Origin of the sequence: Halorubrum sp. Atlit-26R (assembly GCF_003666015.1) — an archaeon.
Classification (GTDB): domain Archaea; phylum Halobacteriota; class Halobacteria; order Halobacteriales; family Haloferacaceae; genus Halorubrum.
This window is the reverse complement of the sequence record NZ_QPLT01000018.1, coordinates 1-57,671: the sequence shown is the minus strand read 5'-3', so window position 1 is coordinate 57,671 and position 57,671 is coordinate 1. Positions and strand designations below refer to the sequence as shown.

54 protein-coding genes and 2 pseudogenes (1 of these 56 running past the window's edge) are annotated in these 57,671 nt (G+C 57.0%); 23 read left to right on the top strand and 33 right to left on the bottom strand.

Translation table 11 applies throughout. The annotated features are described in order from the left end of the window. Together nrfD and DVK07_RS16405 are read left to right on the top strand one after the other, a co-directional pair. Positions 1-816 carry the 3' portion of an NrfD/PsrC family molybdoenzyme membrane anchor subunit gene (nrfD, locus tag DVK07_RS16410; RefSeq protein WP_121598031.1) on the top strand. It extends 489 nt beyond the left edge of the window, so only the last 816 of its 1,305 coding nucleotides appear in the window; the start codon falls outside the window, past its left edge; the stop codon is at positions 814-816. Beyond that, positions 813-1,397: a molecular chaperone gene (locus tag DVK07_RS16405; RefSeq protein ID WP_004597856.1), complete on the top strand. Its 585-nt coding sequence runs from the start codon at positions 813-815 to the stop codon at positions 1,395-1,397. The genes nrfD and DVK07_RS16405 overlap by 4 nt, the downstream gene beginning before the upstream one ends. 123 nt (positions 1,398-1,520) lie before the next feature. On the opposite strand, the gene mobB is transcribed toward DVK07_RS16405, so the two are convergent. Further along, entirely contained in the window at positions 1,521-2,252 is a 732-nt protein-coding gene (gene mobB / locus DVK07_RS16400) for a molybdopterin-guanine dinucleotide biosynthesis protein B (RefSeq protein WP_121598030.1), read from the bottom strand. A gap of 254 nt (positions 2,253-2,506) precedes the next feature. On the opposite strand from mobB, the gene DVK07_RS16395 reads away from it, so the two are divergent. Both DVK07_RS16395 and DVK07_RS16390 read left to right on the top strand, forming a co-directional pair. Continuing rightward, positions 2,507-2,941 (top strand): molybdopterin-dependent oxidoreductase, encoded by a 435-nt coding sequence (locus DVK07_RS16395; RefSeq protein ID WP_394338886.1) that lies wholly within the window; start codon positions 2,507-2,509, stop codon positions 2,939-2,941. Continuing rightward, the gene (locus DVK07_RS16390) at positions 2,938-3,582 is read left to right on the top strand and encodes a molybdenum cofactor guanylyltransferase (protein WP_121598029.1); all 645 of its coding nucleotides are present in this window, start codon (positions 2,938-2,940) and stop codon (positions 3,580-3,582) included. Before DVK07_RS16395 ends, DVK07_RS16390 begins: the two co-directional genes overlap by 4 nt. A 364-nt stretch (positions 3,583-3,946) precedes the next feature. Here the strand turns inward: DVK07_RS16390 and DVK07_RS23395 are convergent, their stop codons facing one another. From DVK07_RS23395 to DVK07_RS22320, 3 genes are all read right to left on the bottom strand, one after another. Next, positions 3,947-4,693, bottom strand: coding sequence for a hypothetical protein (locus DVK07_RS23395; protein ID WP_199719557.1), 747 nt, complete (start codon positions 4,691-4,693; stop codon positions 3,947-3,949). A 341-nt stretch (positions 4,694-5,034) separates the two neighbouring features. Beyond that, positions 5,035-7,041 carry an AAA family ATPase gene (locus DVK07_RS16380; RefSeq protein WP_121598027.1) on the bottom strand — a complete coding sequence of 669 codons (2,007 nt, stop codon included), beginning with the start codon at positions 7,039-7,041 and terminating at the stop codon, positions 5,035-5,037. Positions 7,042-7,551: 510 nt separating this feature from the next. Then, positions 7,552-8,001, bottom strand: a complete 450-nt coding sequence (locus DVK07_RS22320; protein WP_147441191.1) for a hypothetical protein — start codon at positions 7,999-8,001, stop codon at positions 7,552-7,554. Between the two features lie 168 nt (positions 8,002-8,169). Between DVK07_RS22320 and DVK07_RS16375 the strand changes: the two genes are divergently transcribed. Next, positions 8,170-11,343 carry a type ISP restriction/modification enzyme gene (locus DVK07_RS16375; protein ID WP_233565478.1) on the top strand — a complete coding sequence of 1,058 codons (3,174 nt, stop codon included), beginning with the start codon at positions 8,170-8,172 and terminating at the stop codon, positions 11,341-11,343. A gap of 131 nt (positions 11,344-11,474) precedes the next feature. Here the strand turns inward: DVK07_RS16375 and DVK07_RS16370 are convergent, their stop codons facing one another. Then, positions 11,475-12,056, bottom strand: coding sequence for a TATA-box-binding protein (locus tag DVK07_RS16370; RefSeq protein WP_233565477.1), 582 nt, complete (start codon positions 12,054-12,056; stop codon positions 11,475-11,477). 454 nt (positions 12,057-12,510) lie between these two features. After that, a complete protein-coding gene (locus tag DVK07_RS16365) occupies positions 12,511-12,810 on the bottom strand; it encodes a hypothetical protein (RefSeq protein ID WP_121598025.1) in 300 nt (99 codons plus the stop codon). A 429-nt stretch (positions 12,811-13,239) separates the two neighbouring features. On the opposite strand from DVK07_RS16365, the gene DVK07_RS23715 reads away from it, so the two are divergent. Together DVK07_RS23715 and DVK07_RS23710 are read left to right on the top strand one after the other, a co-directional pair. After that, positions 13,240-13,749: a recombinase family protein gene (locus tag DVK07_RS23715; protein WP_233565476.1), complete on the top strand. Its 510-nt coding sequence runs from the start codon at positions 13,240-13,242 to the stop codon at positions 13,747-13,749. A 50-nt stretch (positions 13,750-13,799) separates the two neighbouring features. Beyond that, positions 13,800-14,135 (top strand): hypothetical protein, encoded by a 336-nt coding sequence (locus DVK07_RS23710; protein WP_233565475.1) that lies wholly within the window; start codon positions 13,800-13,802, stop codon positions 14,133-14,135. A 524-nt stretch (positions 14,136-14,659) separates the two neighbouring features. Here the strand turns inward: DVK07_RS23710 and DVK07_RS16350 are convergent. From DVK07_RS16350 to DVK07_RS16340, 3 genes are all read right to left on the bottom strand, one after another. Continuing rightward, positions 14,660-15,085 (bottom strand): winged helix-turn-helix domain-containing protein, encoded by a 426-nt coding sequence (locus DVK07_RS16350; protein WP_233565474.1) that lies wholly within the window; start codon positions 15,083-15,085, stop codon positions 14,660-14,662. A 46-nt stretch (positions 15,086-15,131) separates the two neighbouring features. After that, entirely contained in the window at positions 15,132-15,527 is a 396-nt protein-coding gene (locus DVK07_RS16345; RefSeq protein ID WP_121598022.1) for a hypothetical protein, read from the bottom strand. Positions 15,528-15,829: 302 nt separating this feature from the next. Beyond that, entirely contained in the window at positions 15,830-16,960 is a 1,131-nt protein-coding gene (locus tag DVK07_RS16340) for a PQQ-binding-like beta-propeller repeat protein (protein WP_233565473.1), read from the bottom strand. Between the two features lie 437 nt (positions 16,961-17,397). Here DVK07_RS16340 and DVK07_RS16335 point away from each other — a divergent pair, with 437 nt between their 5' ends. Continuing rightward, complete coding sequence (locus DVK07_RS16335) at positions 17,398-17,721, top strand: hypothetical protein (protein ID WP_121598020.1); 324 nt, start codon at positions 17,398-17,400, stop codon at positions 17,719-17,721. Positions 17,722-17,903: 182 nt separating this feature from the next. Here the strand turns inward: DVK07_RS16335 and DVK07_RS16330 are convergent, their stop codons facing one another. Then, entirely contained in the window at positions 17,904-18,164 is a 261-nt protein-coding gene (locus DVK07_RS16330) for a MarR family transcriptional regulator (protein WP_121598019.1), read from the bottom strand. Between the two features lie 198 nt (positions 18,165-18,362). Between DVK07_RS16330 and DVK07_RS16325 the strand changes: the two genes are divergently transcribed. Next, positions 18,363-19,037 carry a hypothetical protein gene (locus tag DVK07_RS16325; RefSeq protein ID WP_147441190.1) on the top strand — a complete coding sequence of 225 codons (675 nt, stop codon included), beginning with the start codon at positions 18,363-18,365 and terminating at the stop codon, positions 19,035-19,037. Between the two features lie 270 nt (positions 19,038-19,307). Further along, a complete protein-coding gene (locus tag DVK07_RS16320) occupies positions 19,308-20,882 on the top strand; it encodes a DUF6498-containing protein (protein WP_233565472.1) in 1,575 nt (524 codons plus the stop codon). Positions 20,883-20,942: 60 nt separating this feature from the next. Here the strand turns inward: DVK07_RS16320 and DVK07_RS16315 are convergent, their stop codons facing one another. Then, positions 20,943-21,347, bottom strand: a complete 405-nt coding sequence (locus DVK07_RS16315) for an SHOCT domain-containing protein (protein ID WP_121598016.1) — start codon at positions 21,345-21,347, stop codon at positions 20,943-20,945. Positions 21,348-22,904: 1,557 nt separating this feature from the next. Here DVK07_RS16315 and DVK07_RS16305 point away from each other — a divergent pair. Both DVK07_RS16305 and DVK07_RS16300 read left to right on the top strand, forming a co-directional pair. Continuing rightward, positions 22,905-23,723, top strand: a complete 819-nt coding sequence (locus DVK07_RS16305; RefSeq protein WP_121598015.1) for a ParA family protein — start codon at positions 22,905-22,907, stop codon at positions 23,721-23,723. Next, on the top strand, positions 23,720-24,127 hold the full coding sequence (locus DVK07_RS16300; RefSeq protein WP_121598014.1) for a hypothetical protein: 408 nt from the start codon (positions 23,720-23,722) through the stop codon (positions 24,125-24,127). The genes DVK07_RS16305 and DVK07_RS16300 overlap by 4 nt, the downstream gene beginning before the upstream one ends. A 126-nt stretch (positions 24,128-24,253) precedes the next feature. Here the strand turns inward: DVK07_RS16300 and DVK07_RS16295 are convergent, their stop codons facing one another. From DVK07_RS16295 to DVK07_RS16260, 9 genes are all read right to left on the bottom strand, one after another. After that, a complete protein-coding gene (locus tag DVK07_RS16295; RefSeq protein ID WP_121598013.1) occupies positions 24,254-25,867 on the bottom strand; it encodes a hypothetical protein in 1,614 nt (537 codons plus the stop codon). Next, positions 25,864-26,640 (bottom strand): ABC transporter ATP-binding protein, encoded by a 777-nt coding sequence (locus DVK07_RS16290; protein ID WP_121598012.1) that lies wholly within the window; start codon positions 26,638-26,640, stop codon positions 25,864-25,866. The genes DVK07_RS16295 and DVK07_RS16290 overlap by 4 nt, the downstream gene beginning before the upstream one ends. A gap of 212 nt (positions 26,641-26,852) precedes the next feature. After that, positions 26,853-27,104 (bottom strand): helix-turn-helix transcriptional regulator, encoded by a 252-nt coding sequence (locus DVK07_RS16285; protein ID WP_121598042.1) that lies wholly within the window; start codon positions 27,102-27,104, stop codon positions 26,853-26,855. A gap of 585 nt (positions 27,105-27,689) precedes the next feature. After that, positions 27,690-28,916 carry a Cdc6/Cdc18 family protein gene (locus tag DVK07_RS16280; RefSeq protein WP_121598011.1) on the bottom strand — a complete coding sequence of 409 codons (1,227 nt, stop codon included), beginning with the start codon at positions 28,914-28,916 and terminating at the stop codon, positions 27,690-27,692. Between the two features lie 690 nt (positions 28,917-29,606). After that, a complete protein-coding gene (locus DVK07_RS16275; protein ID WP_121598010.1) occupies positions 29,607-31,808 on the bottom strand; it encodes a type B DNA-directed DNA polymerase in 2,202 nt (733 codons plus the stop codon). Positions 31,809-31,810: 2 nt separating this feature from the next. Further along, positions 31,811-32,068, bottom strand: coding sequence for a hypothetical protein (locus DVK07_RS16270; protein WP_121598009.1), 258 nt, complete (start codon positions 32,066-32,068; stop codon positions 31,811-31,813). Continuing rightward, complete coding sequence (locus DVK07_RS16265; RefSeq protein ID WP_121598008.1) at positions 32,068-32,766, bottom strand: hypothetical protein; 699 nt, start codon at positions 32,764-32,766, stop codon at positions 32,068-32,070. Before DVK07_RS16265 ends, DVK07_RS16270 begins: the two co-directional genes overlap by 1 nt. Before the next feature lie 203 nt (positions 32,767-32,969). Further along, positions 32,970-33,359, bottom strand: coding sequence for a hypothetical protein (locus tag DVK07_RS22315; RefSeq protein WP_147441189.1), 390 nt, complete (start codon positions 33,357-33,359; stop codon positions 32,970-32,972). A 265-nt stretch (positions 33,360-33,624) separates the two neighbouring features. Next, positions 33,625-34,683 (bottom strand): PAS domain-containing sensor histidine kinase, encoded by a 1,059-nt coding sequence (locus DVK07_RS16260; RefSeq protein WP_121598007.1) that lies wholly within the window; start codon positions 34,681-34,683, stop codon positions 33,625-33,627. A 359-nt stretch (positions 34,684-35,042) separates the two neighbouring features. Here DVK07_RS16260 and DVK07_RS16255 point away from each other — a divergent pair, with 359 nt between their 5' ends. The 3 genes from DVK07_RS16255 (at position 35,043) to ppk1 (ending at position 39,384) form a co-directional block, all read left to right on the top strand. Then, complete coding sequence (locus DVK07_RS16255) at positions 35,043-35,261, top strand: hypothetical protein (protein WP_121598006.1); 219 nt, start codon at positions 35,043-35,045, stop codon at positions 35,259-35,261. 358 nt (positions 35,262-35,619) lie between these two features. Continuing rightward, positions 35,620-36,303, top strand: a complete 684-nt coding sequence (locus DVK07_RS16250; protein WP_233565471.1) for a hypothetical protein — start codon at positions 35,620-35,622, stop codon at positions 36,301-36,303. 699 nt (positions 36,304-37,002) lie between these two features. After that, positions 37,003-39,384: a polyphosphate kinase 1 gene (gene ppk1 / locus DVK07_RS16240; protein ID WP_121598041.1), complete on the top strand. Its 2,382-nt coding sequence runs from the start codon at positions 37,003-37,005 to the stop codon at positions 39,382-39,384. Between the two features lie 88 nt (positions 39,385-39,472). Here the strand turns inward: ppk1 and DVK07_RS16235 are convergent, their stop codons facing one another. From DVK07_RS16235 to DVK07_RS16210, 6 genes are all read right to left on the bottom strand, one after another. Beyond that, positions 39,473-40,156 (bottom strand): metallophosphoesterase family protein, encoded by a 684-nt coding sequence (locus tag DVK07_RS16235; protein WP_121598004.1) that lies wholly within the window; start codon positions 40,154-40,156, stop codon positions 39,473-39,475. 234 nt (positions 40,157-40,390) lie between these two features. After that, the gene (locus tag DVK07_RS16230) at positions 40,391-41,560 is read right to left on the bottom strand and encodes an ABC transporter ATP-binding protein (RefSeq protein ID WP_121598003.1); all 1,170 of its coding nucleotides are present in this window, start codon (positions 41,558-41,560) and stop codon (positions 40,391-40,393) included. 2 nt (positions 41,561-41,562) lie between these two features. Further along, positions 41,563-42,447, bottom strand: coding sequence for a carbohydrate ABC transporter permease (locus tag DVK07_RS16225; protein ID WP_007344112.1), 885 nt, complete (start codon positions 42,445-42,447; stop codon positions 41,563-41,565). Position 42,448: 1 nt separating this feature from the next. After that, positions 42,449-43,333: a carbohydrate ABC transporter permease gene (locus DVK07_RS16220; RefSeq protein ID WP_121598002.1), complete on the bottom strand. Its 885-nt coding sequence runs from the start codon at positions 43,331-43,333 to the stop codon at positions 42,449-42,451. Positions 43,334-43,406: 73 nt separating this feature from the next. Then, the gene (locus tag DVK07_RS16215) at positions 43,407-44,594 is read right to left on the bottom strand and encodes an ABC transporter substrate-binding protein (RefSeq protein WP_121598001.1); all 1,188 of its coding nucleotides are present in this window, start codon (positions 44,592-44,594) and stop codon (positions 43,407-43,409) included. 322 nt (positions 44,595-44,916) lie between these two features. After that, positions 44,917-45,918, bottom strand: coding sequence for a glycerophosphodiester phosphodiesterase (locus DVK07_RS16210; RefSeq protein ID WP_233565469.1), 1,002 nt, complete (start codon positions 45,916-45,918; stop codon positions 44,917-44,919). Between the two features lie 345 nt (positions 45,919-46,263). On the opposite strand from DVK07_RS16210, the gene DVK07_RS16205 reads away from it, so the two are divergent. After that, positions 46,264-46,686 carry a low molecular weight phosphatase family protein gene (locus tag DVK07_RS16205; RefSeq protein ID WP_255410491.1) on the top strand — a complete coding sequence of 141 codons (423 nt, stop codon included), beginning with the start codon at positions 46,264-46,266 and terminating at the stop codon, positions 46,684-46,686. Between the two features lie 44 nt (positions 46,687-46,730). Here DVK07_RS16205 and hcsS read toward each other — a convergent pair whose 3' ends face one another. From hcsS to DVK07_RS16180, 5 genes are all read right to left on the bottom strand, one after another. Further along, positions 46,731-46,955, bottom strand: a complete 225-nt coding sequence (gene hcsS / locus DVK07_RS16200; protein ID WP_121597998.1) for a halo-CC-star protein HcsS — start codon at positions 46,953-46,955, stop codon at positions 46,731-46,733. Continuing rightward, positions 46,946-47,362, bottom strand: coding sequence for a halo-CC-star protein HcsL (gene hcsL / locus DVK07_RS16195; protein WP_007344102.1), 417 nt, complete (start codon positions 47,360-47,362; stop codon positions 46,946-46,948). Before hcsL ends, hcsS begins: the two co-directional genes overlap by 10 nt. After that, positions 47,359-49,299: an arsenical pump-driving ATPase gene (gene arsA, locus DVK07_RS16190; protein WP_121597997.1), complete on the bottom strand. Its 1,941-nt coding sequence runs from the start codon at positions 49,297-49,299 to the stop codon at positions 47,359-47,361. The genes hcsL and arsA overlap by 4 nt, the downstream gene beginning before the upstream one ends. A gap of 3 nt (positions 49,300-49,302) precedes the next feature. Then, the gene (arsD, locus tag DVK07_RS16185; protein WP_094519407.1) at positions 49,303-49,632 is read right to left on the bottom strand and encodes an arsenite efflux transporter metallochaperone ArsD; all 330 of its coding nucleotides are present in this window, start codon (positions 49,630-49,632) and stop codon (positions 49,303-49,305) included. Positions 49,633-49,808: 176 nt separating this feature from the next. Then, the gene (locus tag DVK07_RS16180) at positions 49,809-50,228 is read right to left on the bottom strand and encodes a cupin domain-containing protein (protein ID WP_121597996.1); all 420 of its coding nucleotides are present in this window, start codon (positions 50,226-50,228) and stop codon (positions 49,809-49,811) included. A 182-nt stretch (positions 50,229-50,410) separates the two neighbouring features. On the opposite strand from DVK07_RS16180, the gene DVK07_RS16175 reads away from it, so the two are divergent. The 5 genes and pseudogenes from DVK07_RS16175 to DVK07_RS16155 all read left to right on the top strand — a co-directional run bounded on the left by DVK07_RS16175 (position 50,411) and on the right by DVK07_RS16155 (position 53,888). Beyond that, the gene (locus DVK07_RS16175) at positions 50,411-50,806 is read left to right on the top strand and encodes a metalloregulator ArsR/SmtB family transcription factor (RefSeq protein WP_094583148.1); all 396 of its coding nucleotides are present in this window, start codon (positions 50,411-50,413) and stop codon (positions 50,804-50,806) included. A 16-nt stretch (positions 50,807-50,822) separates the two neighbouring features. Then, positions 50,823-51,098, top strand: a pseudogene (locus DVK07_RS23705) (transposase); the annotation flags it as partial. Positions 51,099-51,588: 490 nt separating this feature from the next. After that, the gene (locus DVK07_RS16165; protein ID WP_121597995.1) at positions 51,589-52,170 is read left to right on the top strand and encodes a hypothetical protein; all 582 of its coding nucleotides are present in this window, start codon (positions 51,589-51,591) and stop codon (positions 52,168-52,170) included. 3 nt (positions 52,171-52,173) lie between these two features. Next, positions 52,174-52,623: a hypothetical protein gene (locus DVK07_RS16160; RefSeq protein ID WP_121597994.1), complete on the top strand. Its 450-nt coding sequence runs from the start codon at positions 52,174-52,176 to the stop codon at positions 52,621-52,623. A gap of 5 nt (positions 52,624-52,628) precedes the next feature. Further along, positions 52,629-53,888, top strand: a complete 1,260-nt coding sequence (locus DVK07_RS16155) for a phage integrase SAM-like domain-containing protein (protein ID WP_121597993.1) — start codon at positions 52,629-52,631, stop codon at positions 53,886-53,888. A 71-nt stretch (positions 53,889-53,959) separates the two neighbouring features. On the opposite strand, the gene DVK07_RS16150 is transcribed toward DVK07_RS16155, so the two are convergent. Further along, positions 53,960-55,489 carry a DASS family sodium-coupled anion symporter gene (locus DVK07_RS16150; RefSeq protein ID WP_121597992.1) on the bottom strand — a complete coding sequence of 510 codons (1,530 nt, stop codon included), beginning with the start codon at positions 55,487-55,489 and terminating at the stop codon, positions 53,960-53,962. Positions 55,490-55,769: 280 nt separating this feature from the next. Next, positions 55,770-56,036: a hypothetical protein gene (locus DVK07_RS16145; RefSeq protein ID WP_121597991.1), complete on the bottom strand. Its 267-nt coding sequence runs from the start codon at positions 56,034-56,036 to the stop codon at positions 55,770-55,772. 220 nt (positions 56,037-56,256) lie between these two features. Here DVK07_RS16145 and DVK07_RS16140 point away from each other — a divergent pair, with 220 nt between their 5' ends. Next, positions 56,257-56,670 carry a hypothetical protein gene (locus tag DVK07_RS16140; protein WP_121597990.1) on the top strand — a complete coding sequence of 138 codons (414 nt, stop codon included), beginning with the start codon at positions 56,257-56,259 and terminating at the stop codon, positions 56,668-56,670. Between the two features lie 21 nt (positions 56,671-56,691). Further along, positions 56,692-57,671 (top strand): annotated as a pseudogene (locus DVK07_RS16135) (hypothetical protein); the annotation flags it as partial.

Below are 57,671 nucleotides of genomic sequence, written 5' to 3'. Positions count from 1 at the left end.
TCGTCGCTTGCGCTCGGCTTCGAAGACACCGAGGCGGGCCGTGAGCGCGATCGAACGCTCATGTTCTGGACTGCGGCAGTCGCGCTTCCGACCGCGGTCGCGCTCCACTCGGTGACCGGCTGGATATTCGCGACGCAGGTCGGTCGCGGTGACTGGTTCAGCCCGCTCGTCGCCCCGGTGTTCATCGCGAAAGCGCTTGTCTCCGGGCTCGGCCTGCTGTTGATCGTGTCGGTCCTCGCGGACCGGTACACGAACTTCGAGGTCGACCGAGAAGAGCTCACGAGCCTCGGGAAGATCCTCGGGATCTTCCTCGCGTTCCACGTGGTGTACCTCTTAGCGGCCGAGCGGCTACCGCACTCCTGGGCGGATCACTTCGAGTTCTGGGCCATCATGAGTAACTTCCTGATCGGGGACTCGGTGTACTTCTGGCTGTGGACCGTCGTCGGTGGCGCCGTCCCGCTCGCTATGCTGGCACTCCCGCCCCTCCGAAAACGCGTGTCAGTCATCTTTACCGCGAGCGTGCTCGCGGTCGTCGGGACGATGTTCGAGGGGATTCGCCTCGTGTTCACGGGGTACGAGGTCGCCAACATCGACTCTGCGCCCGGCATCTCGCTCGGCGGCGAGTACACCGGTATTACGACCGATATCTGGGCGACGGCAGGGGCCTACACCCCGACGCTCGTTGAGATCGCTGTCACCCTCGGCATTATCGCCTTCGGGGCGTTTATCGTCACGCTCGGCCTGAAGTACGTGCCGATTCAGCGAGTCGACGCTGAGCCATCGTACGCGACTGACGGCGGAAAACAAGACCAATGACGGACCAAACTACCGCGTCGACCGAACGTGAGCGGTCGACCGAACGGACCGACGAAAGCGACGCGTTCCAGTCGGACGCAGCGGCGACATACGCGGTCCTCGCCGAGTGTTGGCGGGAGCCCAGCCCCCGGCTCGTCGCGGCCGTCGAAGCGGGCGAGTTGGAACCGGTGTTCGGCGACCTCGGATCGGTAGACCTCAAGGATCTTCGAACCGAACACACGCGGCTGTTTATCGGCCCGGCAGGACCGCCGTGTCCGCCATACGAGAGCGTCTACCGCGACCGTGACGATCCCGACGAACTCGGTCCAGTCAAGGGGCCCGCTACGATGGCGGTCGCGCGCTGGTATCGAGAGTTTGGCGTCCAGCCCGCTCAGGACCATTCGGACCTTCCAGACCATATCGCGACGGAGTTAGAGTTCGCCGCGTACCTAGCAGAAGAAGGGTTCGATGAGCGGCTCGAACAGTTCTGTGACGAACATCTCAACACGTGGACTGAAGCGTTTTTGGAGCGTGTTGAGGACAAGACGTCTGAACAGTTCTATGAGGCGCTAGCGGCGACAACCCGGCAGGTGGTGGGATAGCTAAGCCACTCGGCTTGCGAACTCGACGGCGTCTCGGCGGTATAATCGATCGAGTCGGCACCACGCAGGTACCGCTTTTCCGTGAGTTGCTCTTCTCTTGAGAGAGCCGCGGACGTCGGACAGCTAGGCTCGATCAACGAGCTGATCGAGCGCCTCGCCGACCGCCTCGTTTGCTCTCGTTGGGCCGTCGGCCAGTGCTACCACGTAGACGAGACCGTCATGTTCGTCGAAGAGAGGCTGCTGACGGTGGACGCGCGCGTCACGGATGCCGTCCGTCGAACGGAGGCGGCGTTCCGCCGCTTCGACCTGTGTTTCCACGTTATCAGTGGAAGCCAGTTCGGCCTCCAGTACGGTACTCGTCGCGATACTTCCGGAAGCGCTTGTACCGACTGAGCCACGGAGCGCGGTCACGAGGGACGCCGGTGTCTCGTAGGAGGGGAGGGTCTCGACGATGTCCGTCACCTCGTCGAAGTCAAGATCGTCAGCGCTGGCGGCCGTAACTACTTCCGGGACAGTAACCGGTCTATCGCCGAGCGACACCTTCGGCAGGTGACTGTCGCTAAACCCCTCGACGATGGCGTAGTCACACTCGATTGCGAAGTCGTCGAGCACGTCGCTAAGCGTTCGCTGGTCGCCGGTGCCGAACCATCCTCCGTCGTCGGTGAGACCGACGGTATACATCGAGCCAGCCGCTCGATGTCTGGCGGTGTCTTTCCCATCGGTATCGATGTCTGGTTCGTGAGTGAGGCGCTTGACGGTTCCCACCGCCCCGTGAGCACTGAGGCGAGACGCGAGCTCTGCGACGGTGGTTGTCTTTCCGGAGTCGGACGGTCCGGCGACGCCGAGTACTTTCATACTCTCACTCACAGGGAAGCTAATATATAGCGTCCGGAAGCGCTAGGTCAGGGTGACTCATTCGGTCGTCACAGCGGCTGTTCGCATGGTAGATGAGATTCTTCAGACCGAGGCAAGACTATACATTTATATTTACTTAATCAGGTTAATTGTTGAGGAGCAGGCTCAGGGTCGCTGAGAACTACTGCTTTACTGTTAGGCACATGAATTCCCCAGACACTCGTTTCCACGAACTTCCCTCACTATCCACCCCGATTACTGTCTCGGGGAATCGCAGTCTGTCGTTATCTGGTGAAGCACTGTCGATGCTTCCGATCGAGACCAAAACGGTCACAATCAAGTGTGCGTCGGGTACACGCAACACAGCAACCTGGGCAGGAATTCCGGTACCCGAACTGCTCTCTGCCGCCGACGTTTCAGACGAGACAACTCATTTGCTAGTCGAAAGTGATGGCGGCTATCGGATGTGTGTTGACATCCGCGCGGCGCTTGACGGCTTGCTTGCCTTCTTTCGTGGCGGCACGCCAATTTTGGAGTGCCAACCATACGAAACACGGTTTATCACGCCTGGTGTCGACGGCGCTCGAACGGTAAAGGCGGTCGCCCTACTGGAAGCACGACACCTCTCTCCGAGTGTTGACCCGGAATCTTTCGAAGAAATATCCCGAGAAGAGGAATACTCCGCATGAGTGGCGTATCACCTGACGTGACTGGTGTGGTTCTCGCAGGTGGGAACAGTCGTCGATTCGACGCCGGAGACAAGGCCCTTGCCACGCTTGAAGGCGAGACGTTTCTCGAGCGAGTACTCGGTACGCTTCGTGCCTCGACAGCACAGCCACCAATTGTCGCAGTTCAAACCGAGGCGCAACGGGAGCAACTTCGCAGGACACTCCCACCGTCATGGGATGTGCGGTTCGTGTTGGACGACAGCAGTCTCGCGGGACCGCTTTCCGGACTACTGTCAGCATGTGAGGCGGCACCGACACCGTGGATATTCGCAGTCGGGTGCGATATGCCGCTCTTGGATCCGAGAGCAGTCAGGGAATTGTGGACACGAGTTGCGAATCACGCTGAGAGAGCGCCTGAAGCAGTCGTCCCAGTTTCACGGTGCGGACAACGCGAACCACTACACGCGTTTTACCGACGCTCTGCGGTCATCAGCCACCGAAATAGTGTATCTGGTGAGAGTAGTTTCAATGCGTTTCTCGCCGAGTTTGACCATGTCGACTACGCTGAGCTGAATGAACTACCGCAGTTGATCCGGCTATCGACAACGAATATAAACACGGTCGCGGAACTCGAACACGTCACTGAGAGACAAAGAGAGTAATCTGCTTTGTTGAATCCGACCAATCGGTGCTGAATCAGCTGGTCGCTAAAGAGTGCGAATTGAACACGCTTAGAGACAGAGCTCAAGCAAAAGATGAGATGTTGAGATTGTCGACTGTAACGAGTGTTCTAGAGGTATTGGTAAAGAGCAAGACAGCAGATCACCCGCCGAGATCGGGTGATTATAGAAGCTGCTCAACACCGTCGTAATTCCTTCTGTAACTCCTGTTTCTCGGTGTTATCTATATGTTACATAAGGAATTAATATCGGACGTCGTTAGAACGAACCGAAAAACGCCCGTTGCGGGTTTGTCGTGCTACCGAGTGGGCGGAATTAGCGCAATAATCACGACCACAGAAGCTGCTTATCCATCAAATGAATTACGGACATGATCCTTGAGATTTCTCTTTCCAAAAGCAGGGACGAACTCTTCTGAGAGTGTTTTTCGATCAGCAGCTCTCCCCAGCTCAACATCTCCATCAATCGTTTCGGCTCTAATCGCTTCGCGTTCCACAATGCTAGAGAGATCGACTTTTGGGGTGGCTTCTTTGATCTCTCCTGTAGCAAGGTGTTTCATCCAAAGCGTCCACCGGAGTCCATCAGTACCAATCCCTACGAGGTACTTTTGATCGATATCGCGGAGGTATTTACAGAATGTATCCTCTTCGAGGTATTGCCGAACGTCGGCCGTAGCGTCTTGTTTCGAACCTCGTACTAATTCACGGTTTGCTGCTTTCGCTTCTACGAGACACACCAACGAGTCGTCGACATTCTTGAGGAGATAATCCGGCTGTCGAGGTTCCACCTTACGATATGTTATTGGCCGGCGAATGAAATGTGCGCCACCTGCGCTGTACTCTTCGGATGTTGGACTCCGGTATCCGAGCCCGTGAAGAACCGGCTCGATCAAGTACTGCTCAGTAAATACTTCGGGTTGCTGTTCAACGCGCGCTCCAGGAAGTGTCCCCGGATTACGGAGGACATCCGCTAATTGGCCTCCTTCGTTGAGCTCACGGAACTTTTGCGCAAACATCTCCATTTGAAGACGAACTCGCTCGGCAATCTGGTAGTTGGGGTGGAGGGTAGGATGTAAGTCGGTGTCGTCAGCCATATGATTCGTCTCGGACGTATCGTTGATGTATCTGTTCGTTGGTTCAGATAAATCACCAATCTCGGGCTGAGAAGGCGAAGTGTATGTCTTTTCTACCTCCTGTAAGGACGAGGGGCTACGGCACTTTCAGGCGGAAGTGATAATAGAGATTGGATTTGTTGAAATCCTTAAGAGCTGATAGGATCGGCGTGCGAGATACACAACGTGAGTCTATCAGTCGGACCCTGATTCGTTCTCGAACAAAAGTACAGGTACAGCAACGAGCGCGGCCAACAGCACGGCCACTCCGGTGATGGCAAGAAAAATATCGATGTCCTCTGTCGCCGCCACGTGATTGTATTTTAGGTGAGCTTCCGAATTTTTTCAAAAATAGGAAGGAACGCTGTGATATCTGACTCGTCAACATCTCCGCTGTTCAACCGATCTTGTACTTCATTAGCAACAAGTACTTTATCAAAATTACCCATTCCCTGATTACTGAGTACTTCTTCCAATTTGGACGTGATCTTTCTGCCCTTGTACTCCACCTCATTGAGATGATATATATTCTCACTCTCGTCGTGTTCGAGCGATATCTCGGAAAATTCACCCGTGAACTTCTCTGAATAGGACCTGTTGACCGATTCTACATAGAATTCCGTGGAAAACAGATCCTCTAATTCAATCCGGAACTCAGGCCTCTCGTCATCGAGTTCAAGTAGGACGATTCTCTCAGGATCGACCTCTTGATGCTGTTCAATGATTTCCTCTTTAGCATCTTTCCCGGCTTGGTCATTATCTAGTAAGATGACATATGAAAAATCCTCAGATGCTACCCACTTCGCCGCATTCGGCATATTTGGCGCGCCGTTGGTCGGCATAATCGACACTTCGTCAGAGTCTATGAAATTCATTCCGACCGATTTGAGATAGTTATTCAGCGCAGTGAAAATATAATAATCCGTCACCCCCTCAACCAAGATCTGCCTCTTTGAGGCGAACGGCGAGTCTCCCAGTCCAATTCCCAAGGCGTTCCGAAGTGGTTTCAGTGCCATCGAATCTCCCTCTGCCCAATCGCGTGTGATCTTCGTCCCCTGTTCGGGTAAGTCTTCGACGAGTCTGATTCTTTCGGGGTGTTCCTTCCGGATTAAGAACGGGGAGTGGGAAGAATAGACGAATTGAGCATTGTCAGCCATCTGTTCGATCGCATCGAGCCAATTTTTCTTGCCTTCTGGGTGAAGCACGACAGCTGGATCGTCCAGTAAAATCAGTTTATCTCCATCTTCTCCATTAGTCTCCGCGCTGAGGTTTGTATAGAACGAGAAGAACCACTGGAAGCCCTCGCTCCTACTCGACGGAGGAACAAGATCTCGCTGGACATCCTCCCCAGATTTCCCTCCTTTCAGGGAGCTATCTGCGATTTGGACCAAGAACTTGTTCTTGCGGTTGGTGATTGATACGTCAACGGATTTTTGATCCCAAATAGAATTAACTTCGCCCGACACATCAGTCCCTGCCGTCCGAAGTTCACGCATCTGCGCTAAGTCCTCCTTATCATCAAAATCCTCGTAGTCAATTTCCGCGAGCTCCAGCAGGTTCCGGAAGGTTCGATTCTCAGCCTGGTCTAAGGTGTTAATATTTGCTGTGTCCGTAATTCGGTCAAATTCGTCGTGGTAGACTATGGAAGGTAGTATCGACGACACATCGAAATCGGAAACAGCCTCAGCTTCTGAATAAGCCTCCTTCAGATCTATCTTTATCTCTTCAATCGACTGATTGCTTTCCCCAGTATCGATTTCTGGAAGAGTATCCAGACCGGAGATCGCATTCTCCAACTGATTCAGATTCCACTGGAGAGAATTGTCTTCCCCATTGTTTCTGATATTGTTTATGTTCTGCTGAACGTTTTGGTCGTAGCGTTTCCGGAAGTTCCCGGTGTTCTGGTTTCTTAGGTTATTTAGAACTTGCCATGCCTCTTCTACATTCTCTCTCAGGACTCTTTTTTGAGCACTACGAGATATCATCGCCTCCCCAGAACCTGACTCAACTCGTCGATCGCCGTTTGATAGCTTCACAACGTGGATCGGATCATCGAACTCCAATGGACCCACTTCTATCGAATCAGTATCTCTCTCCGAGATAAGTTCAACACGGACCATTTCGAAAGGAGTCTCGTCGGGACTTTGGTTGTAATTCTGGTCGCGCTCTTTGAATGGCTGATCATGCGAAACGGCCTCTAATGCCTTAAGAAACGAACTTTTCCCACTCTCGTTTTTCCCCAGCAGCGTAGTAATGTCTGACTGTAGTTCAACCCAGTCTGTATCCACGATGGAGCGGAAATACTGTACTCGGGCACGAGAAACAATCATAGCCTAACAAGATAGCAAGATATCATAAATGTAGGGAACATAGAGTAAGTCAAATCTATCTCCTTAATCCGAATTTAGAAGGGTATCGGAGCCTCTCACCCGACATTCAGAGATCTCATAAATGTATTTGGCTCTGTTGAAATCCTTGGGAGCTGATAGGATCAGCATTCGAGATTCAGAGGATACATACAGCACGGCCTGATGCATAGCCTCTCTGTGATGGGATCAGGTAACTGGCCTGAGGCTGCTCGCTCTGTCTCAACTGTATCAGAGTCCATCTAATGTATTTGAGATATGGTCAAGTATTCACTATTTCAGAGGCTTGAAACCGTCCAATAGAATCCACACAGCGTCAACTATGAGGAGGCCAGCAGGTATTAGCAGACGCAGGCCAACTACGATACTGAGTGAATGCCCAGATATGCCGGCGCATCAAAACGAGTTCGTCGATTCGACCACTGAACGCGAGGTGCCGGCGTCGTTCTATCTCGGATTCTAGACGTACTACCACTAAAAAAGCTCGTCAGTCCCAGTTGCTGATCTTAACCGCCCTAATGATGTGTATCGTAGTGAAATCGGCGTCTTCACACGATACGGAATCGGATCCTCTAGTTTATATAGGCTCCCCGGTTCAAACACGAGAACACTTTTTGACCGGTCGAACTGTAGATACTCCTTGACCGGGCGTGCTAACTCTGCATCTTCTGCGCGAACTATCTCCTTCACACGGGCAAAGTACTGTACTTTCCCAGCCGAACCGGACACATATATCGCAACGAATTCTGGCTCACGGCTAACTCTCACGAAGCCCCACGCGTTGTTTTCTTGTAAGAAACTAATTCCCTCTGGTTTTGTTGGAAACAGGGCGCCTTGGGTGTCATCAGTACCATCGATTTCACTTCTTGAGATTGTCCCTTGGATCGCGTTTGCGTCCGGTGAAGGGCTCCAATTACCAGTCATTCTTGGAATCCATGTCTAAGTCGTTCATTAACCTACGCAATCGCTGCGTCATTACTGTTGCCGTTGCGAGTAGCGGTCTGGAGGTTGCTGAATAACACCGCGAGTTCGCGTACGATCTCGTACAATTCGTCAAAAACTTTTTTACATTACTCTCAGTGAAATATGATAATGACCGACATTCAGCAGTACCTCGATTCACTCACCGATACTGCGAGCACTGGCGACACGCGCGAAGAAAGTTACTACAGCGATCTCAGCAATTTACTGGAAGAACACGCCGATGAAAATGGGCACGACGATGTTCAAGTCACCACTCTCCCCTCTCCAACAGATGGCGGAAACCCAGACTTCAGGGTGTGGAGTGGCACAAACGAAGTCACGGGGTACATTGAGGCAAAACTACCGAGCGGACAACCACTCGATACTATTGAGGAGAGAGAACAACTTACCAGATATCGGAATACGTTTGAGAATGTTATTTTGACGAATTTTGTTGAGTTCCGACTCTATCGTAACGGCGAACAAGTCGCTGAGGCAGAGATCGCAGACCCAGCGGAAATCCCTAGATTTGGGGACGCTCCCAACGCTGTCAACACTGATGATCTCGAAACCCTGTTTGAGCAGTTCTTTTCGTTCTCTCGACCAGAAATCGAGTCCGCGAGGGAGTTGGCAACAGAGCTTGCAAAACGAACCTCATTCATGCGAGAGGTGGTGATTCAAGAACTCGGGCGAGAGATGGCCGGACAGGAGGGGCACATCCTGGGGTTCTACGAAGCGTTCCAAGACTACCTGATGCCCGATATCGATCGGCGAGAGTTCGCAGACATCTACAGCCAGACGATCACGTACGGAATGCTCACCGCTCGAACACGTGTGTCGGGCGAGTTCAGCCGTACCGATGCTGCCGACACTATCCCCTCTACTATCGGGATCCTGAAGGACATTTTCGACTTCATTTCCACATCTGAACCACCGGCAGAGATCGAGTGGATCGTCGATGACGTCTCAGATGTCCTATCTGGCGCGAACGTAGACGATATCCTAAGCGAGTTCTACGCAGACAGAGCTGAATCCACACCGCTTGTTCACTTCTACGAAACCTTCCTTGAAGAGTACGATCCAGAAACACGCCAGCAGAAAGGTGTGTACTACACCCCAGAACCGGTAGTGGAGTGGATTACGCAGTCGGTGAACTCTGTGCTGAAGACTGACCATGACCGCGATGACGGTCTCGCAGACGAAGATGTCACTATTCTCGACCCTGCGGCAGGGACGATGACCTTCACGGCGGCAGCGACGCGCCTAGCAGTCGAGGAGTACGCGGAGAAATACGGACGCGGTGGAGTATCTGCGCTGCTATCGGATCATGTTCTGGATGACTTCTATTCGTTCGAATTACTCGTTGCAGCGTACACTATCGGGCATCTGAAAATGGCGATTCTGTTCGAAGAACAGGGATACGAACTTGAAGATGATGACCGCGTTCAGCTGTACCTGACTAACACGTTGGAACCAGAGGAAGCAGACCAGACGCACCTCCCGTTCGCGTCGTCGCTCGCGGAGGAAGCAGAAATGGCGCACGAGGTAAAAGAAGACACTCCGGTTCTCGCTATATTAGGGAACCCACCGTACTCGGGACACTCAGAAAACCAAGGTGAGTGGATAGAATCTCTCGTTAACGACTACAAAGAGGGATATCCAGAATTACAGAAGCGTGGGCAGGCAAAGTGGCTACACGACGACTACGTGAAATTCATTCGATGGGCCCAATGGAAGCTCTCTGACGCTGCTGAAGGTACGCTCGGGTACATCACTAACCACGCATATATTGACAATCCAACGTTTATGGGGATGCGCGAGCAGCTGTTGTTGGAGTTCGACGAGATCTACGTGCTTGACTTACACGGGAACTCAAACCGACTGGAGCAACCCCCGGAAGGTGGAACTGATGAGAACGTGTTCGACATCCAGCAGGGTGTCGCCATCAGTATCTTCGTGAAAACCGACAATACAGACGATGAGGAGTACGCAGACGTCTACCATAGCGACCTGTGGGGGACGCGAGAAAAAAAGTACGAGACGTTGAGCGGCAGCGATATGAACGATATAGACTGGAAGGAAGTAACTCCCCGAGATCCGCACTACCTATTTGTTCCCCGTGACCAGGAACTCGCCGATTCGTACCACGAGTGGGTGAAGGTGCCCCAAATCTTCTCGGAATACGGTGACCCCACACCCGGCATCGTAACCACACACAACCAGTTCGCTATCTCACTCACCCCTGAACGCCAGAAGCAGAAAGTCAGACAGCTACTCGAAACGGACACGGAAAACGAAGCGCGAGAATACTTCAATCTGTGTAGCCAAGAACAGTGGATCTACAGCGACGCGAAAGAGCATCTGGAGACTGCGAACTGGGACGATAAAATCGTCCAAGTTCAGACATCGCCGTTCGACAAAGAATATACTGTCTACGACGAGCACGTCGCTGTCCATCGGCGTGCTGGCCGCTTATCAAAGCATATGCTTGCGGGAGAGAATATTAGCCTATCCGTGCCGCGGCGGACGGAACGCACGCCGTTCGACCATGCGTTCGTGACAGACGGGTTGATGACGCACCACGGGGTGTCCACGAAAGAGGTGAATTACCAGTTCCCACTATATCTGTATCCGAACGTCCCAGATGAAACACACTCAAAGATCAGAGACACCGCACGGCAGACGAATATTAATCCCAGTATCGTCTCACAGCTCTCCGAGACCTACGGCGACGATGTGACCCCCGAGGACGTGTTCAACTACACGTACGCCGTGTTGTACACGCGTACGTACCGGCTGAAATACTCAGAGTTCATGGAGACGGACTTTCCGAAAATTCCGTTCCCAGAAGACGGCTCTCTCTTCCGGAAGTTCGCTTCGCAAGGCAAAGAGTTAGCGCAGCTTCACATACTCGACCACCCCGACTTGGGATCCCCAGGGGTACAGTTACACAGCGAGGAAGATGGTGGCGGGGAAAACGAGGTCTCGGAGAGCACAGGGGAGTATTATCGGCACTATGATGAGGAAAAAGAACGGCTGTACATTAATTCTGACCAGTACTTTGCGTCGGTTCCACAAGATGTGTGGGAGTATGAGATCGGCGATAGACCGGTTGTGAAAAAATGGATTCAGAACCGCATCGGAGAGACTCTGTCGAGTAGTGATATTCGGAAGTTCTGCCGCATTATTCGGGCATTGATAGAAACCGTAGCTATTCAGGATGAACTCGATAAGTCGTGGGAAGGGATTGAGTCGCACTACTTGACGTTCGAGTTGGAAGGTCAGCAGACACTTGACATATAGTGCCGTTCGTCCGCCCTGATTTCGTCTCGGAGTTCTTGAATTTCGGTTTGGATGTCATTGAGACTGTCGTGTGTTACAAAAGGTGCTTTCGCGCTTTGTGATCGCGTGGTCTGCTACCGCACTCCCGTTCGTTAATCTTCAATCAAAGACTGAAGGCGGGTCCGTAACTCGGTGAACGCGTCCTCTGCGACTGTAACATCAGATGCACCGGTGATCACGACTTTGCCGTTTGTAAATACGAGGATGACTGCCCCGGTCTCGGGCGGACGGTATACAAGCCCTGGAAACTGCTCTGGTTCGTACTCAACTGTTTCCAGTCCCAGGCCGACAGCTAATGTGCTCAGATCTACTGCCGATGAGAGTTCTTCTGTACACACGACATTCTGTAGCGTGAAGCCTGTATCGATAGATCGATCGCAAATTCCAAGCTCAGCTATCTTGCTGATGAACTCCTCGTTCGTAGTTTCCAATTCTTGGAGACTGGAACAGCCACTAATAATGTATTTGCCACTTTGGTACACCGTAATTAGAGGCCCATCCTCTACAAGCCGAACGTAGAGTCCGTGATAGTTTGAGGGATCGTACTCGGTCGAGGGAACGCTTAGATCAGTACCAAGATTTTGAAGGTCAAGTTCTGTGCCTAGATCACCCGATCCAACAGCATTCACAATAGTTACCATTGAGCACCTACGCTGATCCGGATCGGATTCCATGCCAAATCGCAATTTGCCAATATCTGGGCGAATCGAAGGTTGAAACCCTTCTGTGAGGCGTCAGTAGCAAGCGTCAAATTCGTATCTTCTTCGAACTTCTGCATCCCCAGATGACAATGTCTTCTCCTCGATACGTAGTGTTTTCGGCACACAGATACCTGCTTGGCATTCTAAGCACATATATCCACTTTCAGGCCGATTAACATGGTTGTTAATAGATCACCTGTCTTCTGCGACACGGCTCGACTGGTACCTACAGAGGATCGCGTTAGCAGGCTGTGACATGAATTTCAAACTTGCCGGGTGACTTCGGTGAAGAGCTCAAAATATGTGGACTGGCCACATAATTTTGAACAGGAAGAGCATAGGGAGTTTAGGGCTATTATTGACACAACTGTAGCGAAATTACACTAATTGGAGCGTGATAATTTCGAATACCGAAGCATAAACTAGTTTATTCTTGATACGAATCCTCAATTCGCATACTGTCAATCTTTGTTACAATTTCATCAAGCTTGTCATCAAGTTCTTCAACAAATTCACTCGTTCTTTCAGTCGTTATAGCACCTTGGCTAGAGGGTTCAATTAGGTTCTCCTCTTCCAGCACCCGAAGTGAATAGCGGACCTTGTGATGGGGATAACCAGTTTCGTTTGACATTTTAACAATGCCTATTGGTTCGTTTCCGATGACCATCCGAAGTACCTGTAAATGCCTCTCCAGCATCTCTGACTCCTTCTCAAGTCTATCTATCATGGCACTTGGTATCTCGGGACGAGATGGTTTAAGAGTATTTTTCTGGCTCTCCCGGTAGCTGCCAGCTTATGGGATTGTACATGACTCCAAGCACCAAACCGAATTTCGACATCAGCTGGCAAGTTTACCCTCTGTCTCCAACGATATGACTGTCTCAGTGTCAACCTCGTCATCTACGAGTTGAAGGACAAGTTCGTTGCTTTCCCCGAGGTTTGGACGCAGTTTCAAACCGCGTTTCGCAAAGGAATCAGCGATATCTTGAAGGGAACCCAGCCTGCGATATCCTTCGCAGTAATCTGCTGGACTGACATACATATTGGGACACCCGTTACTTGTATGAAAGTATGGGAAGCCTCTGCTAACGTCCCAATCTACGAGAGATAATGTGTTATTTTACAGACTATAATTCAGAGTAATGTATTTACAGAAGTGATCTTCTCAAAAGGTAGTGCTATACACAAAACCGCAGTAACCCCCTCTTGCATAAAAGGTGCTTACGAATACGAGAACATGGCCGAGGACGGACCTGAGACCATCGCGATATACGCCCGCGTCTCGACTGCCGACCAAGATGCGAGCCGGCAGCTCGACGAACTCCGCGAGTGGGTCGCCGACCAGTACCCTGACGCCGAGACCGAGGAGTACGTCGACGTAGTCTCGGGCGCGGCGACGGACCGCGCCGAAGAGTACCACGCACTCCGCAAGACGATCTCGGAGAGAGCTCTCGACCTTGTCGTCGTCGACGAGATAAGCCGCCTCTCCCGACTCGGGGGCGGCGAGATTCACGATTTTATACAGCACGCGCTTCAATACGACACATCCGTTCGCAACCGGGAGGTCGGCCTTTCGATCGACGTCGGCAGCTCCGAGGTCGATCGGGCTGTGAAAGAAATGCTCGCAGGCCTTCTCGGAGACCTCGCGAAGATCGAACACAAGTAAAAGCTACGACGGATCCGCTCCGGAATCGCCGCTGACCAGGACGCGGGGAAATGGACGGGGCGGCCGCCGGCCGGGTTCGTCGTCGAAGACGGATACCTCCTGTCGACCCCGCGGAGTACCTCCACGTCCGCGAGGCCGTCGCTCGCGTCGACCGAGGCGAGGCATATGCCGATGTCGCCGAAGACACCGGCCTCCCTGACTCGACGCTCCGCAGCCTCGTCGAGGACCGCCGTGACCTATACCTCGCCGGGGAAGCCGAGGACGATCGCGTCGACGCCGCGCTCGCGGATATTCGTCCGGTTGAGGACCTCCGGGAGGACCGGGCCGACGGCCTCGCCGAGCTGCGGGAACGCGTCGCGCGCCTAGAGGACGCCCTCGAGGAGTGAGATTCCCGCTACGACGGGCCTATTCCTCAGATTCCAAGCGTTCTGTGACTTCAAATAGCTATGTCAGACAGTACGGTTGGTTATTATACAGAAGAGGGTGTCATAGAACTATTCTCCATATCTTGATTTCATTTATAGCTTGATGAATCAACTGTTAGAATGTGCCTGCGAATGAAGTACTCACTTAGATTTGCTGGGCGTGATAAGTAATGAATAGAGCAGAGTACAAATCCCGGTTATTTCACTCACTCGTGTCGCTAGTGGGAGATAAAATGTATGAATGCGTGGAGATAAATCAATTATTTGTCCAATTGAATTGACTCCGATTGAGAGCGTCATGGGGACCACAGTAATGAGGCAGAGACCACAGGCTAGGTACAGCATCCGAATGCTGCTGTTTCGCTGATATCCCCTATAAGCGTGGAAGACAATGAAGAGCGCTAATCCGAGAGCTACAAGCGATACAGATAACAGCAGCAGATAGTCGGACGGCTGCTGTGAATAGGCCACCAAAATCCCGGATATCATAATCCCTCCCACATATCAGTAAAGCGGTCAGCGAGATCGGCAGTCGTCTTCTTTGAGACCAATATCTCGAATCCGTCATCTGTGAGACGAACAGTAAGTTCGTTCAACTGTGCTTCGTACAGACTATGGTGAGTTCCATCAGGTTGTGCGACGCGTCGTTCAGCGAGAAGTCCGCATTCGATTAGCCGTTCCGTCCGCCGGTAGACGGTAGAGATCGAGATATCGCATGTCTCGCTGATCTCTTTAGCTGACATTGCATTATTCCGCGTCTGTTGGAGGATTACTTGCGCGTACTGGTCGTCAAGGAGAGCGAGGATTTCATCTGCGTCTGCTTGATCGGTCACGCCTATGTTCTCCCTAGCTCTGGTGGTCCAGTTTGTTTTGTGTTGGGACGGTCGATTCCGTACCGTGTGTGCGCTCATTCTGTTCACTCCGGATGTAAATCATCCATTAGTTGCCGTCTTTCACTTACCTACTCTGCCGGGTACGCATGAACAATGCCGCGCTACCATACTGAATTAGCACGGTTAGAACAAACGCAATTCCACCCGTGTACTCGCCGGGACCTACACCGAGAGTGAGTTGATATATGCCGATGTACAGGCCTGCCGCGATCAGCGAGGCTGAGATTGTCCACACTGCCGCTGCGCTGCTTGAATATTCGACAGGCCAGTAACGCTCGTATGCGTAGGGGATGAACACTCCGATATTGAGCGCAAGAAATACTCCTTCCGTGGTAGGGTCGCCTATTTGAGCGAATCCGACCCATGCCACAACAGCGAGGACCACAGAAACAATGCTGACCGACAAGTTGCTTGTCAAGTCTTCCTTGAGACGTGTCCCAAGCGACTGATTATCGGACATGTATCCACGCAGGGAACGGTATAACAAGATATTTACCCGCTTTCGCTGACTCAGCGAATCGGTATTCGCTGGTGAACCGCCTCGTCGATTACTGTGTGGAAAGTCTCCGAAGATTGTATACGAACCGTGATTACGTCACCATACGCAATCGTTGTGCTATCACGAGAATGCGGCTGTTCAAATCTCTACAGATATTGGCAGAGTGAATCGGGACTTGGCCCTGAGGCAGTTCACAACGACGTTCTATGGCTTGTTAAGACGTCAAAGACAACGACTCGCAGAGTGAGTGGACGGCACAAAGACTAGCTATTCCGCGCGGGCACGTCACCAAGGGCCCCGAGACCGTCGATGTGGGTAGCAGTGAAAAACACCGCTCCATCGACCAACACTGGTGGTGAAGTCACCTGATGGTGGAAGCTAGGATCGAACGCGTAGTGCCAACGCATCTCTCCTGATTCCCGATCGAACACGCTGATTGTCTTCTTTCCGGGGGCGAACTCGGGGCTTCCGACCGGGAACACGACTGTATCCGTTCCGATACAGAGCCCTGGTTTGTACACCGGAGTCCCGCGGTGCCATCGCTCCGCTCCGGTTTCACCGTCGATTGCGACGGCACCTACCGAGCTCGTAACGAATACGGTACCGTCGTCGACGGCAACTGTCCGAGGGATGACGTCGTCGTCCTCACCGAACGAACGAAGTTCGCGGATCCGATCGCCGGTATCCCTGTCGTGAACGACGAGTGTTCGGTCATCAGAGACGAACACACCTTCCTGGGTGACAACGGGTGCGGCGGACTCAGGTGTGGCCGTGAGTTTGCTCCGCCACCGTTCCGACCCATCCTCCAGTGTGAAGGCAACGAGAGATGGTGATCCATCCACGTCTCCAACGGCGAACACGCGCCTGTCGTTCACGGCAGGCGCACATGCGAGTCTGGTGGCCGTGTAGGTTTCCCAGCATTTCGTCCCATCGGCTGCCCTGAACGCCTCGATACCGGTCTCGGAAGCAACCAGCACGGTCCCGGTGGCTTCGTCTGCGACGAGATGTTCGAACCCGTTTGTAGGTTGCGTCCAGAGCTGCTCTCCTGTTTGCGGATCAAGCGCAACGAGTTCCGCATTGTACGCCACGATACATCGGTCGTCGACGACGACAGTCGCGTTCTCCCCGCTAGCGTCGAGGGTTGTTCGCCACTTTTCGGTCCCATCCTGTGCGTCGAACGCGATCGCACTCCCCTCATGACTGGGATCAAAGTTCGTCGTGTATACTGTTCCGTCGGAAACTGCGGGCTGCCAGCGTGTGAACGCCTCAGATGTCCATGCCAGATTTCCGTGGGAGGGGACAGCGACGTTCGGTGCGGATGTATTTGCCCCGTTGGCTCCGTGCTGTGTCCACGCTCCCGTGGGTGTTTCCGGCAGAGGTGTATCCGGATCCACTAATGGAAGCCTCGACAGACACCCTGAGAGTGTACTCGCGCCGACAACCGCTGTCGACAGGAACGTCCTTCGGTTCATGTCTGATATGATGGATTCTCGGGATGATGATCGCCTAGTGGCCTGAAATTTCGCTATATTCGGTCTTCCGGTGGGATGTTCCGACCGTCCTCGATTTTGGCTCTACCGACAATCGAGATACTGAGTACAGACGGATTGAGGACGAAGCCTTATTCACCATCACACGTACCCATATATCGCCGGCTGGTACACTTTCATCCACCGATAACTCAAACTGATGTTGTTCTTTCTGCTCTGTTGAAATCCCATTCTTCAGATACACTCTCACCTGAAATAGCCAGTCGCTGAAGACTGCGAGGCTATCTCATCGACTGAAATCTCACGATAATATTTTTGTTCGACATCTTTAATCGTCAGACATGACTGAGTTAGGTCCCCTCGCCGTCGAGTGGTTAGCCGCTGGTGGTGTCGTTGTAGTGCTTGGTGTACTCGTGAAGTTCGTCGGGTGGACGTGGTTATTGGCCGGCTACAACGAGTCCACATCGCCAATCCCCGACGATGCTGTCCGGGACATGGCAGGTAACACGCTGTTGCGTGTCGGCATCGCCGTTATCGCATTAGGTGGGTTGGCTTCCGTGACCGAAGTACCGTCGTATCTTGATCTGGTTCTCCAAGCCGTAATTCTTGTTGCCGTCCTACGTCTTCTCTACCGACTGAACACCTGGACACCACAGACGACCTGACTCAGCGTTTGAACCGTCTCCGCACGCTTCTCACCCTCCGCCTATGACCAGTATATTAAACATCTGTACTGAGCGATCCACGGGTCAGTCAACGGGGTGTGAAAAGAGTTCTATGACACTCTCTGGCATAAAGAAAACCACGACAGGCGGCCTCGAATCCTCGCAGCCCCCAGGTACGCCACTCAGACCACGGGTTCAACGACCAAATGCTCCTGCGTGAGCCGGGGCTTCTTCACCCGACCATCTTCCTCGTACCGAATGATGCCGTGCTCTACGAGGGCGGCGAGATTTCGGCTCACTTGTGCTTTGTCCCGATCTAGCTCACGGCTGAGTTCGCGGACAGAATTGGGTGACATCCGCCCGAGTACCCCCACGACTTCGCGGCGCTTGGGCGTTAGAACCTCTTGGGCTGTTTCCCAGCTGATGACTTGGACGCCCGACATACCGCCTCGGGTGAGTGAGCGGGCGAGTTCACCCCGCAACTCTGTACGATCAGCAGCTTCAGATTCACCGGTGTTGAGGGGAGTACTCACATCTCGCTGAGAGACGAGAAACACACCTGATCCGATGGCAGTCACTGCTTGTTTCGTGAGTAATATACATTAAGCAGAAGGCGATAGTATGACGACCAGAAGCCCTCTATGACTGACCCGGATACAGCCGATATTTGTGCCCACGTGGTAGACGAAAAGTCGCTGCCGACAACTGTCCACGGGAGAGTAACCACGGTCACAGAATGTCAGACGACTCAACAAGCAATAACTAGCGAGAGATGGCTTGAGGCACCCGACAAATTCCGAGAGGAGGTCCTTACTGTCGACGAGTGGGGCGACATTGAGACGGGACTAGACGCACTCAATCCCTTCGACACGATGGATTTCGGTGGCGTGGGATCGTTTTTTGTCCAAAACGGTGCGAAGGCACTCAACTACAATGACGCACAGAACACGTCGAAGGTATTCAACTTCGACAGTGCCGAAGGCGTCTCGGTTATGACGTCATCGTTGATTGAAAGAGTTGTGAGTGAGGCGTTCGATGTCTCTACTGAGGGAGCAGCAACCGTCACAGGCCGTGACTGCTACGTTCTCTTTTCGACACCGACTGACAGTGCTGACGCGCTTTCGTCTCGGATCGACACGTATTGCCTCTGGGTCGATCAAGAGTACGGATATCCACTGAAACAAAAATATGAGTATCAGCTTCAGGAGAGAGCCTTCGTTGTGCGACGAGAGTTTGAGGAGATTGGATTTGACAATGAGATTGTGGACGGTGTCTTTGATTGTACACCACCTGAGGGAAGTACTGTGATTGATTGACACCCTTCCCGCGCTAAACAGTAGTTGCCGAATCAGTTCGTCTCAGCCATCGATCTCGTGTGAACAACGATCTTATTGTCTCATATATATTTATTCTCCCGGGAAGCGTCTCGGACGCATGGACACTCAACAAAGCCACTTCAGCGTGAGAGAGAGAGAGCGACACTACAAGTGAGAGTTCTTTGAGGTTGTTACGAGACGGTAGAGACCCTCCCCTCAGAGCGCTGTATCGATCGTGTACAGTAGACGAGCAGCGAGACATCGGCCACGATGATTGACGTGAAATTCGTCTGTCGGGCGGAACGCAGCGATGCTTTCACAGAGTGGGTCGACCCGCCCTTACCAGTGCTTATGAACACGGCCGATCGTTTCAGGAAACGACGACGGATGCCCTCCATCGCTCACCACAGTCGAGGGACTTCTTCCGGAGTCACCGGGTTCCTCCCTATCCTGATCGTCAACCTGATCCCGCTCGTCGGTGTGCTCCGCCTCGGCTGGGACCCTGCGACGCTCGCCGTGGTGTACGCGGTCGAAGTTGTGCTTTCGATCCCGCTAGCGGGCGTAAAGGCACTGTTCGCGGCCCGACCGCCGCCCGAAGACCGTGAGTCGGGCGTGATAAGCGTCACCGAAGCGCCGCTGGCGAGCAAGCGCGGTGCGGTCCGTCCGGTTACGTGGCTGCCCCCCATTCACCTTCGGAACATCCCGTTCGCAGCGGCGGTCTGCGGCGCGGCCGCGTGGATCACGCTAGTCGTCGGCGTCGCGTTCTCGCAGGCGTTCAACGTGCCTGCCCTGTTCTCTCGTCCGGCGGTGCTCGCGTCAGCGCTCGCGCTGGTCGCAGGCCAGACGATCGATATCGCCCGGGACTATGTCGGCCGGCAACGGTACGCAGAGACCTCGCCGTATGCGGTCGTTGAGACCCCAATGAGGCGGGCGTTCTTCCTCGTGTTCGCCCTGTTCGCGCTCCCGCCCCTCAACGCGGCGGGGGGCGGGGTCGCCGTGCTCGCTGCGTTCGTCGTCGTCAAGCTGCTCGTCGAGTGGTCGTCGTTTCGGGCGACTCACGGCGATGATGCCTCCAGCAGCGGCCGGGTCCCCAGTTGGCTCGCCGGTCCAGCCGACTCCCCAGACCAACCGGAACCGATCAGGGTTCCCGACGCCGAACCCGATGCCCAAGTTCCGGCTCATTGTCGGACCACCGTCGTCACCGCGGTCCTCAAAACGCTCACCAGTGTCGCTCCGGTCTACGCGACTGGCTTCTTTGTCGTGTGGATCGCCGGGCTTGGGCTGTTCGTTGGCGACGCTCCCGGCACAGTCGTCGTTGGGTCCGGGGTCGCCGTGTTTGCGATCTACCTCGGCGCGCTCACCGTGAACGCGGCGGGGTTTGCGCTCACCTATGCACCGGTCGAGTACCGGCGGTACGGGGACCGGCTGATTGCGTACGACACGTGGCTTGACGAGCCGCAGTGGGCGGCCTCCGTCGACCGCCTCCGCGATGCGAGCGTGGTCCACACCCGGCTCCCGGACCGCGCGTTCGGCACGCGGACTATCGAGCTGACCACCGGGTTTGGTGACGACGAGACGGAGCGGTCCGTCGGTCCAGTCGCCGACGGCGAGGCGCTCGTCTCCACGTTCGATCTACCGGTTCGATCCACCGGTCTGCCGCCGATGGATCGGCGAATCGCCGTGGTCGCGGTCGGTGTCGGGAGCGCTGTCGGTGTCAGTGCGGTTGCGTGGCTCGTGGGGTCGTGGCGATCGTCGAGTGGTCTTGTGCAGGGTATCGTTCTGTTGCCGTTCCTCGTCTGGCCGACGTGGTTGTTGTGGCGGCGCGCGTACACCGAGCCGGAGTGACTGGTTCGGTTAGAACCCTCACAAAGAACATATTCCCTCCGTTGCGGTCAATACAAATACCTACTCTAACACACGTTCACTCTCGGTCTTTCGCTGTTCCGGTTCTTCCGTTTCGATGAGTTGATCGAGACGTCGCTCAAATGCTTCGTCGTCAATTTCGCCCTCCGCGTATCGTCGTCGAAGCGTTTCAATCGGTGTCTCATTTGCGTCGTCTATCTGCTGGTCGTCCTGTGGACTGGATACTGGAGCCGCATTCGCCTGACGGACGACACCTAGTGTTAATTGTCCGGATATTCCGAGTATTACTGTACTGACCAAGAGAAACAAGAGGCCTGCCGCAACGTTTCCACTCAGTCCGATAAGTCCGAGCACAAACGCGGGGACGCCGAGCAAACCGCCGATGATAGCAATCGCAGTTCGACCAGCGGGGCTCTGGGGGGCATAGCGGTGGACCAATTCGTACACAATACCTCTATGACCATTTTACAACTTAAAAATCGCGGAAGTGGGACTGAACCCCTCTAGCAGATGTACATCTGCTTGGTTAGCGGGACGGAATACTAGCGAGTCAGCATACACTCTCTATCGGTTAGTTCTGGATTTAGATGGAGAAAATAACGGAGTTTCCGTGCTATCTACACTCTCTGTATCTCGCACCTCACTACTGACAGAAACTGAGGAGATCTCGTGGGCGCTGCTGAATACAGTGCGCGTCTCGGTCACCGAGCTCCCGGGCATTGGTGAGAGGGTGAAGGCTCCCTATCGAGAAACTGCGGCGGCGTGCGCCGCTGCGTATCCCGGACTACAGCAGACGTTGAGCGCGTATCGGACGTAACGCGGGTCGGTTGGCGTCGCCTACGCCAGCGCGATCCCCGCCCCGACGGCGAGACTCGTCAGTGCGAGGCCGATGAGCGCGACTGTTGTCCGGCCGTGGTGTCCGTCGCGGTCGTCGGAGTCAAACCCACGACCGGTCAGAACACCGAGGCCGACAGCAACCGCGGAGAGGCCACCGGCGAGCGCCAGCGTCGTCCAGAGTTCCAGTCCGTGCTGTGCGACTTCTCGTGTAGCCGTCCCGGCGAGAAGGACGCCGGTTGCTATCGGGGCGGCGGCTGTCGCTTTGTTGGAGGGAATCAGTCAAATATCCAACGCGCGTGTAAAAACAGTGGCGATGCCGTGCCGCGGACAGTGGTCAGTACAGGCGACCCAAGAATCGTTCAGTACAGAGGGTGGGTCTATCGGTCGCGTTAAGTTAGTATCAATATCGCTTCCATCATGCGATTTTACAGAAGTGTTTTCGAATGTTGTAGCCGATCGTGTTCTGTGGATCAACGGGAAGGAGAACTGAGAAGGCAGATCCAGTTCTTCACGGGATTACTACCTATTTTGAGTTTATAACTCAGCTTTTCGGAACTCGACGAATACTCCCGCAGTCTTGCGTTTCTTCGTAACTTAACGCGACGGGTCTATCAGCCCGATACTTGATCGTTGTCAGATTTAGAACCAAGTGCGGAAAAAAGCACGACCAGTAGCGCGCATACACCGATGACACCGAGATAGATATTAGCTCGCCCCGCTGTCGCCCAATACTCATAAGACAGGTCGATAGCGATGACTACAGAGATTACGACAAGGAGGAACTGGACACGTTTATTAGACCGGTATTTGGAAAGGGGGGCCATATCCCTTCCAGACAGTCATCCAATAAAGATGTACGGACGCCTGACTGCTAAACTCGCAGGCGCATTTTACCGAGCAAAATGAACGGAACGAGTAAAACGAATGTATTGAACGCATTCTGAGGAACGGACTGGCGACCTCTACTCGATGAACAAAACAAAATAACGAACATAACGAACAGAACGAATGCGTTGATGGCAACGAGTGCGTTTGCCTCAACGAGTGGAGCGAGCAGTTGGTTTTAATACCGTAGTACTCCTCGCACCGAGTGAAACACTCTCACCGAACGCACCGAACGGAACGACCAAAACGAACGAAACTAATACAACGAGGGAAACGAAGATAATGACCGACACCAATACCGCACGAATCACGGTGGCGAATCAGAAAGGAGGCGCGGGGAAGACAACTGACGTTATTCATACTGGCGGCGCACTCGCTGCCCGAGGCCATGACGTCCTTCTGGTCGACATCGACTACCACGGGGGGCTCACCTGCTCGCTTGGCTACAACGATCTGTACTACGATACCGACCGTACCACGTTGTTCGACGTCCTCGACTTCGATCAGATGGAGTCGGTGAACGACATCATCGTCGAGCACGAGGAATTCGACATCCTCCCCGCCAGCGAGAAGCTCGCGAACAACAAGAACATCCAGACGTTGCTTGAAGCGCCCAAGAGCCGAGAACGACTGGAGATGACTCTCGACGAGCTCGACAAGGACTACGACTACATCATTGTCGACACGCCGCCATCCCTGAACGTCCTCACCGACAACGCCCTAGTCGCGACCGGCAACGTCGTCATCCCCGTCATTCCAGAGAAGCTCAACGCCAACAGTCTCCAGATTTTCGCAAAGCAACTGAGTTCGCTCGAACCGGCATACGGCGACATCAATCGGCTTGCGATTGTCTGTAACCGTGTCGAACAGAACAGCGAGCACCGAGACACGATCGAGGAGATCAAGTCGGCGTACTCGCTCCCGGTGTTCGAGATCCCAAAGCGAACCGATCTCTCCCAGTCGATTGGCGAAGGGGTGTCCGTCTTCGGTTTCGGTAAGGAGAACCAGCGTGTCGAGGATGCACGCGACCTGTTCAACGAGATCGCCGACCTGTTCGACGAGACGTTTGAGAAGGCCGCACCTGAGGAGGTGGAAGCATGAGCGACGGGTGGGGTGATGCTTCTGGCATCGAGGGCAACTACGAAGAGGAGGACGATGAGGTTGATTCCGGCGAAACGAGTGAGGTGAGTGAAACGGTGGAAACCAGTTCATCGACCGAAACGACTGAATCGACTTCAACGAGTGAAACGAACGAAACGAGCAAAACGAAGACGAACATCAAAGACGAGTGGAACGGGCGGACGATCTACATTCCCGACGATGTCCTCGACGGGATGGAGGATATCTACCTCGAGTCCCAGCTGAAGCTCCGCAAGGCGGGCCAGGATGAGTTCAAGAAAAATCGCCACTTCTACCCGCTACTCATCCAGTTTGGTGTAGAAGCACTCTCTGAGGCAGATGCTGAGGAAATTCAGGCCCGCCTTTCAGAACTCGGCGAGAAGTGACGCCACGCAGAACGTAGCCTGGACCAGCCGATAGAACGTGCCTTCGTGCTGAAAAATTCAATCACTTTCGTAAGAAAATATCTTCAATTGGTTCTTCATTTTATTCGATATATCTGTAATGCGTGATCACGTCAGAGTATAGCGTCGTTGCCGCCGGAGCGCATAGCGGTAGGAGCCATACGAAATGCCGACGGTCAACAGCAGATACGTACCGAAGAGCACGCCGAACACGGGCGTTAACACGACGTTTCCGGTGACCGCGAACCACGTCACGAACAGCCCGAGAATCGTTCCGCCACCCACGACGAACAGGTAGACCATCATGACGAGCGTCGACGGGACGACCGTTTCGGTCCCCCAGAACTCGCGCTCCTCGTAGATCGGATACGCTGAGCCGATACCGACTGCAAACATCGCCGCAGTGAGACACATCACAACTCCGACGGCGGCGGTCGCCACCGCCTCAAGCACCATTATCCCGAAACCGATCGAGACGAGTGAGCTGAGAACAGCGATCGGCACTCCAATCGCAACGCCGGCGAGGAGTCGTCCACGGACGAGATCCGCGGATGATGTCTCGGTAAGAAGGAGCAGCGGTAGTTGCGGCCGCTCGTCACCGAGCGGGTTCAACCCGAATGTAGCACCTGAGAGGTATGTCGCGAGAACGACGCCGCCCCCAGTGATGAGGGGTCCGAGGGCGTCGCCAGAAAACTCGAGGAATATCGTCCCGAACGGTGCGACAAAAAAGACGGCAATCAGGAGATGACTCAACTCCGCCGGATCACGGCGACCGCGCACGAGAATCCCCCACGCGATACGACCGGGTTTAGTCCATGCGAACGGTCGTGGGGCAGAGAATCCGCCGCTCGATCGCCGCACCTGCGTCGACTCGTTGTTGTTGTTGACCGAATCGGTAAACCAGAGCGTAGAAACCTGCCTGGTCGAGACGACGAAACCGACCGGCGTGAGAGCGATTAACGCCGCGAGCACCGCCACCGCCTCCGGAGAGGTCGGTCTGGAGATCGGTGTTCCGACGAGCGCGAGCGCAACGTATTCCACGAGGGGATCGAACGCTACTGTCGACAACATCCGTTGCACTGAGAGGTCGGATTCGACGATGAACTGCCCGGCGAACTGTGACGCGACGACGAGTCCGACCATCGCGAGGATACCGACCGCTTTCAGGAGACGGCGAAGGCTGGGGAGTTTCCGCAGGAGTCGCAGCACAGCAATTCCCCCGGCGTACCCCCAGACGACGGCACAGCAAACGAGCGGCAGCGCGACCGCCCCGCCCGAAGCAACGAGCAGCGGCGAGCCCATTCCGAGTGCGAATGTGACCACCACTGCCCCGACCGGGATCCCGAACCACAGGGAAAGCCGTCCCACCTCCGCTGTGATGAGCCCGATAACGACTGCTCGCGGGTGAACCGCCAGTAGGACGAAATCCGCACCGTCGATATGTCCGAGCCGTTCGAGGGTCCGAAACACCGATATCGACAGGAGACTGAGAGGAACGAGCGTCGCAGCGGGCGCGAAGAACGGGACCGCCGCCACGGAGCGCGCGGTTTGCCCGAGCACATACGCCGTCGGCAGCGCGAACAGGAGCGCGCCGCCGAAGAACAGCGCCGTGAGCAGGAGTCCAAGGACTCGACGGGGGTTTCCGAGGTACCCACGGAGGCTTCGGACGAACTCCGCCCGCCCAATTCGGAACCCGTGGCGAACGTCCTGTCGGAAGCTCATTCTCTCCGAGAGGCCGCGTCCGTTTCGGGTTCGCTCGTGACGGCGAGGAACGCGTCTTCCAGGGATCCACTCTCGCCAGTCTCCGCACGGGCCTGTACTTCGGTGGGCGTCCCCTCGGTGACGAGTCTCCCGTCAAACAACACCCCGACCTCGTCAGCGACGGCTTCGACCACCGGAAGAATGTGTGTTGAGAGGAACACCGTGGTTCCTGCGTCGGCGAACGCGGTGATCGATTCCCGGATAGTGCGCGCCGCTCGGGGGTCAAGCCCCGATGTCGGTTCGTCTAGATACAGGACGTCCGGTTCGTGTAGGACGCTCTGTATGAACGCAGTCTTCTGTTTCATTCCCTTCGAGTACCCGTCGATCCGCCTGTCCGCGTCACCGGCCAACCCGAACTGGTCGAGGTACTTGCCGATGCGTTCGTGGGCAACGGACCGCGAAATGTCGCGAAGATCGGCGACGTATTCTAGTTGTTCGCGGGCGCTGAACTCGTCGTACAGCGGCGGCGTTTCAGGGAGATAGCCGACCCGACCGGCGATCGCACGCCGGTCGCTCGGGTCGACGCCACAGACGCGTACCGATCCGCTGTCCGGATCGCTGAGACCGGTAAGGAGCCGCATCGTCGTCGTCTTCCCCGCACCGTTCGGGCCGAGAAAGCCGTAGACGGTCCCGTGGGGGATGTCGAGCGTGAGACTGTCGAGAGCGACTTCTGAGCCGTAGCTCTTCCGGAGATCGGTCGCCAGAATGGCGGATTCGTCGTGGGTGGAGGGCATACGTAACGGATGTCATTTCCCGAACCGGTCGTCTATGCGTTTCGGAATCATCTTCCGGTCACACGTATCGGGGGTGATGCTACATGGGTAGATAGCGACGCGAATAGAGTTACGAAATTTGAAACTATGAACGTTTGCCACTGAGATAGGACACTGTAGTGTTCACGGGTTGTTGAGCCCAATACCGCGGGGCTCAGTATGAGGCAGTTCAGTCAGTCGTCGTGATCGAGATACTCGGCTTCCCATTTGGCTCGCGCCTCGATTTCTCTGGTGCCTCGGCGAGTGATGGTGTACTCGTTGGTTCGCCGGTCGCGCTGGCTTTTCTCGACAAGTCCCTTCTCAACGAGCGTGTCGAGGTTCGGGTAGAGCCGACCATGGTGGATCTCCTTTTCGTAGTAGTCCTCGAGTTCGTCTTTGACCGCAAGCCCGTGAGGGTCATCAAGGCCGGCAATTACGTATAACAGGTCCCGGTAACCGACCCCACCCTACTTCGCTCGCACTGACAAGCTCGCTCGTTGAGGGTGGAGCTTTGATGTGGTCCTCGCCGTCAGTTGACGCGACGGGGCGTTTTGTGCGCCCCGCCTACCGAACGCCTTTCGGGGTCGGTGAACCCACCATTTGGGGCCGGGCTACTGCGGCCCGTACTGCGCGGGACTTGTGCCAGCACAGCACTAGTTGCCAGTCCGGTGGGATGTAAGTTAACAGTTGCTCAGTATTATGTCGGTTTCCTCTCCGGCCTACTCGCTCCCTCCGGTCGCTCCTTGAGGCCGGAGGCTCCACCTCGAAGTATGCTGAAACCCTGTAAGGTCGTACATCTCCCAAATTTGGGTATCCGTGTTTTGAAAGACTACTGCTCTGACTCGGTTGGAAAACTCAGACTCTGTTGATTTTCCCTACTATCGGTCTACAGATGAGCAAGGCGAGTGCTTCGGGGCTTGACCCCGGATGGTGAAGCCGGCAGTGGCGAAGCTTCTGGCGGGTTGTCTCTCCCAAACGGTCGTTCTGAACATGCTCGGAGGAGCAATCAGCTACCATCCACAAAATCTCCCCTACGATAGCGTGCTCTGCCGGCTGAACGTATCCACGTCTTGGACGATCCCATCAAATTCTTCGACGTGTTCGAATCCTTCCAGCAATGAATCGAGGTTCACGCGTAGTTCCGAGAGATAATAATCTCCGCCCTGTACGCCGCCTTTCCGCTTGTGGGTCATCGCCAGATTGTACGTATCGAGGTTCGTGAGCTTATCGCGGATACTCCGCGACGTGAGTTGGTTCGTCCCGATCGCGTCAGCGACCCGTTTGTACTCCGAATAGACCTCTTTCGTCCGCACTGGCGTGTCTCCGCGGGATTCGAGTATCGCCAGCGCCATCAAGAGCGCCTGATCGTTGATCGTTAAATCCTTGAGCTTGTTGACGATGTTCACCTCCTCCAACTCGTCTCGGGCATCGTCGAGGTGCGCCTCAGTAACGATATCGCTTCCCTCAACGCAGGCAATATCTCCGGCTTCATGAAGGAGGCGGATCGCCTGTCTCGCAGAGCCGGTGTCCTTTGCTGTCCACGCAGCAGCCAGCTCAACAACCCCGTCATCGACTGCGTCGGGTTTGAACGCGGTGTCGACACGGTCATACAGAATAGAGCGAAGCTCGTCGGCGTTGTATGGGTCAAAGTGGACCTCGTTCTCATAGAGGCTGTCCTTCGTTTTTGCGGATAGGTCCTGCTTGAACTGGAGGTCATTCGAGATGCCAATAATCGAAAGGTGCGCGTTCGTGATTTTCCCGTTCGATCGCGCCCGTGGGAGTTGGTACAACAGGTCGTCGTCAGATCCGAGATTATCGATTTCGTCGAGGAAGAACACGACGTATCCGCCGATTTCATCAAGGCGGCGGAACATTCGCTCGTTAAGATCGGTGAGCGAAAGCCCCTTCGGCCGCTCCGTCGTTTCGGGCTCGATCGCGGTGAGGATCTTCCCGACGGACTGATAAGCGGTGTTCACGTCTTTCAACGACACCTCGAACGTCCGGAGGTCGATATCTTCCTCCTGACAGTAGTTGTGAAGCTCCTCCAACACGACACGGGCGGTGACGGTCTTCCCCTGCCCGGTCTTCCCGGAGATGAGGACGTTCTTCGGCTCGATCCCGGATCGGATGGTCGTCCGAAAACTCTTCGCGATTTCTTCTAATTCGGGCTCGCGCTTGGGGAGGCGATCAGGAACCCACTCTTCCATCAACGCCCGCTCGTTCTCGAAGACGTTAGTGTCGGTTTCAAACAGCGACATGGGGGCTCTACCTTGCGAGTACCATACACGGTTTTACTGATAAAACCACCCTTTCCGCATTTTCCCGAACTTCTTCATAATGCCGGGTTTATATACCACTCCCACACCCCATTTCCGCATAATCCACGTCAGCAGGGGTAGAGAGACTAGAGCGTCTTCCACGACAGGTTTCGGTGTCCTTCCCGATGTTTCCATCTCTCTGCTAACGCGTTATTATATATCTTTTGTTAATTGTATTTTTGTTGTTGTGTTGTGGGCTGGAGATACCGATTGACAGCAGTATCAGACAATTCGGCACCTCGGTATAGAAGGCTTTTAAATAGAATATTCGAAGAAGGACGTGATATGGCCTTCTAAATCACCGGGTGAATAATGCGGAAACGAGGGGTGTGTCTCCGATAGTGCTTCCCCGTGGCATGAGGTGCCTTCGATTATGCGGAAACGGGGGGTCTGTTGCGTATCGATTGGAAGGGTGCTAGTTGTCGCTACCGGGCTTTTTAGCGACTGAATCCGACGATTAGGTATGCGAGCACAACCCCCTTGCCCGACTACGTCCAGCGTCGCCGCCGAGCGCACCGGACTGCTGGCTGATTGTGGGTCGTGTTAGTCGTGCTGGCCTACTACGGGCGCGTCTGTTGATAGGTCCGATTGCTACCTAAAAGCCCGGAGCGTCAACTCTACGGGCAGTTCTCAGGACGACCCGTCCACGAATCCCGCCAGCGTCTCGTCGCTCGTTCCGCTGAGGTACTGCCGGATCTCTCCCTCGCGCCATCCGATGGGCGCCAGTATGCTCTCAACCGCTCGCACAGCGGCGTCCTCGTACCACCCGGCGTCGTACCGGTCGAAGTCCTCGTACTCAAGGCGGACGCGTGCGGCGCCGCGAGCGTCGGCGTCGACGACAACGTACCGGACAGTCTGTCCCGGTGCCAACCCGGCGCCCTCGATCCGCGCGCGTTTCAATGCGGCCACGGTGACCGTCTCCATCGAGTAGTCGTCCACGTCCTTCGAGACGCGATTGTCGACGACCAGCGCCGCGGGATCGACCTCGCGCTCTCGGAGCTCGCGAAGCCGGCGCCGAAGCACGTCACAGACCGCTTCCGGCGATCGCGACTCGTCGAACACGCGGAGTGCCTCGCTCTGGACGTCTTCGACCCACGCCGGCGTCGAGCGCTGCCGCCCCTCGATGCCCCGCGTCTTGATCGCGTCGCCGAGCCCCGCTTCGGGATATTCCTCACCGCGCCGCTTCCCGAAGTAGCGCGTCAACGCGCCCGATTCGGAGTTCCGCATCGGACAGAACGCCACCCACTCGAACGCACACTCGTACTCTAACTCGATGCCGACCTCCGCGCTCACCTCGCTCGCAACTTCCTCCAGTGGTCGCTGCTCGCGACCGTCGGCGGGCGTCACCCAGATCGAGTCGACGATGCCGTAGACCACCCGCCATCCCGCCTCTTCTAGCGCGGCCTTCGCGTCGAGGAGAATCTCACGGGCGAAGGCGTTGATCGCCTCGTGACACTCGATCCGGCCGAACTTCGCGTTCGAGAAGCCCTGATACCCGAAGCAGGACACGAGGATCCACTTGATCGCTGACGAGGCGGCCTCCAGCCGCTCGCGCTCCTTGCCGTCGGCGTCGGGAATCTCCGCCTTAATGTCACTCCGGGCGTCGATCAGCGGGCCGAGTACCTCGGGGAGATACCCATCCTCCTCGCAAATCGAGTAGCCGAGGCCCGGCACGTCGTCGGTCTCACAACAGCCGCACCGGACGGTCTCGGGCGAGATGTTCCGTGTCCGGATGATGTTCGGGTACAGCGACGCGAAATCGAGTTCGTGAACGTCCTCGTGGACGCCGACGTCGGGGGCGAACGTGGTCCCACCGCGGTCGGCGGTATCCAGTGTCGACGCCGATTTGAACAGTTCCGGGCGCCACGCTCGCCACGGGACCAGGACGCCACGCGACCGAGCTTCGCGAATCTGCATGGCCGTCAAAACGCGGCCGATAGACGCCCAGCCGAGTTCTTGCAGCGGCAACCCGGAGCGGTCCACGAGGTCGAGACAACCCTCCAGCCCGGACTCGTGATAGAAAAACGAGTTCGACTCGTCGATGATGACCCGGCCGGGGACCGCGTACCGGGCCGGCGAGTGGCCCACGTTGCCGTAGGAGGTGTACGTCGACTCGCCAGCGAGTTTGGTGTACCCTGCCTCCCGTCCGAGCGTAAATTCGACACCGTACGCGTCGGCCGCCTCGAACAGTAACGGAACCAGATCGGCAGTCGAGACGACGAGTACGTCGGGATTGCGCTCTGTAAGCACCTCCCGAACCCCCGCCACCACGTCGCGAGGCGAGGCGCCGACTCGGTCGCCGTCGACGGTGAGCTGCGGGAGCGACTCGATTCCCGACTCGTGACTCGGAAACGAGAGGTGGAGCGTCCGAAGGTCACGCACCGATCGGTCGGGCGCGGCCGGCGTGTCTGTTTCGAGGCAGTATCGCAGTTGCCGCGTAAAATCAATGTTGTAGCAGGTGAACGTATCCGGCTGGTCGAACTGCCGAACCCGCTTTGCGATCGTCCGAATGGCCTCGATCGAGGCGGCGTCGACGCGGAGGAGCGGCCGAGCATCCGTCCGGAACGTCTGCCGGTGGGACTCGACGTCGAGACCGGCGACCGCCTGTTGCCCGTCGAGAAATGACCGGAGGTCAGCGAGCACGTCCGAGAGGCCGTCTCGTGCCGGCGGTGACGGCGAAGGGCCGCCCGTCCGCCCGTATAGGTCGGCTGGTGCGTCACCGACGAACAGCGTCGGGTTGTACGCCTCGCGAACCTCACGTGCGACGCCGTCCGGGGTGAGCGTCCACCGGGCGACACGCCCGTCGTCGAGGAAGTCCAGCGTGAGGGTCACGGCTACTCGTCGGTGAGGTCGTCGATCCGCGCTTCCAGTTCCGTAATCCGGCGGTCCTGTTCGATCGCGATCGCCATCCAGATCGGCGCGAGCGGGTCGGCGTGGTTGAGGTTCCAGGCGGCGTCGGCGTGGTCGCGAGCGTACACGAACAGGTGGTCGAAGATGCCCTGATCCTGTCGCCGAAGCGCCTGGCGGTACGCACCCCACTCGTCTTCGATCGCGCTCAACTGGTCGCGATAGGTCGGATTCGTCCGGCCCATTACTGGACTCCAATGGGGCCGGCCGCGCGTTCGAGCGTCGACGCTTCGTGTATCCGAGCCCGGTGTTCGAGAACCTCCTGCCAGTACGCCAGCGTCGTCTGCATCCAGCCGTCGTCCGTATGGTAGACGAGCGTCTCCACGTCGCCCGCTGCGTCCTCGAAGCGCGGGCCGAAGGGCGTCGCCCGGCACTGAAGGTGCGTCCCCGCAGCGCGCCGGAGCGGGCGCGAGAACTCGTCCTCTCGACACCGGGTGATGATCACCGGCACGTCGTGAACGCGGGCGATTCGGGCGACCGACGCGATCGCCCGGATGAACATCTGCTTGGCGAGCTCGCCCTCGATATCGGCGCCCCGATACATCCCGTCGAGCCCGGTCGCCACGACGAGCGACGGGGAGTCCCGCGCGTCGAGTCGTCCGGCAAGCCGGTCGAGGAGCGACGTGTGCTGGTGTGGGGTGAATCCGCGGGCAACCTTGACGCGGTCAAGGACGCGGTCGCTCGGGGCCAGTTCACGAAGCCGCGTCGTGTTCGCTTGATTCGCGCCATCGACCCAGAATGCCGGTCCGTCACCGCCCAGAACCTGATCGAGGAGGAGCGCCTGGACCGGGGTGACGCCGAGATCGTCGTCAACGTCGACGAGCGTGACACCCGGCGTGAGCTCTGGGAGATCCGCGGTCGGTCGTCGGGAGCGAGTGTACATACTCCGCTAGATGAACATCTGCGTAAAAGGGGTGAGCCATGGATGGCCGGTGAAAGTAAAAGTGGTTTCTCAGCGAGTAACCGTGGAGAGCGACACCGAGAACTAGGTTCTTCGGCTCTGTTGAAATCCTCTTCATCAGACGCAAAATCGAATGAAACAGCCGGTAGATGAGAACTGGTTACGTATCGGGTGGGGCAAAACTGCTATGCCTCTTGAATCAGAATTTCCTGTTCGAGTGACGGTTCGTACCAGACGTCTGCCTTCGAGGCTATACTTCCCAACTCGCTGTTCGACGCTGGCCACGGAAACGACATCTCTTCAGACGAGTCTATTTCGAGATAGATCCGGGATGGCGTATCCTCTACTGGCACATTCTCATTGGCTGTCTCAGCGTCCATTTCAAACACCTCTTCTTGAAAGTGCCCCTCTAGAGAATCTCCAACTCGAACTGTAATTGTATGGGAGTTCTGTGAGGCATTATAGATTCCAAATTCATACTCTTGCTGCTGCTCGTCGGATATAACATCCGAACAGCCAGCGGTCAGGACTGTAAGAGTAGCTCCTGCCACAGCTAGGAATGACCGTCTTTTCATGCTTCAGAATCCCTGTCGCCGATTAAAATGTTTTCTGGGTAATAAGACAGCTACCACAGGCCGCTCCCTATATCGATCAATTCGTAGAGCCCCTGTACTGACCACGAGGCCTGAAAATATATCAAGGTGACTCACAGGTGCGGTCGCCTCGGTTGTTTTCGTGAAACCTCCCGTTTCGCCTCTGGACATGTCGCTGCCGACAGCGCTCGGATCGATATCGAATGGAGCGAATTGCGAGACGTACGCGCCGTCGCGAACAGCGAACTCAATCGGTCATCATCGAATCCGGGAGCTGCTTAGGCGGCAGGAGTAAGCAGACGGCGTTTCCCCCGGAATTCCGCGATTCGAACAACACCTCTCCGCCGAGCGATTCGACGCACCACTTCATCACGAACAGGCCGATCCCGGAGCCGTGGGACGTACTCGTGGTGACGGTCGGCGAAAACAGCGCGGCGATCTCCTCGGGCGGGATCGGCGGATTCGTGTCTTCGATGCGGATCTCCGCGCGACCGGTGTTGGGCGACGGGCCGACCGTTATCTCGACTGCCGGCGCCTCGTCGTTGCTGTGGACGATCGCATTCTCTACTCCGTGTGCGAGCGCGTAATTGAATGCATCGTTTATATCGATCCACATTTGTTTTCGTTTATTTACCCGGATGTCCGCACCGGGATGTTCGGCGCCGATCCGGCTCACGACATTCCGTACGGCGCTCACGGCGGAAACTCGGTTGAGGTTTCCCTGTGAGTCGGTCACCGCGTGTTCGATTTGTTTCACGGACGTCGCGATGTTCCCGAGCTTCTCGCCTCTAGAAAGAATGGTTGAGACCACTTCTTCGGACGGTCCGCTCTCGGGGCCGTTCATCGCCTGCTCCGCACATCCGATAATAATCGCGGCCTCGTTCCGGAGGTTGTGGCGGAGGACGCGCCAGAACAGTTCCGCCCGATGATGGGTGTCGTAGTGACGTGTGATATCTCGTACCTCGACGTGGACACAGCGGTCCGCCGTCGGGCGCTGTCGAGAAGTAAACACCTGTATCCAGATGAGTTCGCCGTCCGCTCGTTTGGCTCGCCACACGAACTGTTGCGGGCTTCCGTTGGCAGCCCTGGAGAGTCGATTGTGGAACTCAGACTCGGTGTGTGGGTACGTGTTTGCCGTGTATTCGGCCACAGAGAGCTCACGCAGTTGGTCCGAACTGTAACCGAGGATTTCCTCCAGTCGCGCATTCGCGTCGATAACAGCCCCGGAGGCGGCGTCATAGATCGCCACACCGGTGTGGAGCGTATCAAGTACCGGGGATAGCGTCCCGCATTCGGGCGAGGACATACACCTGGGGATTTCACCGAGGCGCGGTTTTCGTTGCTATGAGTGATATATATCGCTCCGTACGAAATCAGTGGCCGAACGGGCGTTCTCTGATCAAGAGAGAATCGAATTAGTATCAAACCGACTATGACATGGTCGCTCATCTCCGAAGTCCCATCCGGATCCACGCCATAGCCGGATCATCTCAATCTGAAAAACTGCGATCTAAATGTCGGAGAGGACTCGTCTTTGTCGAGCGAGAACGGGCACAAGGGACCGGTCACGACTAGTATATATCCCACCGATCGACCTCTGACGCGTCCGTTCACCTATTATAAGCATTCAAGCGCAGGCTGCCGAATACCCCGAACGAGTAACAGATGACAACGGATATCAACCGGAGGCCGAGGAACGATGAGACGACCGGGCGGAAATCGGTGGGTCCCGCGTTCACCGGTCTGGTACATCAGATCGACAGGCGGTCGTCGGGTCCCGATCGGGTCACGGTGTTCCCGGTTGACGCAACCGACGACGAGCGGCTGTCAGCGTGGGTGACGGTGGACGGCGACGCCGTCGTCAATCCCGTATGTTTCCGATAGCCGCCCGGATGTACCGCGACCGCGGCGGGCGAGACGGTCGGGAGGCCGGACGCTGCCGGTCCGTGTCGAATCCGATGCCCCGGTCAACGCGGACTCAGATGTTTCGCCCGACGCCGATTCGGACGCCTCTCCCAGTAACGAACGAATCCGAGGAGGTCCGTCGGTGGGTATGAAACGACGGGAGCTCCTCGATAACACGCTGGACCGGGCCGCGCTCGGGGTTGTCGTTTCTTCAGCCATCGAACTGTCCGATCTGTGGTCTGCGGCGCTGTCTCTTTCTGCGAGCGAGCCGACGCGGCCCACACCCATCGACGCAGAAGATTCGATCTCTCGGGAACGGACCGCAGACGGCTACGCGATGACGTACGAGTGGACGGACCGGCCCGGGAGGAAGTGGTGTTTGGAATTCTCGATCGAGCGGTCCGCGTACAGAGAAGCGGCCGACAAGGCGCACGGATACCTGAGCGGCTTCGAAGCGGCGAAGGCGAGTTCTCACGCCGAGCGGCTCACTGAGGCGCTCGCAGATGTGAGCGTGACGGGAGAGCGTGCTTGGCGATCGCTCCCCGAATCGGTCCGCCTCGAAAGGGCGATCGGATTCGTCCGATCGTTCAAATACGTGACCGACGCGGAATCGACGGGAGCACCGGAGTACATTCGAACTGTTGAGGAGACGCTCGTCGATGGCTGCGGTGACTGCGAGGATCTCACGTACCTGTTGGTCGGGATACTTTCCCAGCCGGCGTTCAGCTACCGGACCGCGATGGTGATTCTTCCCGGACACATGCTGGCCGCTGTTCATAGAGATGACCTCCCGGCGGCGTATGCCGACGCGCCGACGCTCCCGGGAGGAGCGTACGTCGCAATAGAGTGTACCACGTCTCGCCCGATCGGCGACTTCCAAGACGAACCCGTCTTGGCGGTGTACGGCGACGGTATCGAGTACATCGATCAGTCGAGTATCACCGACACAGGTTGGAGGTTCGTTCAAGACCCAACGCAGTTTCAGACGATCGCCGACGCGTCGGAAGGGCGTCCGCACTAACTACCAAGACAAGAGCGACCCAACAGGGCCACCAAACCGCATGTCGCACTCAGCAGCACCACACATGAAACGTGATTCATGTGGCGATTATTTTGGATGTTGAGCCTTAGCCGCGAGCTATACAATATCTTATTAATTATCTCATATTGATATATAGTTCTATTAATCGGGTTTCTTGTAGCTAGCATTCCGCCAGTTAGCTATGGAATCGGCTGTGATCCTTCTGTGTCCAATTTGTAACGCTATTCACGCGCTCGAAGGCCGACGAAATGAGTACTCGAAACAGGAATTGTTCTCTCAAGTAAAGACCCACTTGCGTGGCCACGATCTCAACGAACCCAAAATGGCAATTCGGAAGTACGGGGTCGTTTCAGACGCTACCGAAATTGTAGTCCCCTCGAAGACCCGTCGCCAACTCCCGATCAAAGAGTGGACCGAACGCGACGACACATGGCTCCCAGACGGCGCACTGTCCGGTGGCGAAGGGTCCCAGTCAACGCCTGAATCATCTGTCGAGGTTTCGTCGCTCTAGTTCGATGTCGAGACGTAACCGTCCACAATCAGGTGGATTCGAAAATGAGTGCTGCTCCCTCATCCAGATGAATCCGCTGCCCCTGAATGAGAGATGGCAGGGTAGTTCAAATTTCGCAGATTCGGGAGTCGCTCCACAGAATCAGCGCTCTCTACGCGGGTGATCCTGTGAACGAGAGAGATCTCACGGACCCGGAGTACTACCTCAACAGAGAACTCTCCGAGTTGGCTTTTCAGGAGCGAGTTCTCCGAGAGGGAATGGACGATCGGAATCCGCCGCTCGAACGGCTCCGATTTCTCGCGTTCTTCACGAAGAACACTGACGAGTTCTTCATGAAGCGCGTCGGTGGACTCAAACAGCAGATCGACGCCGGTGTGACGAAGACGACGCCCGACGGACGGACGCCAAAAGAGCAGTGGGTTGAGGTACTCGACGCCGCGCGGCCCCTATTTAAACAGCAGTCAGCGTACTGGCAGTCTGTTCTCAAGCCGACGCTCGCTGACGAAGGGGTCGAGATCTGTACACCTGATGAACTCTCCGGTGAGAATCAAGAACAGCTACGGACGCACTTCGAGGAGTCTATTTTGCCGACACTGACGCCACTTGCGTTCGATCCCGCTCACCCGTTCCCGTTCATCTCTAACCTCTCGCTTTCGCTCGCCGTCCTCTCGTCGAATGAGAGCGACGAGCCGACATTCACTCGAATCAAGATTCCGCCGAATCAACCCCGCTTCATCAGTGTTTCCGGCGACGCCGACAGGTACGTTCTCATCGAAGACCTCATCGAACGTAATCTCGACTTGTTGCTCCCCGATCTCGACATTCGCGACGTGTCGAAATTCAAGGTGACGCGAAACGCCGAGGTGCGGCGAAACGAAGAGGTCGCCGAAGACCTCGTCGATATGGTCGAGGAGGTCATCGAACAGCGACGCTTCGCGACGGTGGTCCGGCTAGAGGTCGACGCCGATATGCCAGACGGGTCGCTGGCGATTCTCAAAGATCAGCTCGGGGTGGACGACCGAGAAGTGTTCCACCGTGAGGGGCCGATCGACTTCGAGGACTTCTTCGAGCTTATCGATCTCGATCGTCCCGACCTCAAGCCGCCGGCGTGGTCACCAAAGCCTCATCCCCGATTGGGCTCACTAACGAGTGAGACTAGAGACGAGACGAAGAGTATCTTCGATGAAATTAAAAAAGGAGATATCCTCGCACATCACCCGTATCACTCGTTCGAGGGAACGGTTCAGCGGTTCCTTAACGCGGCTGCGACTGATCCCGACGTACTTGCCGTGAAGGCGGCCATCTACCGAACGGCGAGCGACTCGAAAGTCATTCAGAGCCTCATCAATGCCGCCGACAACGGCAAGCAGGTCGCGGTAATGGTCGAACTCAAGGCTCGGTTCGACGAGAAGAACAACCTAGAATGGGTTCGGCAACTCGAAGAGGAGGGCATCCACGTCGCGTACGGGACTGTGGGGCTGAAGACGCACACGAAGACGGCGCTCGTCGTGCGCCAAGAGGAAGAAGGCGTTCAGCTCTACTCGCACATCGGCACCGGAAACTACCATTCAGGAACCGCGAAAGGGTATTCCGACCTGGGGTTGTTGACCGCTGATCGAGACATTGGGTTCGATCTCACGAAAGTGTTCAACTTCTTTACCGGACCGACGCTCGACGACCGCTTCCGGAAGCTCTTGATTGCACCCGTCACGATGCGTGAGCGGTTCACGGAGATGGTCAGACGAGAGGCCGAGCATGCTCGTGCTGGTCAGCGGGCACGGATTGTGGTCAAAATAAACGGGCTTGAAGACCCGTCGATGGTCGAAGAACTCTATCGCGCTTCGGCGGCCGGCGTCGAAATTGATTTGATCGTTCGAGATATCTGCCGACTTCGTCCCGGTATTGAAGGACTAAGCGAGAATATCACCGTCCACTCGATCGTCGGTCGATTCCTCGAACACGCTCGGATATTTTACTTCGAGAATGGAGGCAGTCCCGAGTGGTACATCGGCTCCGCGGATTGGATGACCCGGAATCTCGACTACCGAGTAGAAGCGGTCACACCGGTCGAAGACACGCAACTGCGCGAACAGCTCCGATTCATTTTGGAGGCGTCGCTAACAGACAATCGCCGTCGATGGGTGATGCAGAGCGACGGAACCTACGAAGCGGTCTCTTCCGACGACGACCCGGTTCGAGACATCCAAGAGATACTGATGGCAGCTACGGAAGCAGCACTCGATCACGGCTACGGACCGGGGATGATCGTCGATACGGATCTGATCGAGGAAGCGCTTCTCGTCGAGGATGTCACGGAGACCGAGACGAACGCGAGCTCCGAGGAGTCGGGCGAAGCCGATCTCGATGCCGATGAAAAACAGACCCACTCGGATGGGGGAGACGTGTCCGTGTTCGACGTATACTCCGATCACTGGTACCGTCCTGATAGCGAGACGTACGACTGGGCTGTTCGGACGGCGGAGGGTGACCGACGATATTTCAAAACGCGAGAGGGAGCACGAAAGCGCCTACAGACTGAATACGAGTAATTCAGCACAGAGTGGCGTTTGGCACGGTGTCGATTATTCACCGCGAACAGCTTTCCGAGTATTGAGAGGGAGGCCTGAATGGAGTCACTCAGGCCGGATCGACAATTTTCGAGTTGGCGCGTTCTTGATGGGTCTTCGCCTCTACGGTAAGGAATTCGTCGTTCCGGTAGTCGTACGCGGTGAGCGTTCCACCGTAGACGCAGCCGGTATCGAGGCCGACGGCGTGTTCTCGCTCAACCGGCTGGTCATGAACGGTATGGCCAAAGAAGACGCGGTAGGGTCCGTCGTAGTCGTCATACCAGAACGGTCCGTCATACCCGTCGCCGTGCGGGGAACGCATCGTCAACAGCTCCTCAACGGTATGATCTGAAAGCGATTGTTGGGGATCAATACCACCGTGAACGACAAGAGCGTCGTTGAAGGAAATCGCGACCGGAAGTGATTCGAAGTACTCGCGGTCGCCCTCGCGGAGCCAGTCCGGGTGTTTGTCACCGCGTACGACTTTCTGCTCGTTGTTCCCGCGTACGCTGACGAGACGCGGATCCTCACGGACAAGATCAATAACACCCGGACTGTCCGGCCCTTTTCGCACGAGGTCACCGACAAAGACGACAAGATCATCGTCCTCTAAGTCGAGTTTTATGAGGAGCCGTTCGAGAATTATTCGGCTCCCGTGGACGTCTCCGACAATGTAGATATCACCGTGACTGTCGGTTTCGAACCGTTCATGTTGTGCTTCAACGCCGTTACCGAACTGAGGTTTCGTGTTCATGTGGGTTGGTCCAGAGCCGAAGCAGTTCTCCTGAGGATCGGACTCAAATGACGATATTATCCTCCCGAATTAATCAGTTTGTATTAGTAGACTATACCACTATGTAGTTCGCGGTGGCGAAGCGTTCGGGTTGACTGACCCTTTCTCGAATGTTCTATTGCGTTTATTCTGCGGTTCTAACATCGAGGTAGGAGCTTGAGGTCGCCTACCGTGACGGGTCGTCTACCGAGACTGTCATCCGTGATCCGCCGCTGCGGCCGCGCTCTCGCTCGAAGCGTACGACTCGGAGTGATAGAGCGCGTCACCGGACTCTGGATCGAACAGGTGTAGCCGAGCTGGGTCGTACGCGATCGAAACCGTGTCGTCGGGGCGGATCTCGGACCGTGCCTTCGCCTGGATCTTACAGGGCGTCTCCCCGATCGAGCAGTGTAACAGCAGGCTGTCGCCGAGCGGCTCGGTCACGTTCACGGTCGCGTTGAGCGTCTCGTCGCCCGTGTCGGGCCGGTCAGTCGCCATGTACAAGTCCTCCGGACGCACGCCGAGCACGGCCCGCTGTCCGTCGCGAATTGACGCGTCACCGCCCTCCTTCACGCCGTTCCGAACACCCCCGTCGGCGTTCGGAAGCTGGATCGTAAACGCGTCGTGGACGGCGGTCCCGTTCTCGATGTCAACGGGGATCATGTTCATCGCCGGGTCGCCAATAAACTCCGCGACGAACCGGTTTGCTGGGAAGTCGTACAGCGTCTGAGGCTCGTCGACCTGCATGATACGCCCGTCGTTCATCACGACGACACGCTCGCCGAGCGTCATCGCCTCCGTCTGGTCGTGGGTCACGTACACGGTCGTCGTCCCGAGCGAGGTATGTAGCTGTGCGAGTTCTGCGCGCATCTGGATGCGGAGCTTCGCGTCGAGGTTCGAGAGCGGCTCGTCCATCAGGAACGCGTCGGGATCGCGAACGATGGCCCGCCCGAGGGCCACTCGCTGGCGCTCCCCGCCAGACATCGCCTGCGGCTTCCGGTCGAGCAGGTCGGCGATATCGAGCGTCTCCGCGGCCTCCTCGACGCGCCGGTCGATCTCCTCGTCAGTGAAGTCGCCGCTCGATTTCATTCCGAAGGTGATGTTTCGCCGCCCGGTCATGTGCGGGTACAGCGCGTAGTTTTGGAACACCATCGCGACGTTCCGGTCCTTCGGTTCGACGGCGGTGACGTCTCGACCGTCCATGACGATCTCGCCGTCGGTTGCGTCTTCGAGGCCGGCGAGCAGCCGGAGCGTCGTGCTCTTGCCGCAGCCGCTCGGGCCAACGATGACGAGGAACTCCCCGTCGATGATCTCGAGGTCGATCCCGTTGACTGCGACGACGTCGTCGAACTCCTTCCGGAGGTTGTGTAGTGTTACGGTTGTCATTGTCACTTCTGTTGGATACTGAATGTCTCTAACAGCGGCTTTCGGAACACGATCATCAGGAGCAGCGGGGGTAAAAGCGTCAGCGTGGAGCCGGCCATCACGAGCGACCACGAGAGCTGTCCGCCCTGTACGTCGCCCTGTAACAGCTGGAGGCCGACCTGCGCGACCTGATTTGCCTCGGAGTCGATGATGATCAGCGGCCAGAGATACTGGTTCCACGCGTAGACGAACATGATGATCGAGACACCGACGAGGACCCCCTTCGACATCGGAAGCAGCACGAACAGCATGAACTTCAGCGGGCCGACGCCGTCCAGCTTCGCCGTCTCGACGATGGACGTCGGGATCGACAGGAAGTGCTGGCGGAGGATGAACACCGTCGTCGCGCTCGCGAGGTATGGGACCGTGATTGCGAGGATCGTGTTGCTCCACCCGAGGTCGTTCATCAGCTGGAACAGTGGGATGAACCGGACGGGAACTGGCAGAAGCAGTGTGAACAAAATAAACAGGAACACGAGGTCCTTGTACGGGACCCGGTAGTAGACGATCGCCATCGCTGCGAACACCGAGATGATGAGCTTCCCGACGACGATCACGACCGACATCGCCAACGAGTTCCACATGAAGCGGCCGAACTGATAGTCCACGAGCACTTCGCGGTAGTTCTCAACGGCGTAACCCCCGGGGAGGAGGTCGACGACGCTGGTGACGACCCCGGACTGTTTCGTGCTGACGGCCAGCGCGACGGCGATCGGGAACACCACCGCCACGACGAGGAGCAGGAGCTGGAAGTGGGTCCCGAGATCGTCTTCGTGGATCCGCTGCGTCTCGTAGTTGCCTCTCAGCGCGTCGACCCGCCGTTTCGCGTATTGGAGTACTCCGACCATCTTAGCCACCGTAATATGAGTATTTGTCCGTAATCTGGAACTGGACGAACATCAGCACGCCAACAATGACGAATAACACGACCGACTTCGCGGAGGCGATGCCGAAGTTGAAAAAGGAAAATCCTTCCTGGTACAGGTTGAATATCAGGATGTTAGTCGCGTTCGACGGCCCGCCGCTCGTGAGGAGGTCGACGAACGCGAACGTGCCGAAGAAGGCGTAGATCGTGTTGATGATGACGAGGAAGAATATCGTCGGCGTCATGATCGGGATGTACACAGACACGAGCCGGCGCAGCCCGCCGACTCCGTCCAGTTCGGCGGTCTCCGTGAGCGTGTCCGGCACGTTGTTCATCGCGGCGATCATGAAGATCACATTGTATCCGATCTGTTTCCAGATGGCCGCCAACGCCACGACGACGAACGCCTGCGACCCGTTGTTGAACCAGTCGACTTCGACGCCGAGCGACTCGATGGGCCCCGTCAGCACGCCGAGTGTCGGGTGAGTAATAAAGAGGAACACGAGCGCGCCGACCGCCGGCGGAAGCGCGTACGGCCAGATCACGGAGATCAGGTAGAGCCCCTGACCCGTGTCGACCTCGTGGATGAGGAAGGTCAGGTACAGCGACACGACGACAACGCCGCCGACGACGACGGCCGCGAAGACGACCGAGATGATAATGCTCTGATGGTACCCTGAACTGGTCAACAGCTCGACGTAGTTCTCGAGCCCGACGAACACCTCGGCCCGTCCGAAGCTTGAGTCGAAGAAGCTGGTCCGAAACGCCAGCGCCGTCGGGTAATAGAGGAACACCACCGTGACGAGGAGCGTCGGCAGCAACAGCAACCCCGACTCGATCCGACTGTCGAATATTTCGCGTGTGGACATTCGTGTGAGATAACGTTGTGTGGGTTGGATGGGGTGGGTTCGAATTGTTTAGAGCTGGCGTGCGTCGGCCTCGTCAGTTGTAGTAGCCGTCCAGCACGTCTTCGACCTCCGTTTTGAGCGCTTCAATCTCGGCGTCCATGTCGTCGGCGTTCAGGATATCGACGGACTTGTCCTGGATCACCGTCTGAACGTTCCGCGCCGGGCCGAGGAGCGCGCGCTTCGTTGCCGGGTCGCTCGCATCCCCGCTCTGGAGCTGATCGAGGGCGACGCCGTACATCGGGTTCTCTTCGAACCAGCCCTCCTCACGAAGCGAGTCGACCGACGGCTGCGTGATCGGGTAGTACCCCGACCCCTTGTGCCACTGCGTCTGGACCTCCGGTTCGGACATGTACTCTAAGAGCTGGCCGATGTCCTCGTACCGCGACTCGGGGAGGCCGTCAGGTACGTAAAACGAGGCACCACCGATCACGGGGCCGACGCGCGTGTCGCTGATGCTCGGATACGGGGCGGCGCCGACCTCGAAACCGTCTGAGTCTGCAATGAGTCCGGCGACTGACGCGGTGCTTGTCAGCAGCATCGCCGACTCCTGTTCGGTGAAGAGCGACGTGGCCTCGCCCCACGCCTCAATTCCCGGATTCGTGTAGAGGTCGTCTTCGGCCATCCCCCTCCACCACTCGAACATGTCGTAGGCCGCGTCCGGCGTTCGGAACTCGGAGGGCTCGCCGGCGTGGCCGTTCTCGGCGTCCGTCATCAGCTCGCCTTCGAACCCGTACCACGTCTCAACGAACCACACGTGGTTCGGCCAGGTGATCCCGAACTGCGTCACGTCTTGATCGACGAGCTGCTCCGATGCGCTCCTGACCTCGGCCAGCGTCTGCGGCGGGTCGTCGGGGTCGAGCCCCGCCTCCTCGAAAGCATCCCGATTGATGTACATGATAGCGTTGGAGTTGTTGAACGGGAGTGAGGCGAGCTCACCGTCAACGGTGAAGAACTCAGCGACGTTGTCGAGGAAAACGCCCGAATCGAAGTCGTCGGGGAGGATCTCCTCGACGGGACGGACTTGGTCCGTGTCCAGCACCTGTTGTGCGAACAGACTGTCGACTTGAAGCATGTCCGAGACATTCCCTGAGTCGAACGCAGACAATGTGTTCGTCAGGACGTTCTCGTAGCTGTCCTGGAACTCCATGTTAACCGGTTTCCCTGTCTCGTCTTCGAAGTCAGATCCGATTTGGTCGAGCGTCTCCCCGTTCGTCCCGCCCATAGCGTGCCAGACGGTGAGTTCCTCGGCGATCGGAGAGAACTCCGCTCCGCCGCTGCCGCTGCTGCCTCCGAGACAACCGGCAAGGCCTGTCGCTGCGGCGAGCGCGGCGCCAGTGGTCGTGAGGGTGTTCCGCCGTGAGATACCATTTGAACTCCCGCGAGTTGGAGCCATACACGTCAATCATTCCGAACGAAGTTCATAACTGTTGATAATAGTTCTCCCGAGCGGCACGGTTCAATCCATGTTAACATACACTAGTCAATAGGAATACATACCTCCGCGTATCGCTCCAGAACATACCCGACGGTTCGGCGGCCGACGCTCACTCCGACAGCAGCGTCGAGTAGTCGGCGATGAGCCCGTCGACGCCGGCCTCGACGAGGCGTTCCGCCTGATACCACGTCTCGACCGTCCAAACGTTGACAGCGCGTCCGTCCGTCCGAGCGGCTTCGACGATGTCGGTGCCGCCGAACCGCGAGTCGTCGAAGAAGGGAGTCCGTCGGACCATCTCCGCAGGCGGGTGAACCGCCGCGGCGTCGTACCGCTCGGCGATGGAGATCCCGTCCTCAACCGAGTCCCACAGGATCGGCGCGACCGGGTACGTCGACCGCTCGGCTGCGACCGCGACCGCCGCTTCGTAGAATGACGAGAGGAGGACCTCGTGATCGGTCGCATCCAATGCTGCGAGAACTCGGTCGACGAATGGGCCCCAGATCGATTTCCGCGCTTCGAGATCCCTCTCAGAGAGCTTCTCCCCGAACCGGAGCGACCCGCTGCCGGGGTTCTTCAACTCGACGTTGACGCCGACATCCGTCGGGATCGCAGCGAGCATCTCATTGAGCCGGGGCACTGTCTCTCCGCTTCCGAGCACCTCTGCGCTCGTGACCGTCTCCGTATCCGTCTCCCACACGACGCCGTCGACGTCCGTAACCCCCGGCTCGTCCCCGTCGCGACCCGCGAGCTCGTCGTCGTGGAACACCACGACATCGCCCTCACTGGTGGCGACGACATCGAACTCGACGAAATCGGCGCGGCCGCCGGGGCCGTCCTCACGCGCTGCCGCCCGCGCGGCTGTAAGCGTGTTTTCGGGGTTTTCCCCCGCGAAACCCCGATGCGCGACGAGCGTCGGGTTGTCCGTTGGCGAGGGAGGTGGGTCGTCGGTCACAGTTTGGGTGTCCTCATTGGTCCCGCCGTCGGTCAGTCGACGTGCGCCACGCGCGACGGCGAGGCCGCCGATCCCCGCGGCGCCCGCGGTCCCGACTAATACTGCTCGACGAGGGTGGGAGCTGGCATCCGGGCAGGCGTCCCCGTCGACGCTCCTCACGTCGGCCCCGGCGGCGACGCCTTCTTCAATCTCCTCGCAGCGAGACCCAGACGAGACCCCACACGCTGGACACGCTAACCGATCAAAGCAATCCATAGGCTGACGACGAGATCGTGGTAATTAACGGCTGCTATGAGTGGTATTGACCGATACGTAATCGGCGAGCGAGCGTCCCGTCGACTTGAGAACTTATATGTGATGTATATCCGTCTCAATAGCTCAACACGGGTCTGAGAGTACTTCTCAGATTGCCTATCAAGAGCCGCTGTGCCTGAAGTAACAGCTATACCGATCCCACTCGCTTGTGGGGGTGTGACTGAATCCGATGAGCGGACGGACCACCAGATCGCGTTCGTGTGCGTCCAAAACGCAGGACGGAGCCAAATGGCGGCGGCGTTCGCTGAGCGCGAGCGCGACCGTCGCGATGTGGGGGATCAAATTACGATCGTTACCGGTGGCACACAGCCCGCAGACCACGTCCACGAGATCGTCGTCGAAGCAATGAGAGAGCGAAACATCGATCTCAGCGACCGAACGCCGCGAGAGGTGACGCCAGACGAGCTACAGGCGGTCGATGTCGTCGTCACGATGGGGTGTTCGGCATCGGACGTGTGCCCGGCGACGTGGAACGGCGAGAATCGCGATTGGGGGCTCGATGATCCCCACGAGCGCCCGATCGAGCAGGTTCGTGAGATCCGTGACGAGATCGAAGAACGTGTCGTCTCGCTGTTCGACGAACTCCTGTCGCAGACGCCGTCCGTGGAGTGACGATTGGCAGGGTCGTCAGCCGAAACGACCCCTGTCGACATCCCCTAACAGCAGCTATCGTCGTCGGCGCCGCAGACGCTCGCGTAGTCGATTCCGGTCTCGTCGCCGATCGCCTCGTTACACTGTATTACCACCGTGGTGAACGCGAACTCCGAGGAGGACTCTTTCGCCGTCGCGAGCTCTTCGCCGAGCGCCTCGGCGGCCGCGACGACCTCTTCGTCCGTCACTTCGGATTCGCTGGCGTCGTGACCGGAAGCGCTCAACAGCACCCACCTCCGGTGGACCGCGCGAACTCCTCGCCGATTTCGTCGCTAACGGCGTCGTTCGTTCGCTGAAGCAGTTCTATCAAATCGGCCTGTGCGGCCTGCTGACGCTGGATCGTCTCGTTGTTCGACATTTCGGTCTGGAGCTGCTTCAGCTCGGCCATCACCGACTCGTCGAAACCGCCGCGTTGCATCTGCTGTTGCTTCTGCTGGTACTCGCGGAGCAGCGCCATTGCGTCGTCATCGCCCTGTAACGCCTCGTCGGCCGCGACGAACTGTTGATACGTCTCAGACTCGCTGAGCGTGTCGAGGAACTCGCGGAGGGCCGCCTCGACGTTGGCTTCTACGTCTTCCTCATCGGGTACGCCCACGCTGTCCTCGGCCGCACCTTCCACGTCCTGTGCGTCGCTCACGAGGGCGTCACCTCCGGTGCGTCCGCTTCGATAACGTCTGCGAGTCCGGTAATCTCCTCACCGAAGGCGCTGAGTTCGTCGAGCCCGATCGGTTCGTCCTGCCGGAGCGGCGCCAACATCAACGGCGCGTCGAACCGGTCACGGATCTCGTCGAGATACTGCGCCTGCTGAGCGCGCCGATTCGCGAAGAAGGCGTTGTCGCCGTACTCCTCAGGGAGGAGGTAGTTGGCGACGACCAGCGAGGTCTCGATGCCGACCTGATCTTTGAGGTCGGCGGCGGCCCGGTAGGCTTCCATCATAGGCGTGTACTCGGGGTACATCACGAACGCGAACGTGCTCCGTTCGGGGTCTTTCATCGTCTCGATGACCTCGTCGTATTGGTCGCCTTTGGCGGGCGCGGCGCCCTTCGTCAGCGAGCCGAGGTCCATGAACCCCTTCCAGTCGGAGGGGAGTTCGAGCAAGCGAAGGGTGTGGCCTGTCGGCGCCGTGTCGAAGACGACCACGTCGTAGCCGTCCTCGTCGAAGTAGCTCACGAACTTTTCGAGCGCGGCCATCTCCTCGGCACAGGGCGATTCCAGTTCCTCTTCGACGTTCGCGATCGCGGCGTCGACGTCGATCTGCGTGTCCTCTTTGTTATTGTACATCTCGGTGACGTGGTCGAGGACTTGCTCGCGGTACTCCGCAAGCGCTTTTTCTTGGTCGATTCGCGCCGCGTCGAGGTTCTCCTGGCCGACCGAGGTGGGTTCGTGGCCCACGGGCTCACCGAAGATGTCCTCTAAGTGCGCGGCCGGATCGGTCGTGACGACAAGCGTTTCGTGGCCCGCCTCAGCGAGTTTCGTCGCTGCCGTCGAGGCGACCGTGCTCTTGCCGACGCCGCCCTTCCCGGTGAAAAAGAGGTACTGCGTCTCCTCGCCCGGCGTGAGCTGGTCGACAACCGCGTCGGCGTCCGCCATCGAATCGAACTCGACCGCACCGTCAGCGTCCACGTCGGTCGCGGTCCCGACGTCGACGGTCGCCTCCGTGCCGTCGTAGAGGACACCGCCCACGTCAGCGAGCAGGTCGAGCCCGGCTATCTCGCCGGGCTGGAGCGGGTACGTCGCCGTCGCGTCCGCGTCGAACTCCTCTCGGGCGCGCTCGATAACGGCCTGCTCGTCCGCGCGTTTCCCCTCGAAGAAGGGGTCCTCGCACACCGACTCTGGGAGGTAGCCGTTGAGGATCAACAGCTGCGACTCGATCCCGAGGTCGCCGAGGTCGCTCGCGCTGCGTTCGATCTCGTCGATCGAGGAGTCCTCTGGCTTGCCGACGAACGCGAACGAGGTGCGCTCGTCGTCTTGGAGTGTGTCGATCGCGCGCTCGTAATCCTGTTTTTTGTCCTCCATCGAGGCCGCCGGCCCGATACAGGTCGAGCCGCCCTTCTCGAGTTCGGCGTTCCAGTCGGAGGGGAGCTCCATCAGCCGGATGGTGTGGCCCGTCGGTGCGGTGTCGAAGACGACGACGTCGTACTCCGGGCTGTCCATGAAGTCGACGAAGTTGTCGAAGGCGGCGATCTCCTCGACGCAGGGGCTGTTGAGTTGCTCTTCGACCGTCTGGATCTCCTCTTCACCGAGCAGTTCGCGCATCGGCTCGATCGTCTCCTGACGGTACTCCTCGGCGGCGGTGTCCGGGTCGATCTCGATCGCCGAGAGGTTCTCGATCCCGTCGATCGCGGTGACCTCGTGGCCGATCGACTGCCCGAAGATGTCCGAGAGATTCGGGGCAGGGTCGGTGGTCACCAGCAGCGTCTCGTAGTCGTTGTCGGCGAGCCACGTCGCGGTCGCACAGCTCACCGTGCTCTTGCCGACGCCGCCCTTCCCGCTGAAGAAAACGAACTCGGTGTCGTCGCTACTTGGTTCGACGACCTCACGCGCGCTCGTCGCTGTCGACTGTGATTGTGCCATTTATTAGGCCTCCTGTGGCGCGGCGTTGCCGTCGATGGCCGCGGTCAGTTCGTCGTATGAGAGGTACTCGCCCTCGGCGACGATCTCGTCGTCGACGACCGTGATCGGGAGGATCGACGGTCCGTCCTCCTGAACGCGGTCGTAGATCCGCTGCGTTTCGAGGAACTGATCGATGTTGTGCTGCATGTTCGCCCGGTTGACTTCGAGCTCGTCGAACGCGTCTTCGAGCTGGTCAAGCGCCGCGCTGACCTCGACGAGTTCGTCGTCGGGGTCGGGACCGCAGACGCCGGTGGAGCAACACATCGCTTCTTCGTACAGGGTGAGTTCGGTCATGATTGAGTCGGATCGCGGTCGTACGTCTGATGTATCGTTCACAGCAGGACACGTTTGTTTGTCCTCTCTGTGGCCAATTCATTTGAACAAACTCTCATACAATTATAAGCTCTTCGGTCGGATATCTCCACATCGGTCGCATAGTCATTTCATCTTGAACGGCCGAGACCCCCCGATCACCCGATAAATCCGTTAGTGGCCCACGATCCTGGGTCGTCGACACACGTCGTGGTTCGACACTTCGACGCCGGGGCACTCACGAGGACGAGCGCACTTTCGACATCACCGTTCTGGATCTGCCGCGTCGCAGTCGGCGGAATCCAAACCGCGTCGCCGGCTTCGAGTTCGACGGATTCATCGTCGATAACGATGGTAGCTTCACCCTCTAAGAGGACGTATATTTCCTCGTGATCCTCCGCGGCGTGGTCGTGCGACTTATTCCGCCATCCGGGTTCACAGCGCGCGATTGACACGCCGACCTGCTCGCTATCGAGCGAGTCGGTAAGCGGCCGCATCGCGCCCGAGGTGGTCTCGATGTCGGTGTAATTGACCCGTTTGTAGGAACCGGTCACGGCGAACACCCTGTAGCGGCGCATTCGGCCGTATCGTTGCTCGAGCCTGCCGAGATGGTCGTTGTCGACCGCCAGACATCCACCACAAGTCTCGTCTTTTTCATACGAGACTATATTTGAGAGATTACTATATTGTTTTCGCTGTCCAGCTATCAGTTGAGACGGCGCTCCGCAACGTTTAATCCCGGCTTGGTTCAATTGTTTGTATGTCATCTACCGAGCGTTTACAGCGGTACGTCGCCGACGAATGTGGCTCCTGTACCGATGAAGACCTCGCCGACCGGTTAGCGGAGCTAGAAGAACTGAACGAGAGCGTCGGTGGATCCGACCTGGCGACCGATATTGAGCTGCTGTCGGCGCTCGGCAACGAGACGCGATACAAGATCGTCCGGATGCTCCACGCTGCTGACGACGAGGAGCTGTGCGTCTGCGAACTCTCGCCACTCTTAGACGTGAGCGACAGCGCGATCAGCCACGCCCTCTCGCAGCTCACTGACGCCGGCCTCGTCACGCGCCGGAAGGAAGGGAAGTGGCGGATGTATCGCGCCACGCCGCGCGCGAACGCCGTCCTCGTCGCGCTCGACGGGTCGAGGTCGCTGTAAGAAGGGTCCCGGCTCAGAGGAAGCTGAGACGTTCTGTCAGCGCTACAGTCGCCGGTGGCAGATCGAGAGTGAGTACAAATCGAACAAAGGTGATTTTCTCGCGAAGACCTCCTCGAAAGACTACCGCGTTCGCCTATTCTACTTCGTATTCGCGGTCCTCTTGTACAATATCTGGCGGCTCACCGACTTCCTGCTGAAAGCGGACATCGACGGCGAGATGGGCTAGTCACCTGTGATTAGTGTAGGCGAGTGTGTTGAACTCGTTGCCTCGGCGTTGATCCCGCACGACTAACCCGCTGAGATCTAGTTGGGTCCGCCCCTCAAGAGTGACAACCGTATTCAGCAGCGCCAAAATCCGCGCAATTTCCTACGCTCGTCCGGTAGTTCGAGAGTAAGAATTCAAAATCTATCTCCGACCGCTGAGAATTACCACGACTTGATGCTAATTCGACTTAAAACTGGTCTATCCTCCGAAACTGTGGCAACTCCACGGCTCAGTTTTGGTATAGCGATATATAATTTATAAGTCCGGTTTCTTGGCTATTAACGCTGCTACTACTGGAATTCGGCACTTCAGGCAAATACGCGTCTGAACGTGATTACACGAATAATCACGACCACTTTGACGTACCCCGACGCCGTCGGTGAAGCACGAATCTGCAATCGGCTCAGAAAGACGCTTCCCTCGGGGTAGAGTCGCCAAGACAGAGGTTCGGGATTTCGATGAGTTTCCTCAGCTGAGCTCGAGACGATACCAAAGAAAAGATTTCAATATAGAACGAATGGCCTCAATTTATATTAAGATGAAGCTCGAACGATGTTGTATGACCGAAGACGGATCGAACTCCGAGAGTCTAATGGAACACCAGACCACGGGTGAAGACCGGGTTCGGATGACCGCCCGGCAGCTGTCAGAGCCGCGGACGGCCAACTGGATCGCCTCTGAAGCGGACTGGTCACACGAACCAACCAAGCGCGTCCTCGAACGGCTCGTCGACGACGGTATTCTCCATCGTGACGAGAGCGGCACCCACACGACGTACTACCCTGATTATCGCCGTCAGGCGATGCAGGAGGCGATGCGCCTTCGGGACAGCGGGCACACTGTCGAGGAACTCACGGACCGACTCGCCGATATGAAGACGCAGATCCGCGACTGGGAGGACGAATTCGGCGTTGAGTCTCCGAACCAACTTCGCGGAACGCTCGCTGACGAGTCCCTTGACGCTGACGAGGAAGACCGTCGCCGTGAGATTGCCCGTGAGTGGGAGCACCTTCAGCGGCGTATTCAGATCGTTGGCTTTGCCATCCGCGAATGGGACTTCCTCGCTCCGACGACAGGACCTGCCGAGGCTAACAGCTAACGGATGTCTGTCCCGCATCCAGGTGGTGATCCGAACGCGAACCTCTATGCGCAGCTAAAGCGGGATGTCCTCGATCGTGTGCCACAGGTCACGGCGGTTGAGTCCGTTCCTGATGATATTGAAGCCAAGCAGCTGCGAGCGATTTTCGATCCAGCCCGTCTTGACCCTCCGACAGGCCCGGATTCACCGGAACTCACCATCAAGTGGTATCGACAGGATCCAGACGATTGGTTCCGTATCAACTACACGGATCCGAACACGGGCTTTCACGCCGGCTGGCACCAAGACGAGGACCATCCCGATCTGGGACAGGCGCATTTTCAATACTCAACCGCCAATACGGAGGACCGCTGGGGAATTAGATTCAAGCACGAGACACCCTCCCTGATCCTTTGGGAAATCATCGAAGAACTTCTCGAGGACGTCCGTCCGACCTACCAGTACGCGAACTAAGAATCATGACTTCGGGTACACCTCGAAACCGTTCCGATCAGACACTTGCGGGTTCCTTCGAGCGCTACCTCCAGGACAAGGGGAAAGGCCGCGGTGGGGACGGTGGGAATTATCGACGGAACGCCGCTCGCGAACTCGAGCGGTTCGCCGAGTGGGCCGCCGCCGATCGGGGTAACGACGCTTGGACCGGGGTCGTCCCCGACAACGTCGACCGCGACCTCACCTTCGAGGATCTCGACGAACGCGTCTTCCGCGAATACGCCCGGCACCTCGCTGGTGATCGTGGCCTCAAACAGAACACCGTTCAAACCTATTATCGCTATATCTCTGCGTGGTGTGGCTGGTGTGTCAACGAGGGCTATCTCGAGGCGCATTACGCGCAGCGGGCGAGTGCGATGGCGCCGCTGCCGGAGGACGACGGCCGCAAGCCCGGTGACCAGCAGGCCTGGACGTCCGAACAGCGCCACGCCCTCACCCGCCACGTCGACGAACGGGCCCGCGACGCTGTCGAGGCGTACACGACACTCCCGGAGGATACTGCCCCTCTCGACAAGCAGCGAGCACGCTACGCGGCGCTGAAGGCGGCGCGTGACCGGGCACTGGTGTTCGTTCTCGCGTACACCGCCGTCCGCGTCGGCGAACTCCTCCGGGACCCGAACGACCCGCGCCGGCGCGGCGTCCGCTGGGAGGACCTCTCGCTTGACGACGGGAGTATGGACGTCTACCGGAAGAAACAGCAGTGGGACGCCGCGAGTCTCCCCGACCCAGTGATCTCACCACTGCGGGGCTACCGCCAGCTGGTGGACCCGCCAACGGAGCGCTGGCCGGTCTTTCCGACGTTCGACCAACGAACACTTGGGGAGCTCGTCCAGGATGAACTCGAAGACCGAGGGGAACGCCCAGAGGCAATTACTGAGCGGCGTGATGAGTACGCTCGCGACCTCCTACTGGCACTCGATAAGGACATCCGCCCGCCGTCGATCACGACGGACGGGGCACGATCGACTCTCCAACGTCTCTCGAAGGCCGAAGAGATCGATATCGACCATCCGAAACATGACTATCTCGCTCCGCACGGTGGTCGTCGTGGGATGGGAGAAGTTCTCGTTCGAGCCTTTGGGTATACCATCGCGGCTCGATACTTGGATAATTCGGAAGAGATGGTGCGAGAACGGTACTCACATATCGAGGCCGGCGAACTCGGCGACGTTGCCACAGAAGCGCTCTCAGAGGTAGATGGTTCGGCACACAAAAGCCACGAGTAGCTGACTCAGAGAGAGCTATCTACCTGGTATGACACGGTGAACAGTGGCTTTAGCATCATTCGGTATTCCCCCTATCCTGCGGTTGCGAAGGCAATTGGCAGCCACAGGTACGTGAGTACGATGATTGCGATAATGCCGAGTAGGTTCAACCACAGACCGATTCGCGACATCTGAGGAATAGTGACGTAGCCACTGCCGAAAACAACCGCGTTAGGCGGTGTCGCTACCGGAAGCATAAACGCCATTGAGGCCGCGAGCGCTGCAGTCGCCATCAGCATAAGCGGCGACTCACCGATGGTTATCCCGAGGCTGATCATAATCGGCATAAAAACCGTCGCTGTCGCCGTATTTGAGGTGACTTCCGTGAGGAATACCACGACTATGGCGATCACAAGAACGAGCACGACCAGTGGAACTCCCGCAACGCCGGCGAAACCTTCCGCGATGACGGTGTCAAGTCCACTCTCTCGAAATGCGTTTGCCAGTGAAAACCCTGCCCCGAGGAGCAAGAGCACACCCCATGGCAAACGGGCCACATCGCTCCAGTCGAGCAGAAACTCACGAGCTTCGTAGTCAACCGGAATGACGAACAGGAGTATTCCGCCAACGATAGCAACGACTGTGTCTGTGATCGCTGGGAACAGTGGTTGGAGGACAAATGGCCGGAGGAGCCATCCAGCTGCGACGAGCGTGAAGACCGCCAACATTCGTCGCTCGCCGCGAGAGATCCCCCCGAGTCCTTCACGTTGTGTTCGAATAACGTCTTCAGCACCCTGTTCGATCGGAATCTCCGGTCGGAGGAGTTTCACCAGCAACAGCCACGTGACGAACAGGAACACGATCGAGAGCGGCCCTGCGAACACGAGCCAGTCGAGGAAGCTGATCTGTATGTCCAGACGGGATTCTGCCACGCCTGCGAAGACGGCGTTCGGAGGACTCCCGATCAGGGTCGCCACACCACCGATCGATGCACTGTACGCAATTCCGAGCATTAATGCGAGCCCGAAACCAGTCGTAGGACGATCAGCCGGCACTCCGCGAACTCCGACGAGGAGGTCATTTTCTTCGTCTCCCTCTGTCGGTTTTCGGTCGTGCTCATCGACAGCCCCGACCGAAACGATAACTGCAATCCCAATCGGCACCATTAGCATCGCCGTCGCGGAGTTCGAGATCCACATCGAGAGGAACGCCGTCGCTATCATGAACCCAAGTAGGAGTCGGTCGGCTCGAACGCCGACGAGGCTCACAACGGTGAGTGCGATCCGTCTGTGGAGATCCCAGCGTTCGATTCCGAGTGCAAGGAGGAATCCACCCAGGAGAAGGAAGACAACTGGGTCAGCATACGGTGCCGTTGCTCCGGTGGCACTAACCACACCGGTTATCGGGAAGAGAACGATTGGGAGGAGGCTCGTCGCGGGAATCGGGATCGCTTCAGTCACCCACCAGGCGGCGATCCAGAGAGTGCTTGCGAGCGCTGCATTTGCGGACGGGGGAATATCGAACGGTGAAAACAAGAGACTACCAGCGAACAGTGCCGGCCCTAGAACCAATCCGATCTGTTGTCGGGTGACGAGATCAGAGAACCGATTTCGAGTGACCATCGCTAGGCTGGATCAGTTTACGAGAGGGGTGTAAACGCGGCTATTACGGTCATAGACAGTGTTTCATCGGCTTCGATGGTTAGGCTGAACTCTTCTATCATACCGAACGGTCAATATCCAACATCAAAAACTTCGGTTCCGCTATCCGAGTTGGAGCAGGCCGCCACTATTCTATTCACCCCGATATTTTCGATGCTCGCAGACCTCGCCTGAGGATTTCAACATAGCCTGGATTTCAATTAAGAAAGCAGGTTACGTCAATCGGTCAATTTGGAACCGATCAACACTCAGTCTCGTTTAGATCTTCATATTCTACTTCACCACTGAGAATTTGCTCGCCGAACGCAGTAATACTGTATGCGGGCTCCTCTTCGTGGCGCTCGGCAAGCTCATGATCGACAAATACCTGACAGCGCTGAGAAATCCACTGGCGACTAAAATCCGTATTGATCTCGAGGTTTTTCGCTGTGTGCCAGCCTGCGTACTCGCCTAGTTCTTCGAGAATGTAGGGGTCGGCAGGTACCGCCCAGCTGACTTCCCGATACATGCGTATAGGTGTCTTTTGTTGTGAACCGATGTATATGTCTCTCGATACGTCGTTTGCGCATCTTATAAGATGCTAGAGAAGACAATCAAATGCTTAAGAATACGTTCGAATGTTCAAGTTCATATACTGGGTCTGTTTTGATAGAACCGAACGCTGATTCCAACAATCCGATTCGAGCCCGTGATCTGTCGGACGGTGGAACAGCTGACTAAAGACACGTATGCCAGAGTCAGACACCACATCTAACCAGAAAACGTCGAAAAGCACCACACGATTGGGTCTAAAGCTCTTTTTCACCATCACTGCTCTTTCAATCACCGCAGTTGAACCAGCACTTGCTCAGGAAACGTCACAGAGTGCTGTATGTAGCGCTGATAATCTCCCTGGAATGATCGAGGGCTTCTTTCAGCTAACTACTGCGCTGGGCATTGTTGGTCTCGCGGTCGTTTGGCAAGCTGATTCCCTGATCGAGATGTTCACACTCAATCCCGACCAGAAGAAGGGACTCAAGCAGCACAAGCGTTCGGCAATGAAGTCCACAGTGGTTCTCGTTGTCCTCGGTCCACTGTACACCGTCGCGGGATCGATGATGGGCCTTCCACTGGCGCAGTGTGTTGACCTCGTCCCCTGGTAAGCCATTCACTCCGCTCTCATCTTGAGACCCCTACAACAACGCAAACTAACCGTACTCATCGCAGCGCTCTGCGTAACTAGCCTAGTCACGGGTATCGTCTCGGCGACTCCGCCGCGACCGGGTACGGAAGATAATGGACTCACTGAGAACGAATCAGCGACGCTCTGGTCTCGCGATGCGGACAATTACGTCAGTCAAGAGGAGTACCGCCAACGCTACGGTGACGAGCGGACATCGATCCACCAGCTTGCGAACGGGACAGATATTACGTTCAAGCGCCCGCCCGAGACTGCTGCGACGTGGACTCGAAACGATTTTGCGGATCTCGAAGCCGGTGGGTTGGATACGTCTGTCCACCCACCTCACGCATCCCTCGAAGATGGTGTCTTCATCGAGGACGCTCACGCGACAGTGTTCGCGGTTCAGCCGTCGACCCGGGGGCACCTCGAATCCGGTGAAAAACCACTGTACATCGCCCCGAATGGCACGATGCGTGGGTTCGTCGATTACCGCGTCCGTATCCCACACGGGAGTTCCTCAGGGAACAGCACTACCCAGTGGTCGCTCACGGACCACGAGATCGAGGAAGTTCGGTTACAAAACGACGGGGAAACCATCGCGAGGAGCGATGGATCGCACACGCCAGCTATCGACTACCAGATCGACGACGACTGGAGGACAACCCTCACCCTCGAAGCAGAGATCCATGTCCGGCTGAAGAAGACGATCCGGACCGACGCGGTCAACGGAACCACTGTTGATGTCGTCTATCGAGAGGAGACGCGAAACGTCTCGGACTCAATTGACGTTGAGATCTACGACCTCTCTGCGTCCTCCTATTACGCTGAGTATCCAAACGGTGATTCCGGCGTTGCTATCTTCCAGTCTCGCCCTTGGCAGGGGTACACGCTTACTGAAGAAGGTGACACGAGAGTTCGTGGTGTCTGGCGATTCTACACTGCCCGCAACACCAGCTGGGATACACTCGTGCGATCTGGCCG

Excerpts from the sequence above, each read along its gene's own strand:
- DVK07_RS23395 (WP_199719557.1), bottom strand. The coding sequence starts at position 4,693 with ATGGCTGACGACACCGACTTACATCCTACCCTCCACCCCAACTACCAG.
- DVK07_RS16230 (WP_121598003.1), bottom strand. The coding sequence starts at position 41,560 with ATGACAACCGTAACACTACACAACCTCCGGAAGGAGTTCGACGACGTC.
- DVK07_RS16370 (WP_233565477.1), bottom strand. The coding sequence starts at position 12,056 with ATGGAATCCGATCCGGATCAGCGTAGGTGCTCAATGGTAACTATTGTG.
- DVK07_RS16375 (WP_233565478.1), top strand. The coding sequence starts at position 8,170 with ATGACCGACATTCAGCAGTACCTCGATTCACTCACCGATACTGCGAGC.
- DVK07_RS22315 (WP_147441189.1), bottom strand. The coding sequence starts at position 33,359 with ATGAAAAGACGGTCATTCCTAGCTGTGGCAGGAGCTACTCTTACAGTC.
- DVK07_RS16335 (WP_121598020.1), top strand. The coding sequence starts at position 17,398 with ATGACTGAGTTAGGTCCCCTCGCCGTCGAGTGGTTAGCCGCTGGTGGT.
- DVK07_RS16270 (WP_121598009.1), bottom strand. The coding sequence starts at position 32,068 with ATGGGCCGGACGAATCCGACCTATCGCGACCAGTTGAGCGCGATCGAA.
- DVK07_RS16405 (WP_004597856.1), top strand. The coding sequence starts at position 813 with ATGACGGACCAAACTACCGCGTCGACCGAACGTGAGCGGTCGACCGAA.
- DVK07_RS22320 (WP_147441191.1), bottom strand. The coding sequence starts at position 8,001 with ATGACTGGTAATTGGAGCCCTTCACCGGACGCAAACGCGATCCAAGGG.
- DVK07_RS16390 (WP_121598029.1), top strand. The coding sequence starts at position 2,938 with ATGAGTGGCGTATCACCTGACGTGACTGGTGTGGTTCTCGCAGGTGGG.
- DVK07_RS16215 (WP_121598001.1), bottom strand. The coding sequence starts at position 44,594 with ATGGGCGGGACGAACGGGGAGACGCTCGACCAAATCGGATCTGACTTC.
- DVK07_RS16320 (WP_233565472.1), top strand. The coding sequence starts at position 19,308 with ATGATTGACGTGAAATTCGTCTGTCGGGCGGAACGCAGCGATGCTTTC.
- DVK07_RS16365 (WP_121598025.1), bottom strand. The coding sequence starts at position 12,810 with ATGATAGATAGACTTGAGAAGGAGTCAGAGATGCTGGAGAGGCATTTA.
- DVK07_RS16160 (WP_121597994.1), top strand. The coding sequence starts at position 52,174 with ATGTCTGTCCCGCATCCAGGTGGTGATCCGAACGCGAACCTCTATGCG.
- DVK07_RS16250 (WP_233565471.1), top strand. The coding sequence starts at position 35,620 with ATGACGTACGAGTGGACGGACCGGCCCGGGAGGAAGTGGTGTTTGGAA.
- DVK07_RS16265 (WP_121598008.1), bottom strand. The coding sequence starts at position 32,766 with ATGTACACTCGCTCCCGACGACCGACCGCGGATCTCCCAGAGCTCACG.
- arsD (WP_094519407.1), bottom strand. The coding sequence starts at position 49,632 with ATGACCGAACTCACCCTGTACGAAGAAGCGATGTGTTGCTCCACCGGC.
- DVK07_RS23710 (WP_233565475.1), top strand. The coding sequence starts at position 13,800 with ATGGACGGGGCGGCCGCCGGCCGGGTTCGTCGTCGAAGACGGATACCT.
- DVK07_RS16255 (WP_121598006.1), top strand. The coding sequence starts at position 35,043 with ATGACAACGGATATCAACCGGAGGCCGAGGAACGATGAGACGACCGGG.
- DVK07_RS16175 (WP_094583148.1), top strand. The coding sequence starts at position 50,411 with ATGTCATCTACCGAGCGTTTACAGCGGTACGTCGCCGACGAATGTGGC.
- arsA (WP_121597997.1), bottom strand. The coding sequence starts at position 49,299 with ATGGCACAATCACAGTCGACAGCGACGAGCGCGCGTGAGGTCGTCGAA.
- DVK07_RS16155 (WP_121597993.1), top strand. The coding sequence starts at position 52,629 with ATGACTTCGGGTACACCTCGAAACCGTTCCGATCAGACACTTGCGGGT.
- DVK07_RS16300 (WP_121598014.1), top strand. The coding sequence starts at position 23,720 with ATGAGCGACGGGTGGGGTGATGCTTCTGGCATCGAGGGCAACTACGAA.
- DVK07_RS16295 (WP_121598013.1), bottom strand. The coding sequence starts at position 25,867 with ATGAGCTTCCGACAGGACGTTCGCCACGGGTTCCGAATTGGGCGGGCG.
- DVK07_RS16225 (WP_007344112.1), bottom strand. The coding sequence starts at position 42,447 with ATGGTCGGAGTACTCCAATACGCGAAACGGCGGGTCGACGCGCTGAGA.
- DVK07_RS16150 (WP_121597992.1), bottom strand. The coding sequence starts at position 55,489 with ATGGTCACTCGAAATCGGTTCTCTGATCTCGTCACCCGACAACAGATC.
- DVK07_RS16305 (WP_121598015.1), top strand. The coding sequence starts at position 22,905 with ATGACCGACACCAATACCGCACGAATCACGGTGGCGAATCAGAAAGGA.
- DVK07_RS16140 (WP_121597990.1), top strand. The coding sequence starts at position 56,257 with ATGCCAGAGTCAGACACCACATCTAACCAGAAAACGTCGAAAAGCACC.
- DVK07_RS16330 (WP_121598019.1), bottom strand. The coding sequence starts at position 18,164 with ATGTCGGGCGTCCAAGTCATCAGCTGGGAAACAGCCCAAGAGGTTCTA.
- DVK07_RS16180 (WP_121597996.1), bottom strand. The coding sequence starts at position 50,228 with ATGCGCCGCTACAGGGTGTTCGCCGTGACCGGTTCCTACAAACGGGTC.
- DVK07_RS16290 (WP_121598012.1), bottom strand. The coding sequence starts at position 26,640 with ATGCCCTCCACCCACGACGAATCCGCCATTCTGGCGACCGATCTCCGG.
- DVK07_RS16220 (WP_121598002.1), bottom strand. The coding sequence starts at position 43,333 with ATGTCCACACGCGAAATATTCGACAGTCGGATCGAGTCGGGGTTGCTG.
- DVK07_RS16280 (WP_121598011.1), bottom strand. The coding sequence starts at position 28,916 with ATGTCGCTGTTTGAAACCGACACTAACGTCTTCGAGAACGAGCGGGCG.
- DVK07_RS16165 (WP_121597995.1), top strand. The coding sequence starts at position 51,589 with ATGGCCTCAATTTATATTAAGATGAAGCTCGAACGATGTTGTATGACC.
- DVK07_RS16380 (WP_121598027.1), bottom strand. The coding sequence starts at position 7,041 with ATGATTGTTTCTCGTGCCCGAGTACAGTATTTCCGCTCCATCGTGGAT.
- mobB (WP_121598030.1), bottom strand. The coding sequence starts at position 2,252 with ATGAAAGTACTCGGCGTCGCCGGACCGTCCGACTCCGGAAAGACAACC.
- DVK07_RS16325 (WP_147441190.1), top strand. The coding sequence starts at position 18,363 with ATGACTGACCCGGATACAGCCGATATTTGTGCCCACGTGGTAGACGAA.
- DVK07_RS16350 (WP_233565474.1), bottom strand. The coding sequence starts at position 15,085 with ATGAGCGCACACACGGTACGGAATCGACCGTCCCAACACAAAACAAAC.
- DVK07_RS16260 (WP_121598007.1), bottom strand. The coding sequence starts at position 34,683 with ATGTCCTCGCCCGAATGCGGGACGCTATCCCCGGTACTTGATACGCTC.
- DVK07_RS16345 (WP_121598022.1), bottom strand. The coding sequence starts at position 15,527 with ATGTCCGATAATCAGTCGCTTGGGACACGTCTCAAGGAAGACTTGACA.
- DVK07_RS16235 (WP_121598004.1), bottom strand. The coding sequence starts at position 40,156 with ATGAACACGAAACCTCAGTTCGGTAACGGCGTTGAAGCACAACATGAA.
- DVK07_RS16145 (WP_121597991.1), bottom strand. The coding sequence starts at position 56,036 with ATGTATCGGGAAGTCAGCTGGGCGGTACCTGCCGACCCCTACATTCTC.